This window comes from Methylomonas sp. MK1 (genome assembly GCF_000365425.1).
GTDB lineage: Bacteria > Pseudomonadota > Gammaproteobacteria > Methylococcales > Methylomonadaceae > Methylomonas.
The window spans coordinates 1,958,534-2,016,204 of the sequence record NZ_AQOV01000001.1 but is presented as its reverse complement, the minus strand read 5'-3'; the positions used below and the strand labels follow the sequence as shown (position 1 = coordinate 2,016,204).

Sequence of the window (57,671 nt, the reverse complement as noted above, 5' to 3'; positions counted from 1 at the left end):
TTGGCGGGCAAAGCTGGGGTTTTGATGCATGCTGAATACCAGGATCCTGGCTTTGCGGTCGCGTTGTTTGAGGCGGCTTATCAATTCCAGGCCGCTTAAGCCGGGCATCGTCAAATCGGTAACGACCACGTCGGGTTGGCATTCCTTGTAAAGACAATAAGCGTCAGCGCCGTTCGAGGCTTCGGCAATGACCTTTAGGTCTGCTTGTTTGCTGATTAACGAACGGTAGCCTTCCCGGACTATAGCGTGATCGTCTACCAGCAAAATATTAATAGTGGTTTGCTTAGTCATTGGGTGCTCGCCGGCTGTTCCAATGGCAAGCTGGCTTGGATTATCAAGCCATGCGGCTTGGCTATGTGCAAAGCAAATCGGCCGTTTAAGGCGGCTATGCGTTCGCGCATGCCCAGCAAACCTATGCCATGGTCTGTGGCAAACGGCAGGGCGATGGCGCTGCCGTCGTCTTGTATGGTGAGCAAGGCTTCGGTGTTGTCGACTGCGAGCGTAATATCGGCTTGGCTGGCAGAGGCATGTTTGGCGATATTGCTGACGGCTTCCTGGGTGATGCGAAACAGGCTGATCGCCAGTGGCTCCGTTAGCGTTCTGCAATCGCCGATGATGTGCAGGCTATAGTGCGTCTTGCCTAGAAGGTTCCAGCTTGCTATCAGGCTACGCAGGCTGGCGTCCAGACCTAATTCCTCCAGTTCCGCCGGTCGTAAGCGCGTCAATAATCCTCGCACGCTTTGTTGCATGGCTTGGGTAAAGCGGGATATTTGCTCAGCTTCTATGACTAGCACCGGGCAATTTTGCTGCGCCGTTTGGGCGATGCTGGTGGCGACGGCGTGGATAGCGGTTAGGCATTGGCCGAATTCGTCATGAAGTTCCCGCGCCAGATAGCGGCGTTCCTCTTCCTGCAAGTTCATCAACATCACTGCCAGTTTTTGGCGTTCCACTAAGAGTTGTTGCTGATTGTCGGCGAGTTGGTTGATTGCCGTCGCGGTTTGCCGCCATTCCAGTAAGTCGAAATTCGGGAGCCGAAATGCCAAATCGCCTGAGCTGAGCTGGTTTAGTCCTGCCACAATAGTCTGAGCTGGGAGCAGGGCGCGGCTGACAGCTAAATAAACCAGCAGGCACACCGCTGTGATGGTTGCTGCCGACAATGTCAGTAAATCCCGAGCATCATCCCAAGCGCGGGCTATCGACAACTCGGCGCTAACCGAAACCGTTAATACCCCGTAAACTTGGCCGTTGTAGGTTATCGGTCGCTGCCAGTCGAAGCCCGGTCCGAAAAGTTGTCGGTATAGCTCAGCAAAATGCTGAGGATAGTGATGAGTGGATAGGTCTATGCCTTTGCAGTAGTTACGCATCGTTTCGCCGTCATTGGCGAGATAACTGGCGCAAATGCCCGGCTCGCTGCCGGTCTGTTTCCATAAATCAAAATCCGGGAAGGGATTGGCCGGTTTTTCCCCGGCGCTTACTTTCAGTAACTGAAACTCCAGTTGTTTGCCTAGCGCGGCCAAGGTGCTTTGTGCTTGCGCTGCCGATTGTTGGGCGCTGCGCTGCAAGACAAAAGTCAGGGTGGCGAATAAACACAGTAAGGCTACCGCCGTGATGCGGGTTAACAAATACAGTTTTAGATTCATGATCGCTTTGTCGCGTGCTGAAAAGCCGGCTAGTCCTGTTTGGAGAGCATTTTAGGTAGTTAAGATGGTGCTGAATAGCGCGATGGTGAGGCGCGGGCAATTTGCCCGAGTTTGCCGGGCAAATTTCGGCTTACCGGCTGCGGCGGCTTGCTTAAGCTGAGATCTTCTAAATCAACTTAATTGGGAGATCAAAGATGCTTAAAACAGTGATTGTCAGCAAAACCATGGCCATGCCTGCTGAAACAGTATGGTCGGCGATAGCCGGTATCGGCGGTCTGGAGCGATGGTTTCCAGTGATTGCCGCTTGTCGTGTGATAGGAAATGGCGTCGGTGCACTACGAATTTTGACGTTGGCGGCGGGCGGGGAAATGACGGACAGAATCGAGCTAATCGATCATGGTCACCGGCGTTTTCAATACAACCGCATCGAATCGCCGTTTGGGGTGAGTCATTATCTGGGCACGGTGACGGTTGGGGAAACGGTTGATGGCGGTAGCGTTGTGGAATGGATGGTGGAGATTGACGCGGAGCTTGTAAGCCAGGAACTGCTCGATTTTGTGCATCAGGCTATAACGGACGGCGTAGCTGGATTGGAGTGGGATTTGCTGGAGTCAGCAGCGTCAAGTTCGGCATCGGAGGCTTTATGACTAGCGTCCGATCAATAAAATACTTGTCGTTGGCTGCGGCTATTTTCTCCACGGCGGCCAATGCCGCGCCGCAGATAGCGGTTTTGGATTTTGAATTGAACGACATCACCTCGCTGCCGAACACGCCGGCGGAAATAATCCGCACTTCCGGCATGGCGCCTTTATTAATCGGAGCGCTAAGCCGGTCGGGTACTTATCAAATCGCGTTTGTCGATGCCGCTACCCAGAAAGCCGCCAACGCCAGTTTCGGCTATTTGTTCCGATTCCACGATTTGGCAGCGGATTTAGGTCGGCAACAGGGTGCTGATTGGGTGCTGGTAAGTCAGCACAGCAAGCCTAGCTTTTTGTTTTCGTATCTGTGGGTGTATTTGATCGACGTGAAGAAGCGGGCGGCGGTAGCGCGTTACGACATTGAGTTGAAGGGGAGTCATCAGAAAGTCACTCAGCATGGCATCGATACCTTGGCAGGAAAGATCAGGGCTACGCTTGCCGCGGATAGCGTTAAGTAGTTTGGCGGTTGCGACAGGCACAAAAAAAGCCGCTGAGTAGCGGCTTTTCTTTGTTCCCAATAAGAAACGCTTAACGTTTCGAGTATTGAGGACGTTTTCTAGCTTTGTGCAAGCCGACTTTTTTACGTTCAACTTCACGAGCATCGCGAGTGACGTAACCGGCTTTTCTCAGTGATGGTCTCAAGGTTTCGTCGAAAACCATCAGAGCACGGGTCAGACCGTGACGGATAGCGCCAGCTTGGCCTGATGGGCCGCCACCGGTAACGATGATGTTGATGTCGAAATCGCCGGTCTTACCCAACAACTCCAGGGGTTGTCTGGCAATCATTTCGTCTGTTTTGCGGCCGAAATATTGTTCAACAGGTTGTTTGTTGATAGTGAATTTTCCTGAACCGATGGTGGCGTAGACGCGAGCGATTGCGCTTTTGCGACGACCTGTTCCGTAGTATTGAGCTGCCATAAACTATCTACCTGCTTAGAATTCTAAAACTTTAGGTTGCTGAGATTGATGATTATGCTCAGAACCTGCGTAAACTTTCAATTTTTTGAACATTGCACGGCCCAATGGATTTTTGGGCAACATGCCTTGTACGGCGGTGGTGATGATGCGGTCAGGGAAAGTTTGTCTTAACTTGCCCAAAGAAGCTGACTTCATGTTACCGACATAACCAGTGTGGCGGTAGTACATTTTGTCTTTTTCTTTGTTGCCGGTAACGCCGATTTTTTCGGCGTTGATGACGATGATGTAATCGCCGGTGTCAACGTGTGGTGTGAATTCGGGTTTGTGTTTTCCGCGAAGACGTCGTGCAATTTCAGTAGCAAGGCGACCTAATGTCTTTCCTTCTGCATCAATCACGTACCAATCGCGCTTAACTTCTGCGGGCTTTGCACTAAATGTTTTCATCTTTGCTTTTTAGTCTGTTGAGGCTATAAAAACCGTGAATTGTACTTAATAGGCCCGTTAACTTCAAGTCCCATTAAAGCTTAATTTTCAGCGAGTGTAGTTTTCGGTATAAATGCGTACGTTCCATACCGATAGCCGATGCCAGTTTGGCGACGCTGCCGCCGGTTTTTTCGAAATGATATTCCAGGTAAGATTTTTCGAAATGGTCGCGAGCTTCCTTCAGCGGCAAATTGAAAAACTCCGGTACATTCAGTCCCAATTTGGGTTGTTCGGCAATCGATCCAAGGGCGGTTTTTACTTCGTCCAGCTCAATGTCGTCGCCGGCACCGAGTATCATCAGGCGCTGTACCAAATTACGCAATTCGCGCACATTACCCGGCCAGCTGTAATTACGCAAATAATTTTGCGCCGCCATCGAGAAACGCCGGAACGGTAATTTTTCCTGGGTGACGAAATGATCGACGTAAAAATTCAACAGGCTGGGTACGTCTTCGCTGTGTTCGCGCAGCGGCGGAATCTCCAGCGTCACCACGTTCAGCAAATAATACAGATCCTGGCGGAAGCGGCCGCTGTTGACTTCTTCCTCCAAGGACATGCGGGTAGACGCGACGACGCGCACATCGACGCGAACCGCCTGACTGCCGCCAACCCGCAGAAATGAACTGGATTCCAGCGCGCTAAGCAAGCGGGTTTGGGTTTCCGGGTCCATGCCGCCAATTTCGCCAAGAAACAGCGTACCGCGATGGGCTTGTTCCAACAAGCCGCGATAAACCCGACCGTTGTCTTCTCGTCCGAAAAATTCCACTGCCGAGTTTTCCGGCGAGATACTGCCCACTGACACGTCAACAAAGGAGCCATCGCGCCGCGAACTGTTGTTGTGCAAATAGCGGGCGAACATTTCCTTACCGACCCCGGCTTCGCCGACGAATAACACGCGGGCGTCGTGCTGCGCCAAGCGTTTTAATTTGTCCTTGGTGCGTTCCACCACCGCGCTTTTGCCGACCGGATCCACGCCTATCATCAGCTGTTGTTTCAAGCCGGCGTTCTCCCGCTGTAAGGAACTGGTCTCTAACGCGCGTTCTACGATCAACAGCAACTTGGCCAGCGACAGCGGTTTTTCCAAAAAGTCGTAAGCACCAAGTCGAGTCGCTTCCACCGCCGACTCCACCGAGGCATGCCCGGACATCATGATTACCGGACACAGCGCGTCGTCTTCACTAACCCATTCCCGCAGCAGGGTGATGCCGTCGCTGTCCGGCATCCAGATATCCAGCAGGATCAGATTAGGCGGGCGCTGATTTTTGAGGGCTTTGGCCTCTGCGGCGTTTTCCGCCATAGCGACGTCGTAGCCTTCATCTTCGAGAATTTCCGACACCAATTGACGAATGTCCTGTTCGTCATCGACCACCAAAATATACGGTGCTTGCTTATTCATTTAAAGTTCCCAAATTCAAAAACCGGCAGCTGGAGTAAAAACCCCGCGCCGCCATTATAAGACGTATCCACCCAAATCACCCCGCCATGTTCTTCGACGATCTTTTTGACGATGGCCAAGCCCAGGCCGGTGCCTTTGGCCTTGCTGGTCACGTAGGGGTCAAATATGGTTTCAAGCTGTTCCGCGTTCAGGCCGTTGCCGTTATCGTAGATGCCCAATTCAACATAGTCGGTGTTGTTGCGGCTGACTTTAGCGATTTTGATCTCGATGCGGCAGGGCGCCGTGGTGGCCTCTTGGGCGTTTTTGATCAAATTATGCAGCACTTGGCGCAGGCTGACCGGATCCGCTTCGACCAACACTCTGTCACTGGCGAATGCCGTACTGAAAATGATGCCCGATGGCAGGTATAAGGCCATGACTTCCAGAATCAAATCGACCAGATTGATTTTTTCCACCTGTTTCTTGGACGGGCGGGCGTACTCGGAAAAATCGTCCACCATGCGTTTCATCGCTTCCACCTGCTGGACAATGGTGCGGGTGCCGCGTTGCAGAAACTCGGCGGAACCGTCCTGCAATTCCTTGGAGAGCTTGTGCTGCAAACGCTCGGCCGAGAGTTGAATCGGTGTCAACGGGTTTTTAATTTCATGCGCCAGACGCCGTGCCACTTCGCCCCAGGCCGCATTTTTTTGTGCCTGAATCAGGTCGGTGACATCGTCGAATACCACGACCGCGCCGGTACGGGCGCCATGCTGCGAGAACAGCGGCGTACCCCGACACAATAGTTCTTGGCGCCCATTGGGTCCCAGAAACACGATGCGTTGCTCCCAAATATCGTCGGCTTTTTCCAACAGGCTTTGGATTGCATTCAGTACATCGGCCAGTTCGCTGTGCATGGTCGCCAGGGTCGGCAACGTCTCCCCAACAAAGTGGCTGACCGGGATATGCAAAATCCGGTAGGCGGCTTGATTGGCGGTGCGGATGTAAAAGGCCGCGTCGAAACTGATCACGCCGGCAGTCAGATTTGCCAGGATGGTTTCCAGATAGGCACGCTGGTTTTCCACCTCCAGGCCGGCGGCGCGCGTTTCGTCACGGGAGCGGGCTATGCGACGAGTCATCTGATTGAAAGATTCCACTAAAAAGCCCAGGTCGTCCTGATTCATTACCGGCAGTTGCTGCTGATAATCGCCATCGGCGACCGCTTGCGTACCTTTTACTAGCTCTTTAACCGGTGCGACGATGTTGCGGATACTGATAAAGGCTACCCAAATGGCCGCCAGCAGGCTGAGCAGTAACACTAGCAACAGGATCAGGGAGAAGCTGGTCTTCAGTGAGTCGCGCAGGAAGTTCATTTCCTGATAACGAATGAAGGCAAATTCTATCGAGTCGGCCAGGTCGGTTACCCGTACCGGAATCGGAAACAAGACTTGCAAAAATCGGCTTTGATCCGCTTCGATAGCGACGATGATACGCACCAGCATTTCGTCGTTATCGCCGGGGTCGAAAGCAAAATACTCCTTATTCTGCCGCAGCAACAGCCAGATTTGCTCGTCCGGCAGATGCGGAAGAATATCGCTGGGATTGACGCTGCTGGACGCTAATACCCGGCCTTGGTTGGAAAATACCGCAATCTCCAGCGCCCCGGAGTCTGCCCACAGCGAGCCGACTTCCATGGCAATCAAAGCTTCCGATTTGTCGCGGAGTTGATCGGCCATTTGCTTGGTTTGCTTGATATGCCAGGTCATGCGTTGATTCAGCGAGGATTGGCTCAACTCCAGCGCATCGTCCATGGCCCGATCGATTTCCACATTAAACCAGCTGTCTATACCTTGATGTAGGAATTGCACGGAGAAATAAAACACGATGGCGGCGGGCGCCAAAGCCAGTAAGACGAACAAGGACACCATGCGCGTGGTAAGCCGGGAGCCGGCTTCTTTTTTCTTCAGCTCTCGTACCAGCGAATAGGCGTTGAAAGCGACCAAGCCGAGCAGAATTACCGATCCCAGCGTGTTGATCACCAACAGCCAGGAATACATTTCGCCGAGCTCCGACGATTCCTGGGTGGCGCTGCTCATCAATTGCAGCGACAGCAATACGAAGCCGAACAGCAGAATGATGGTGGCGCTGGCCGGTAGTTTTATTTTTGAATAGGCCATGTGTACCAAACGCTAGAGAGAAACCAGCGGTTATCGAGATAGGCGACCGGACGCAGCGGTATCGGCAGCAGTTCGCGGTTGAACTGGGTTTTTACCGCTAACAGGTAGGGTTTATCTGCCGACAAGAGTTCGGCGGGAATTGGCGTGCTGTCGTGCACGGCCGCCATGAAATTCATCGCGGCGCTCAAGGTTAAAAACATTTCGCTGCGGTCGAATGGAGTTTGCACCACATATTGATTCAGCAAAGCATGGAATTGTAGGCTGTAAGTCAGCTTGCGGTTATGGATTCTCGTGTCCCACAGCACGCCGGGCTGGCGCAGCTCTATCGTTACCTCCCAGGTCAGTCGCACACCTTTGTGTAACGCTTCCTTGGCGGTCGGGCTGAGCCGGTAATCGATATGAGTTTGCACGGTATAACCGTGATCGGTATGTTGCAACTCGGCGTAATCGATGCGCGCGGCGTAATCGCTGGCTTTAACAAGGCCTGGCGCAAGTTGCAGGCAAAGCATCAATATCCCGTATCTAAGCGGCTTTATGAAGCTTGGCATAATAAAAGCCGTCCATTTGCCGGTCGCCGGTGATGATTTGCCGGCCGTGTGGCCGCGCAATGCCCCAATGCGCGTCGATGCGAATTTCGCTGGCGTCGGCGTGTTCGGCAAGGAATGCGGCAATTTGCGCTTCGTTTTCCTGTTTCAACACAGAGCAGGTTGCATACAGCAAGATGCCGCCCGGTTTCAGTAATTGCCAGGCCTTAGCGAGAATCTTGGCTTGCAAAGCTTGCAGTACACCAATATCGTCCGCGCGACGCAGCAACTTGATGTCGGGATGGCGGCGGATCACACCGAAGCCGGAGCAGGGGGCGTCCAGCAGTATCCGATCAAATTGGCGGTTGTTAGCCCACAACGCCGGCTGACTGGCGTCGGCGGCTAAGGTCTCGGCGTGCAAGTTTAAACGCTGTAAATTGTCGGTCACCCGTTGCAGACGTTGTTGATCGACATCGACCGCCAACAGGCTGGCCAAGGCCGGTTGGCGCTCCAAAATGGCGGCGGTTTTGCCGCCCGGCGCGGCACATAAATCCAGCACCTGCTGGCCGGGTTGCGCGTCGAGCAGTTCCGCCGCCAGTTGCGCGGCCGTGTCTTGTACCGATACGCGGCCTTGAGTAAATGCCGGCAATTGCTCGACAGCCAAGGCTTGGTCCAGCCTTATCGCGCTCTCGCAACAATCGACCGGCTGCGCGGCTATGCCTTGTGCGGTGAGTTCGTCCAGATAGGCCGCTCGGCTACCTTGCAGCAGATTGACGCGCAAAGCCATCGGCGGCGCTTGGTCGTTGGCATGCAGGATTTTTTCGTAATGTTCCGGCCAGTCTTGTTTGAGCAAATCCACTATCCAGTGCGGATGGTTGTAGCGGGCCTGAGTGTCCCCGTTACAGGCTTGCTGCAAGCTTTCGGAGTCGCGCAAATATTGTCTGAGTATCGCGTTCACCAAGGACTTGGCCCACGGTTTGTGGCTGGTGGCGGCTACCGTTTCCGAGACGGCGGCGTGCGATTTGACCCGCATATATTGCAGTTGATACAGACCAATCAGTAGCAAGGCTTTAATGTCGCTGTCTTTTTGTTTGAGCGGCTTGCTGAGCAGGCGGCCCAGCATAAAATCCAATGCGTAAAAATGACGGATTACCCCGTAGCACAAGGCTTGGACGAAAGCCCGGTCTTTGACATCCTTGATTTTGGGTAGGCCATGCTCCAGGGCGGCGGTCAGCGATTGGCCATCGCTGAGGACGTGCGCGAGGATCTGTGCCGAGCAGCCGCGCAGATTCATAGGCCTAGGATGACGCGGTCGGCCGGATGGGCATTCATAAAGTCCTTGCCTGCGATGCGTTTACCGCCGGGGAGTTGCACTTCTAGTAGGCGCAATACGCCGTCGCCCGTGGCTACATCCAGTGCGTGTTCCGCACAACTGACGGTGCCGGGGGCTTGCTCGGCGGTTTTATCAAGCACCTGGCTGCGCCAGACGCGCAACACTTGGCCTTGATAGAGGGTTTGTGCCACCGGCCAGGCGTTAAGGCCACGTACTTGACGATCCAGTTGTACAGCGGAGTTTTGCCAGTCCAAGTTCGATTCCTGCTTTTCCAGTTTGTGGGCGTAAGTGACTAGGGTCTCGTCTTGCGGTTCGGCTTGCAGCGACCCATTGGCTATCTGCTCGACCACTTTAACCAGCCCTTCGGCGCCCATGTGCGCCAATTGGTCGTGCAGGCTACTGGAAGTGGCGTCGGCGCTGATTGGGCATTCGGCTTTATAAAGCATGTCGCCGGCATCGAGTTTTTTTACTACTTTCATGATGGTGATGCCGGTTTTGTCGTCGCCCGCCATAACGGCACGGTGAATCGGCGCCGCGCCGCGCCAACGCGGCAGTAACGAGCCATGAACATTGATGCAGCCCTGCTTGGGAATGTCCAATACCGCTTGCGGCAAAATAAGGCCGTAAGCCACGACGACCATTAAATCAGCATTGAGCGACGCTAATTGCGCAATCGATTCCGGGCTTTTGAAGTTTTCCGGCTGATAAACCGGGATATTGGCGGATATGGCCAGTTCCTTGATCGGGCTGGCGGTCAGCTTGCGGCCGCGTCCGGCTGGCCTGTCGGGCTGTGTATAAACCGCACAGACTTGATGCCGCGAATCCAGCAGGGCCTGCAAGGTTGGAACCGCAAAATCCGGCGTACCGGCAAACACGATTTTCATGAGATGTCCTGATTAGCCCTGCGACTTGTGAATTTTATCCAGCTTGGCTTTAATGCGGTTGCGTTTGAAGGCCGAGAGATAATCGACGAATAACTTGCCTTCCAGATGATCCATTTCGTGTTGAATGCACACCGCCAGTAATTCGCTGGCCTCCAATTCAAAACTTTCGCCGTCGCGGTTTAGCGCCTTGACTTTAATATGTTCGGCGCGGCTGACTTTTTCGAAAAAGCCGGGTACCGACAGGCAACCTTCTTCGGATTCTTCAACACCGTCGCGCTCGATGATTTGCGGGTTGATCAGGCAGATCGGTTCGTCCTTGTTCTCGCTGACATCCATTACTATGACGCGTTTATGCACGTTTACCTGAGTTGCGGCCAAGCCTACTCCCTTGGCGGCATACATGGTCTCGATCATGTTGTCGACCAAGGTCTTGATGCCGTCATCGACTGTGTCCACCTCGGCGGCGACCGTGCGCAGCCGTTTATCGGGAAACTCCAGAATTGTAAGAATACTCACCCATTACTCCACTTGCTAACTGTAATAGTGGGATTTTATCCGAAATTGCCCAGGGTTTGAACGTGAAGACTAAATAGGGCTGGGTTTAGGTTGGATCGGCTCGTGCTGGCATAATGCCCGAATTAATCTAAACTGTGCGGCAAATCGATGGTTGGTTTTTTACGCATTTGTTTCAAGTTGGGCTAAGCGGCATGCACCAGATAAAGACGCTTGCCGATTTTGCGTTTGGGCGCTTCGTCCGGCGGATTTTGAACGGTTTTATAAGCTCTGGCAGGATAAATTATGTTTTTTCGCGCGATACTGGGAATATTAATACCACTGGTTTTTGCCGCAGTGGCTTGGGCCGATGAGCTGAAAATAAACCCCAATCATCCCGATCAGTACACGGTTGTTAAAGGTGATACTTTGTGGGACATTTCCGGGAAGTTTTTACAGCACCCTTGGGAATGGCCGCAGCTATGGCATAACAATCCGCAAATCAAGGATCCGCATTGGATTTACCCGGGCGACACTTTGTATTTTTCCTACGTGAACGGTGTGCCGCGCTTGAGTTTCTTGCCGGACGGCAATGACGAAAAACTGTTGCCGCGAGTGCGCGAGTCGGAGATTGATCAAGCCATTAGAATGATCCCCAGCGATGCCATCGTGCAATTCTTGAATTCGCCGAAAGTCGTAACAGCGGAAGAGTTGCAGCACGCACCTTATGTCATCGGGTTTGTCGGCGAACATTTGATCGCCGGCGCCGGAGACGGGGTTTACGTCAGGGCCATCGAAAACCCATCCGGCTTGGGGTATACCATTTATCGAGCAGGCAAGGCCTATGTCAGTCCGGTTACCAAGGAAATTTTGGGCTACGAAGCGCAATACATTGCTGATACCACGCTACAGGAACCGGGTGATCCGGCCACCTTGCTGATTAATAAATCCGATATGGAAATTCAACGCGGCGACCGCTTGATGCCTACTTCAGAGGGAGAGTTAGCTTTAAATTATTTTCCAAGGCCGCCTAAACATCAGGTGGTGGGCAGCATCATTCAAGTGAAGGGCGGCGTGTCGCAGATCGGTCAACACGATGTAGTGGTCATTGACAAAGGTACTGCCGACGGTTTGGAGGTGGGGCACACCTTGGATGTGTATCGTAAAGGGCATGTCATCGTGGATAGGTATCAATCTCAGGAAGCGGTGGCGGTGAAAATGCCGGACGAGCTAGCTGGTGTGTTGATGGTGTTTCGGCCGTTCGAACGCGTCAGCTATGCGTTGGTGATGCAGGCAACTGCCGCGATGCATACCTTGGATAGAGTGCAGACGCCCTAATGGGTTATCTGCCATCAGTAGGCTTTAACTCGCTCTGGATTGCCGTTTAAGCTGTTTTGGAATCCGCACTCAATCCGCAAATCAAGTACTGGCTGGCGATGCTGCGTAGTCCCGGCGTCGGCAGTCAGGCCATTCAGCGCTTGCTGGCGCATTTTGAGCCCGAGCAGATATTCTCGGCGTCGCGAGCCACTTTAACTGGCTTGGGTTTCAGCGAGAAATTGATAGACGCTCTGCAAAAACCGGATTGGCAAAAGGTCGAAGACGACATTCGCTGGTTGGAGCAAGCCGGTAATTATGCATTGACCTTGGAAGATGCCGATTATCCGGCGCAACTGCGAGAAATCGCCAATCCCCCGCCGATATTATTTGTCAAAGGCAACCCAGCCTTACTGCAAGAGCCGCAATTGGCAATGGTCGGTAGTCGCAATCCGTCGCCGGTTGGTATCAGCACCGCGATTCAATTTGCCGAGGCCCTAGCCGAGGCTGGTTTTACCGTGACCAGTGGTTTGGCATTAGGGATCGACGCAGCCAGTCACCAAGGTGCGTTAAACGTAAACGGGCAGACCATAGCCGTGGCGGGTACTGGGTTGGATCGGGTTTATCCGGCTTGTCATAAACAGCTGGCTACGCAAATTGTCGAACATGGCGCCTTGGTTTCAGAGTTTCCGCCCGGCACCAACGCCAAAGCCAATCACTTTCCCCGGCGAAACCGAATCATTAGTGGTTTGTGCGTCGGCTTGTTGGTGGTGGAGGCGGCCCAGCAAAGTGGGTCGTTGATTACCGCACGTTTGGCGCTTGAGCAAAATCGGGAAGTCTTTGCAATTCCCGGCTCGATTCATAACCCTTTGGCGCGCGGTTGCAATGCATTAATTCGCCAGGGAGCTAAATTAGTCGAAACCGCACAAGATATTTTTGAGGAATTAGGTCATTATAATCAAAGGTATATGCGCGCTGAGTCGGAATTGCCGCAGACTTCGCTTGACCTGGAGCAGCAAAATCTATTGAAATTGATTCCGTACAGTCCCACAACGGTCGATACTCTGGTGCAAGATAGCGGTTGGTCGGCGGAAGAAGTTTCCTCGACGCTGCTGGTGTTGGAGTTACAAGGCTACATTGCCGCGCTTGCCGGTGGTGGCTACCTCCGAGTCAAATAAAGGTTCTAATGAAAGAAGATATTTTCGATGTGCTCATTTATCTGTTTGAAAATTATCTGGATGGCGACAGCGATAACTATCCGGATACTGCCGTCATTGCCAGCGAGTTGCTGGATGCGGGTTTTCAGCAGCCTGATGTCAATAAGGCGTTCGATTGGCTGGAGTCTTTAGCCGAAATTGAGAGCATCACACCGGCGGTTTCCTCGTCGTTCCGCATTTTTAGCGGTCAGGAAATCTCCGTATTCGATATGGAGTGCAGGAATTTCTTGATGTATCTTGAGCACAGCGGCATCTTGACGCCGATTAATCGCGAGATCGCGATTGATCGGGCGATGGCCTTGAAAGACGAAAATATTACTCTGGATAAATTGAAATGGATTGTATTGATGGTGTTATTAAGTCAACCCGGCGATAGCGCCGCTTTCTCCCGAATGGAAGACATAGTTTACGATTTGATACCTACTTCTTTACATTGATTTTTCTACGGACAGCATGAGCAAAAGTTTAGTCATTGTAGAGTCACCGGCAAAATGCAAAACCATAGAAAAGTATCTGGGTAAAGACTTCCAGGTACTGGCGTCATACGGCCACGTCCGCGATTTGATTCCTAAGGAAGGTGCGGTCGACCCGGAAAACGGTTTTGCGATGAAATATCAGGTGATTGATCGCAACCAACGCCATCTGCAAGAGATCGGCAAAGCTATCAAAAACGTCGATACGCTTTACCTGGCAACTGACCCTGATAGGGAAGGCGAGGCGATTTCCTGGCATGTGTTCGAGCATCTCAAGGAAAAAAAGCTGTTAAAGGACAAGGAAGTGCTGCGGGTGGTGTTTCATGAGATCACCAAAAAAGCTGTTACTGAGGCTATCGCCCATCCCACCGAGTTATCCAACAATCTGGTCAATGCTCAGCAAGCGCGGCGGGCTTTAGACTATCTAGTCGGTTTTAATTTATCGCCGTTGCTGTGGAAGAAAATCCGCCGCGGCTTGTCCGCTGGTCGCGTGCAAAGCCCTGCGTTGCGGATGATCGTCGAGCGCGAGATGGAGATCGAGGCGTTCAAGACCCGCGAGTACTGGTCGCATACCGCCGAAGCCAGTGCGCAAGGGCTGCCGTTTAAAGCCAAATTAACGCATTTCAATGGTGAAAAGCTGAATCAGTTCAGTTTTACCGATGAAGTGCAGGCCAATCAAGTCAAACAAAGTTTGCTGGATGCCGCCGACGGTCAGTTGATCGTTGCCAAGTTGGAGAAAAAGCAACGCAGCAAAAATCCGGCGCCGCCGTTCATCACTTCGACTTTACAACAGGAAGCAGCCCGCAAACTGGGTTTTACCACCAAGCGCACGATGATGGTCGCGCAACAGTTGTACGAAGGCATCGATTTGGGCGGCGAGACCGTAGGGTTGATTTCGTATATGCGTACCGATTCGGTCAATCTGGCTGAAGAAGCATTGGCCGATATTCGCGCGCTGATCGCCGAAAAATACGGTGCCGACGATGTGCCAAAAGAACCGCGCCGTTTCAAGACTAAATCTAAAAACGCTCAGGAAGCCCATGAGGCGATACGTCCAACGTCCGTACAGCGTTTGCCTGAGCAGGTGAAAAATCGGCTCAGCGCCGAGCAATTCAAGCTCTACGATTTGATCTGGAAACGCACCGTTGCTTGCCAGATGATCCACGCCACCTTGAACCAAGTGGCGGTCGATCTGAATTGCGGTAGCGATAAAAACGTCTTTCGCGCTACCGGTTCCACGGTGACTAATCCGGGCTTCATGAAGGTGTATCTGGAAGGTGTGGACGACAGCAAGGAAGCGGCGGACGATCAGGACAGTCTGTTGCCGCCTATGGAAGAAGGGCGGCCAGTAGTGTTGAATGAGATTGCAGCCACCCAGCATTTTACCGAGCCGCCACCGCGCTACAGCGAGGCGAGTCTGGTCAAAGCCCTGGAAGAGCATGGCATTGGCCGTCCCTCCACCTACGCGACGATTATCTCGACCTTGCAAAACCGCGAATATGTGACCATTGATAACAAGCGGTTTTATCCGACTGATGTCGGGCGTATCGTTAACAAGTTCTTGACCGAGCATTTCACGAAATACGTCGATTACAGCTTTACCGCCAATCTGGAAGACGATCTGGATGCGGTGTCGCGCGGCGAGAAAGATTGGATTCCGCTGATGAACGACTTTTGGCGGCCGTTCACGCAGTTGATCAGCGAGAAGGAAGAAAGCGTGCAACGCAAGGATGTCACGCAGGAAAGCATAGACGAGCAGTGCCCGGAGTGCAGTAGTCCGCTATCGATTCGTTTGGGTCGGAATGGCCGCTTTATCGGTTGTACCAATTATCCGACCTGTTCCTACACTCGAAATTTGGGTGATGACAACGCCGGTGCCGCATCGGCCGAGCCGGAGGTGGTGGAAGGGCGAGTGTGTCCGAAGTGCGAGTCGACGCTGGTTATAAAGACTGGCAAGTATGGCAAGTTTGTCGGTTGTAGCGCCTATCCGAAGTGCAAGCACATCGAGCCTCTGGAAAAACCAAGCGATACCGGCGTTGAATGTCCGCAATGCAAAAATGGCGCGATTCTGAAGCGCAAGGCGCGTAGCGGGAAGATTTTTTATTCCTGCTCGGAATATCCAAAATGCGATTATGCCTTGTGGGATGCGCCGATCAAGGAAAGTTGCCCTGATTGTAATTGGCCGATTTTGACCTTGAAAACCACCAAGCGCCGCGGCACCGAAAAAGTCTGTCCGCAGAAAGCGTGCAAATACGCCACGCCTTACGAGGGTGATCCAGATGACGCAAACGGACCGGCTTGAGTCTAGGGAAATGCCACTGTTTGCCCGACCTGGATTGCGTGTTTCTCGATAAAGCCCGCTGGCAGTTCCAGTATGTATCTGGCTGCTACTCCGGAATCATAAATCCGGCACGGATCTTTGGGGCAGGGCTGTAAATTTTTTAACAGACCTGCAATCCGGCCGTCTCCGGTTAAAAACACCACATCCAAAGCCAGTAAGGTATTTTTCATCCACACTGCGCGCTGAGTCTGATCTGGATAGACAAAAAGCATGCCCTGGTTTTCGGCAAGTGTCTGGCGAAACATCAGTCCGTGTTCGCGTTCGCTTTCGTTAGCGGCGATGGCCGCGTAGACGATACGTTGTTGAGCTACAAATGTGATTGGGTTGTTGAACTCTGTAAACGCGTCTGCTGAAGCCCCAGCGCTGTTGAGTGCCGCAAGAAAAGCAATGCCGAAAATTGTGCGGGAAAGATAAGAGTGCATACGGAGTGTCAGTAATATAAGGTTGTCTTTGAGAGTGCGGCTGATTATAATGCCGCGTTCAATTATTTAGCGAGCGTGGCGAAATTGGTAGACGCGCTGGATTTAGGTTCCAGTGGTAACCCCGTGGGAGTTCGAGTCTCCCCGCTCGCACCATATCCTGCGTTATTCGTAACGATACGACCTTAAGTTCCCCAGATCTAAACATCGCCGGCCGGTCTCCCAAAATATAAAACCGTATTTTTAATTTTTTGAGGTAATGCAATGCAAGTTTCTGTCGAGAAGACATCAGAGTTAAGCCGAAAAATGACTGTTAGCATTCCTGATGCCGTGGTTCAGGAGAAAATGGAAACTCGCTTTAAAAAACTCGCTCGCGAAGTCAAAGTGGACGGATTCCGTCCGGGTAAAGTGCCGGCGAGCATGGTGAAAAAGCTGTACGCCGATAGAGTTAGAAACGAAGTAACCGGCGACTTGATTCAATCGACTTATTTTGAAGCGCTGCAACAACAGGATTTGAACCCTGCCGGTCATCCGCATATCCAGCCTACCGAGAAAGCCGAGGGATTTGAATACATCGCCGAGTTTGAAGTCTATCCGGAGATCGTACTGGATAGCGTTAGCGAATTGAAAGTGGACCGTCCTTTTGCAACTGTGGAAGAGGCCGATGTCGATAACATGATCGAAAAACTGCGTCAGCAAAAGAAAACCTGGAACACTGTCGAGCGCGCTTCGCAGGATGCTGACCGGGTAACCATTCATTTCTCCGGCGTGGCCGATGGCGAGAATTTTACCGACGGTAAGGTCGAAAATTACCAGGTGGAAATCGGCGGCAAACAAATGATTCCCGGTTTCGAAGACGAATTGAAAGGCTTGGTCGCCGGTGCCAGCAAAACCTTTTCAGTGACGTTCCCAGAGCAATACAACAGCGAAAAATTAGCCGGTAAAGTTGCCGAATTTGAGATCGAGTTGGTTAAAGTCGAAGAGCCGGTTTTGCCTGTCGTCGATGCGGAATTTATCAAGGCTTATGGTGTTGAAGACGGCGATGCGGCAAGTTTCCGCAGCGATGTTCGGGCTAACATGGAGAGAGAGCTGAACCAAGGCCTGAAAAACAAGTTAAAAAATGCAGTGATGGATGCGTTATACGAAAACATTGTTATAGCGATGCCTAACGCATTGATCGATCAAGAAATTCAAGCGTTGATGAAGCCTTACGCCGAACGCGCGAAAAACATGCGTTTGAAGCTGGAAGACCTGAATTTGCCAAGGGATGCTTTTGAAGGTCAGGCCAAGCGCCGCGTGGCCTTGGGCTTGATTCTGGGTGAAATCATTCAAAAGAATGACATCAAGGTCGATGCCGATAAAGTTCGTGCGGTAATTGATGACATGGCGAAGAGTTATGAGCGCCCCGAAGACGTTGTGAACTGGTATTATGCCGACAAGGCTAGGCTGAATGATGTGCAGCAGATGGTTTTAGAAGATCAAGCTGTTGCATGGATTGTCAGCCAGGCTAAAATCACCGACGTAACAGTTGGTTTTGATGATGTCATGGAAAAACAGTAACGAATGAGGGCTAAACGTGTTTAACCAAAATGTGATGAGCGAAATGATGGCGCCGCAAGCGGCGGGCGGTCTAGTGCCTATAGTGGTTGAACAAACAGCCCGTGGGGAAAGATCGTTCGATATTTATTCCCGTTTGCTGAAAGAGCGGGTAATTTTTCTAGTTGGCCAAGTGGAAGATTACTCGGCGAATCTGGTGGTAGCGCAATTGCTATTCTTGGAATCTGAAAATCCGGATAAAGATATACATTTGTATATCAACTCTCCCGGCGGCTCGGTGACAGCAGGTATGTCGATTTATGACACCATGCAATTTATCAAACCGGATGTCAGCACCATGTGCATCGGTCAGGCTGCCAGTATGGGGGCTCTATTATTGGCGGGCGGTGCCCAGGGCAAGCGCTATTGTTTGCCTCATTCCAGGGTGATGATTCATCAACCTTTGGGTGGTTTTCAAGGCCAAGCTTCGGATTTTGATATTCACGCTCGGGAGATTTTGGCTATTCGTGATCGATTGAATAAAATCCTGGCTCATCATACCGGGCAACCGTTGGAAAAAATTCAGCAAGATACGGATCGAGATAACTTTCTGAGTTCTCAGCAAGCGGTTGATTACGGTTTGATCGACAAAGTATTGACTAGTCGTATTGCCTGATAAGTGTCGCGTCGCTTCGTCAAGAGTGCGACGTGATTTGAATGTTGGTTTTTGATATATTTCATCGCCATGACGAGGCAATGTATCACGGTGGAGTCTGTCTATGAGTAGAGACAAGAAAGGTAAAGACGATGAAAAGCTTCTTTACTGTTCTTTTTGCGGTAAAAGTCAAAATGAAGTCAGGAAACTGATTGCAGGTCCATCCGTTTATGTTTGCGACGAATGTGTGGAATTGTGCAACGACATTATCAGAGATGAGTTGCTGGAAGATGAAATGTCCGTGGCCGGCGGTGCGCTGCCTAAGCCGAAGGAAATCAAGCAAGAGTTGGATGGTTATGTCATCGGTCAGGAAAATGCCAAAAAAATTCTGGCCGTAGCTGTTTACAATCATTACAAGCGCTTGCGCAGCAACAGCAAAAAGAACGAAGTCGAGTTGGCGAAAAGCAATATCTTGCTGATCGGGCCTACCGGTTCCGGTAAAACCTTGTTAGCGGAAACATTGGCTAGATTGCTGGATGTGCCTTTCACCATAGCAGACGCCACCACACTGACCGAGGCCGGTTATGTCGGTGAAGATGTTGAAAACATCATTTTGAAGATTCTGCAAAAATGTGATTACGATGTGGAAAAGGCGGAGACCGGGATCGTTTATATCGACGAAATCGATAAAATCTCCCGCAAATCCGATAATCCGTCCATCACTCGCGATGTGTCCGGAGAAGGCGTGCAACAGGCCTTGTTGAAGCTTATCGAAGGGACTGTTGCTTCTGTCCCGCCGCAAGGCGGTCGTAAGCATCCCCAGCAGGATTTTTTGCAGGTTAATACTGCGAATATCTTGTTTATCGTCGGTGGGGCCTTTGCTGGTTTGGATAAGGTCATTAAACATCGCACCGAGAAGGGCGGCATCGGTTTTTCCGCGGAAGTTAAAACCAAGGACGATAAACGCAATGTCGGCGAGATCTTTGCCGATGTGCGTTCCGAGGATTTGATTAAATACGGATTGATTCCGGAGTTTGTCGGTCGTCTGCCGGTTATCGCCACGCTGGACGAGTTGGATGAAGCGGCGTTGATTCAAATTTTGACACAGCCTAAAAATGCTTTGATCAAGCAGTACAAGCATTTGTTTGAAATGGAAGGCGCAGAGTTGGAGTTCAGGGACGACTCGCTGGCTGCTATTGCCCGCAAATCGATGGAACGAAAAACCGGTGCTAGAGGCTTACGCACGATAGTCGAGAACGTGTTGCTGGATACCATGTACGAATTGCCGTCCAACGATAAAATATCGAAAGTCGTGATTGATGAGAACGTCATTTTAGGTAATTCGGAGCCCATTTTGGTTTACGAAGCTGAGCAAAAGCTGGTGGCTTCAGACGCTTCTTAAGTATGGGACTTTGAGCTGTCCTCGCGGTTTCGCAGAGAAATAATCAAATTGAAGGGGGCTTTTTCAATAAAGCCCCCTTTTTTTTGCCTGAAATTAAAGATACTTGTTTTCTGGGAGTTCATCCTCATATAGGATGACATCCAATGTTTTGAGCTGCTCAAGGGAGCAAATGAAATGACCGAGTTAAAAACCAAAGATGAATTAATTCCTGTCTTGCCGTTACGGGACGTGGTGGTCTATCCGCATATGGTGATTCCATTGTTTGTCGGTAGAGGCATGTCGATCGATGCCCTTGATGCCGCCATAAAACAAGACAAACAAGTGTTGTTGATTGCCCAGAAGCAGGCCGATGTCGATGAGCCGGGTTTTGATGACTTATACAGGGTCGGGACCTTGGCCAACATCCTGCAATTATTGAAACTGCCGGACGGTACTGTGAAAGTGTTGGTTGAAGGCAGTCAGCGTTGCTCCGTAACAAAATACCAAGAAGTTGATAATTATTGCGCGGCCAGCGTGGTCGAGTTGAGCGACGAATTAAATATCTCCGAACAGGAAGCGGAAGTTTTGCAGCGAACCGCGATTAACTCGTTCGATCAGTATGTAAAATTGAATAATAAAATTCCGCCTGAAGTATTGAACTCCCTGGCGGGCATTGATGATCCAAGTCGCTTAGCCGACACCATGGCCGCACATATGGCCCTGAAGGTTGAAGAAAAACAGCTGATGCTGGAAATGGTCGATGTCGCCAAGCGCCTGGAAAACTTGATGACGTTGATGGAAGGCGAAGTCGATATTCTGGAGATGGAAAAGAAAATTCGCGGCCGCGTTAAAAAGCAGATGGAAAAAAATCAGCGCGAATACTATTTGAATGAGCAAATGAAGGCTATTCAAAAAGAGCTGGGCGAGATGGACGAAGCCAGCAACGAGATTGAAGAACTGGAGCGAAAAATTGCCGCTGCCGGTATGTCCTCCGAAGCCAAAACCAAAGCTACGGCCGAGCTGAATAAGTTGAAAATGATGTCACCGATGTCGGCGGAAGCGACAGTGGTGCGCAATTACATCGATTGGATGGTCAACGTACCTTGGAAAAAGAAAACCAAGGTTAGGCACGATTTAAAAGTTGCCGAAGAGGTGTTGGAAGCCGAACATTACGGCCTGGATAAAGTAAAAGAGCGGATACTCGAGTATCTCGCGGTGCAACAACGCGTTAAAGCGTTGAAAGGGCCTATTCTGTGTTTGGTCGGTCCTCCGGGGGTTGGTAAAACCTCTCTTGGCCAGTCGATTGCACGGGCTACCAACCGCAAGTACGTACGGATGGCTTTAGGCGGGGTTAGAGATGAAGCGGAAATTCGCGGGCATAGGCGTACCTATATCGGCTCTATGCCCGGTAAAATCCTGCAAAATCTGTCGAAAATCAAAACCCGTAACCCCATGTTCTTGCTGGACGAGATCGACAAAATGGCTGCGGATTTTCGCGGTGATCCGGCTTCTGCGCTGTTGGAAGTGCTGGACCCCGAGCAAAACCATACCTTCTCCGATCATTATTTGGAAGTCGATTTCGATTTGTCCGATGTAATGTTCGTAGCTACCGCGAACACGATGAATATCCCGCCTGCCTTGATGGATAGAATGGAAATCATCCGCTTGGCCGGTTATACGGAAGATGAAAAAATCAACATCGCCATGCGCTTTTTGATTCCGAAGCAGGTCAAAAACAACGGTCTGGCGGAGTCGGAAATTTCTATCTCCGAAGCAGCGGTTAAGGACATTGTCAGGTACTACACGCGTGAAGCGGGTGTGCGCGGACTGGAGCGGGAAATCTCGAAAATTTGCCGGAAAGTCGTGAAAGATCTATTGTTGAAATCCCGGAAAAGTCGAACCTCGGTTACTGAAAAAACGTTGGATAAGTATCTTGGCGTACGACGGTTTAGCTATGGCATGGCTGAAGACAACGATCAAATCGGTCAAGTCACTGGTCTGGCATGGACTGAAGTCGGCGGTGAGTTGCTGACGATCGAAACAGCAGTAATGCCGGGTAAAGGCAAGCAGCTGGCGACCGGTAAGCTCGGTGACGTGATGAAAGAGTCGATCGAGGCTGCCGTTACGGTAGTCAGGAGTCGAGCCAATATTTTGGGTATCGACAGCGATGTGTTTCAGAAAAATGACATTCACATCCACGTACCGGAAGGCGCGACGCCAAAAGACGGGCCTAGCGCGGGTATTGGGATGTGTACCGCCATTATTTCCGCGCTGACCAAAATTCCGGTGCGCGCGGATGTTGCCATGACCGGGGAGATCACCTTGCGCGGCGAGGTGCTCCCGATCGGCGGATTAAAAGAGAAGTTGTTGGCTGCGCATCGCGGGGGAATTGCGACCGTGGTGATTCCCGCGGAAAACGAAAAGGATCTCGCCGAGATCCCCGAAAACATCAAACGCAATTTGGCGATTAAGTGTGTCCGTTGGATAGATGAAGTGTTGGATTTAGCTCTACAGCATATGCCGACCCCGATTGCTGCTATTCCGGTGGCTGAAATTAGCGAAACTGCCGCCACCAAGACAGAGGTAAAAAAGCCGGGTGTTGTTGCGCATTAAAAGTACAGTCGAATCGGCGGAAACCATCAGGATCGTGGCTTCCGCCGACTTCAGTGCTTGACATCGCTTGCAGGCGATTGATATAAATGTCGGCCTCTCGCACCAGGGGAGGCTGTAAATCGGGTTGGTGGAAAACCGGTTAGCGGGCAAATCCAAGCATTTGTTTGCTGAGCATAATTAATACAACGACATCCTAAGGGGAAATAAATGAATAAATCGGAACTTATCGATGCAATCGCCAGTGCGTCACAGTTAACTAAAGCTGATGCAGGTCGTGCTTTAGATGGTTTTATCAAAGCAGTAGAAGATGCTTTGAAACAAGGCGATTCCGTTGCCTTGGTGGGCTTCGGCACATTCGATGTTAAAGAAAGAGCAGAACGTAAAGGCCGTAATCCGCAAACCGGCGAAGAGATCACTATCAAAGCCGCGAAAATTCCTTCATTTAAAGCTGGCAAATCTTTAAAAGATGCTGTAAACTAGCCGCTCTTTAGTCGGGTGCTTAGCTCAGCTGGGAGAGCATCGCCCTTACAAGGCGAGGGTCGGGGGTTCGAACCCCTCAGCACCCACCAGACTTTGGAGCGGTAGTTCAGTTGGTTAGAATACCGGCCTGTCACGCCGGGGGTCGCGGGTTCGAGCCCCGTCCGCTCCGCCAAAACAGAAACCTCGGGCCGTATGGTCCGAGGTTTTTTTTTGCCTGTTAATTTTATGGCCTGAAGCATTCGGGTTTAATACTGTTTAAGGACAGCGTTTATGCTTTTAGAGATTAGAGAAAAGGTGCACGGTCTGTTTGCATCGATCATATTGATTTTGATTTGTGTGCTTTTCGGATTGTGGGGCATCCAAAACTATCTTGGCGGCGGTAAAGAAGCGCCAGTGGTGTCTGTCGGCGATAAGGAGTTTTTTCAGCGCGATGTCAGTCAGGCATATCAGCAATACGCTCAAAATCTGGCAGGGATGAAGTTCGACGAAGAGACGATAAAAAAACAGGCTTTGCAAAAGCTGGTTCGCGACGAGGTGTTGTTGCAATACGTTCAGGATCAAAACCTGTTGGTTAGCGATGAGACGGCCAGAGATTTCATTCAAACCCTGGAGTATTTCCAAAAAGACGGTAAATTCGATAAGACTCAATACCAAACCATGCTCGGTTCACAGGGTATGTCTTCCGCCGAGTTCGTCAATCGCATCAAAAAAGCCTTGGTGATGGAGCAGTTTCAACGCGCCGTGGTGGATAGCAGCTTCGTGACGCCGGCGGAAATCAATAACTTCTTTAAAATCCAGAACCAAACCCGCGATGTCGAATATGTGACCGTACCGTTAACCCCGGTCAGTCAACAGCCTGGCGAAGAAGAAATTACCGCTTATTACCAGCAGCATCAGGATGCTTATCAGACTCCCGAGCAGGTGGCTATCGAATACGTGGAATTATCGTTGGATAAACTGGCCGCGGAGATTAAACCTAGCGAAGAGCAGTTAAAAGCTTATTACGAAGAACAAAAAGTCCAATTCACCACGAAAGAGCGTAGAAAAATCAGCCATATTCTGTTCGCGTTCAGCAAGGATAAAACGGCTGACGAGCTTGCGCTGCAAAAAGCACTGAAGGCGAAACAAGAACTGAAAAGCAAGGATTTTGCCGCCCTGGCCGCTGAAGTGTCCGACGATAAGCTAACCGCGAAAAATGGCGGCGACTTGGGTTTATTCAACGTCGGGGTGATGGAAAAAGCCTTTGAAGATGCCGCTAGCAGTTTAAAACTGGGCGAAGTCTCCGAACCCGTTAAATCGGCTTTTGGTTATCATTTGATTAAAGTCACCGAGTTGATACCGGGTGACGTGAAGCCATACGAAGCGGTAAAAGCAGAAGTCAGCAAGGCTTATCAAAAAGCGCAGGCCGAAGCCAAATTTAACACCTTGGCCGAGAAAGTTGCGGAAGTTAGTTACGAAAATCCTGATAGTTTGGCGGCGGTTGCGCAATTGTTGGGTGGTGCGACCAGCAAGACCGAAGCCTTCACTCGCGCGGCGGGTGAAGGTATCGCTACCGACGAGAAAGTTCGGGCGGCTGCGTTTTCCGAAGATGTGTTAAAAGGCAGCAACAGCGAACCGCTGGAAATTGGCGGTGACAAAGTCGTGGTGTTGCGCATGTTATCGCATCAACCTGCCGCCAGCAGGGAACTCAAGGATGTTAAAGCGCAGGTCATTGCTGCGATTCAGCAAGATAGAGCAAAACAACAGGCCATCGCCACTGCCGATAAAATTAAGCAGGAATTGGCTGGCGGTAAAACGCTTGTGCAAATTGCCGAAGCGCTGCATTTGCAAACCAAAAAAATCAATGGCTTGACGCGTACTGCTAGTGATTTGCCGGCGGCCGTCACTCAGGAGATTTTTAGAACTGCCAAACCTAAGGCAGGTCAGCCTAGCGTGGCAGTAATCGACGAAGCCAAGGGCGGTAAATTGGTGGTTAGCGTTAACAGTGTCAACGAGGGTGTGATGTCGGACAGCGACAAAAGTAAACAAGCCTTGATTGCCAAAAACATCTCTACTGCCTTCGGTAAAGCGCAGATGGAAGCAGTATTGAATGCGCTGCAAACTAAAGCTGAGATCGTTATCAATACGCAAAAACAGTAAACCGTAAGGTGGACCTGCAAAAAGGGAGCTTAGCGCTCCCTTTTTTTTGCTTGTTTAAGCGGTTAGCTGCTTACCAAAGATGATTTTGTTGCGGATTGTAGGCAGGGACTTTGAGACTCCCGCTATAACCGTTGCCCGGTGCGTTAACAGCTGGCAGCGTCCAACCCGCATTGGCTTTTAGGCTGACGTTTATTAACATAGCCGCAGAAAGCCGAATACGGTGGTTTTTCGATCCGGAACGTATCGATATTATTTTCCTGTTCGGTCAACTCATGGGATAAACTTTAAAATCTATAACTAAAAAAGCTTGCTGAAGCAGCTCCCGTCTTAATTTTTATTAGCTCGATGTAAGGAACAACATGATTATCAAACCTCGCGTACGCGGATTTATGTGCGTCACCACCCACCCGGTCGGCTGCGAAGCCAATGTCAAACAGCAAATCGACTACGTCAAAAGCTTCGGCACCATTCCGGACGGCCCGAAGAATGTGCTGATTCTGGGTGCTTCCACTGGTTACGGCCTGGCCTCGCGAATTGTCTCTGGTTTCGGTTCAGGCGCGAAAACCCTGGGGGTGTTTTTTGAGCGGGAAGGTACCGCCGATAAGCCAGGCACCCCAGGTTGGTACAATTCGGCAGCGTTTCATAAATTTGCGGAAGCGGAAGGCCTGTATGCCAAAAGCATCAATGGCGACGCCTTTTCCGACGAGATCAAACAAAAAACCATAGATGCCATCAAACAAGATTTGGGCAAAGTCGATCTGGTGATATACAGCCTGGCCGCCCCGCGCCGGACCAATCCTAAAACCGGTATCACCCATAACTCTACGTTAAAACCAATCGGCAAGGATTTGGTGCAAAACGGTATCGACACCGACAAAGAGATCATCAAGGAATTTACCCTGCCGGCGGCCACCGAGGAAGAAATCGCCAACACCGTTGCGGTAATGGGCGGTGAAGACTGGCAAATGTGGATCGATGCGTTAGCCGATGCCGGCGTCTTGGCGGAAGGTGCTAAAACCACGGCTTATACCTATCTTGGCGAAAAAATCACTTGGGATATTTATTGGCACGGCACCATCGGTGCGGCGAAAAAGGACTTGGACAAACGTGTCATCGATATCCGCAGCAAGTTAGCTACTTTGGGTGGCGACGCTAGGGTGTCGGTACTAAAAGCCGTGGTTACCCAAGCCAGTGCAGCGATTCCGGTCATGCCCTTATATCTGGCCTTGCTGTTCAAAACCATGAAGGCAGAGGGTACACACGAAGGTTGTATCGAACAGGTCAACGGCTTGTTCCGCGACAGTCTTTACGGTGTCAATCCCAGCCTGGACGAGACCGGTCGCCTGCGCGCCGATTTGAAAGAACTGCAGCCGCAAGTGCAAGACAAAGTCAACGCTTTGTGGGAACAAATCAACAATGACAATATCAACGAATTGAGCGATTTTGCCGGTTACAAACATGAGTTTCTGAAGTTGTTCGGTTTTGAGGTAGACGGGGTGGATTATGATGCCGACGTCAATCCCGAGGCACCTATCGCCAATTTGCTATAGAGTTGTACCCCGGTGGCTAGCGCGGCGGCTACCCACCGGGTTAAAAGTAAGGACACCTGACGTTTTTGCAAAGGCGGATTATCGATAAGCCCCGTAAGCTATCCGGATAGCTCTGACCATCAAGCAAAAGCGTCGCTCAAGTTTCTGTTTAATTTCTGCGAAACACTGGAAACATGCAAACACAATCAACTACCCGAGACTGGATTCTCTACTCGCTACTTAGTTTGACTATCTTGCTGATCGTGTTGGCGATGTATCAAATCGACCGGCAATGGCTGAAATTGAGCGAAATGCAAGCCGCGCTGTCTGAGCAAGCTAAGGATATGCGCGAATTGCGCGGGGCGATTGCTTCCGGAGCGATTGCCGCCGCCAACCCTTCCGTGAACGCCACCGCGAGCGGTGACATCGCCCAGGCCTTTCAACGCGCGCATGCTGCGAGTCGTATGCCGGATTACGCCCAGGGCGACTGGAGCGTGGAAGCCTTTGGGACCAACCTAAAAACCATCACGCCGCTGGTGTCCAGTGATGCTTATGCCTCCAATGTGCAAAGTTATGTGCTGGAGAGTCTGATTACCCGTAACCCAGACACCTTGGAATGGGAAGGTTTGGTGGCTAAGGACTGGACCATCAGCGAAGACGGCTTGGTGATTAGCTTCCGGATGCGCGAGGACGTCAGTTTCTCGGACGGTCAACCGCTGACTGCCGACGATGTGGTGTTCAGTTTCGATTTCATCATGACCGATGCGATCCAGGCGCCACGCGAACGGGCTTACCTGGAAAAAGTCAAAAGCGTCAAAGCTAACGGTAAATACGAAGTGGTGTTTACCTTCAAAGAGCCGTATTTCGAAGCCTTGTCTTTGGCCGGTGGCATCGGCATCATGCCCAAGCATTTTTACGAACCTTATCTGAAAGAGCCGCAAAAATTTAACGAATCCAAAGGGTTGTTGTTGGGTAGCGGCCCTTATCGGCTGGCCGATCCGAAAAACTGGACGCCGGACAAGGGCAATGTAGAACTGGTACGCAACGAACGTTACTGGGGCGACGTGCAACCGTCTTATCATCGGATTCTCTGGAAAATCATCCAAAACGATAGCGCTCGCTTAACCACCTTTCGTAATGGCGACATCGACTCTTATTCGGCGCGGCCGGTCGAATATCAAGAGCTGAAAAAAGATCCGCAAATCCAAGCCAAGAGCCAAAACTTCGAATACATGCCGCCGGTCGTCGGCTACAGCTACATAGGCTGGAACCAAGAGCGCGGCGGCAAGCCAACCCGTTTCGCTGATAAACGCGTGCGCCAGGCCATGACTTATCTGACCGACGTCAGTCGGGTAATAAAGGATGTGATGTTGGATTATGCCGAGCCGGCCGTCAGTCCATTCAGTAAAGCAAGTAAACAGCACGATGCGGCCATACAACCATATCAAGCGGATTTGGACAAAGCCAAGGCGCTACTGAAAGACGCTGGCTATCAGGATAAAAACGGCGACGGCGTACTGGAAGACAAATCGGGCCAGCCCTTCGAATTTAAACTGACCTACTTTCAAGCCAACGAAGACACCAAACGCATGGTCCTGTTGCTGAAAGACTTATACGCCCGCGCCGGTGTGAAGATGATCCCGACTCCGCAAGAATGGCCGGTGATGCTGGAAAATCTTGATAAAAAAGACTTCGATGCGATTACCCTGGGCTGGACCAGCGGTATCGAAACCGATTTGTACCAAATCTTCCATAGCTCGCAAGCCGTCAGTAAAGGCGATAACTACGTCAGTTACAAAAATCCGGCGCTGGATAAGTTAATCGACGACGCCCGTCGCACCGTCGATGAAAGCAAACGGATGCCGCTCTGGCAGCAAGCCGAGCATATTCTTTACGAAGACCAACCCTACACCTTTTTAATGCGCCGCAAGAGCCTGCTGTTCGTCGACAAGCGCATCCACAACCTGCAAATGACCAAACTGGGTTTGAACTTCGGCTCCTTGCCGCTGGAAAACTACGTACCACTGGCGCAGCAAAAATACACCCAATAGGCCAAGGACTCGCCGATGTTGACTTATCTACTAAGGCGCCTGCTGTTGATGATCCCCACGCTGTTGGGGATTACCGTGTTGGTGTTCAGCGTGATGGCGATGTCGCCGGGCGGCATCACTGCGCAGACTTTAATCGGCGGCATGGACATGAAGCCGCAGGAAAAGCAGGCTCTGCTGGATTATTACAATAAGCGCTATGGCCTGGATCAGCCGGCACCGGTGCAATATCTGCGTTGGCTGAATAATGTCTCACCTATTGGTTTCGTTACCGACGCCCAAGGCCAGCGCGGTGAATTTTCGTTTAGCAAGGGCATGGATCTAGGTACCAGCTTTCAGTATGGCCGGCCGGTGTCGGACATTCTGGCCGAACGAATTCCGATCACCTTGTTGCTAAATCTAGTCACGTTGCCGCTTACCTATATCATCGCCATCATGGTGGGGATGAAGGCCGCTACCCAACGCGGTAGTGCATTCGATGTCGGCGCGGGGATGTCGATGCTGGCTTTGTGGTCGATACCCACCATGCTGGCCGGGGTGTTGCTGCTAGGGTTTTTTGCCAACATCCAGCATTTTCAATGGTTCCCCACTGCTGGCATCAGTAGTCTGGAAGCGCAAGACATGCCTTTCCTGCCGCATTGGGAGGAGGGCGGATTTGTGAGGGGTTTCTTGTTGGACAGAATCTGGCATTTGATTTTGCCGGTGATCTGTCTCTCCTACGGCGGCTTTGCCGCGCTGACCAAATTGACCCGCACCTCGATTTTGGAAAATCTGCATGCCGATTACGCCCGCACCGCGCGCGCCAAAGGTCTGGCTGAGAACGATGTGCTCTGGAAGCACGTATTCCGCAACAGCCTACTGCCCTTGATTACCGTCTCCGCTGGTCTACTGCCCAGTTTGCTGGCCGGTTCCTTGATCGTCGAAAATATTTTCAGCATCAACGGCATGGGTCAATTGGCTGTGGAAGCGGTGAAAGGCCGCGACCGCGAGTTGGTGTTGTCGATTACCTGGATTAGCGGTTTTCTGACGCTGATTGGCTATTTGATCGCCGATTTCTGTTACACCCTGGCCGATCCGCGGGTGAGTTATGACTAAGCCCGTGATCAGCCGCGAATCTTTTTCTGCGCGTATCTGGCGCAAAACCCTGGCTGGCGTCGGCGTCAAATTTGGCTTGGGTTGGGTGGCGCTGTTGGTGTTCTGCGCAGTTTTTGCACCGTTTCTGGCCAACTCCATGCCGCTGCTGATGAGCAAAGATGGCGTGATTTCCGCGCCGGTGTTGGAGTACCTAAGCGTCGAAGATGCCTGGATTTTGGCCAGCTTTTTTATCGCTTTGGCGGTTTATCGGCTTAGCTTGGCTGGCGGCAAGCAGATTTTGTTATTTTTACTGGGCAGTGCCTTGGCTGCCTTAGCGGTGAATATGTTTGTCAAACCGCCGGCCTTGGTAATCTACGACGACTTCCGCAGCAGCGCTTACACGCAAGTGGATTGGAAAATCATGCCACCCATCCCCTATGCGCCGGTCGATTATCTGCGCGACTTGGGCAGCAAAGGCCTGGAAGCGCCATTCGCCACCGAAGGCCATACCCATTGGATGGGCACGGAAGAAAATGGTGCCGACGTGTTAAGCCGAATGATCCATGCCTGCCGAATTTCCTTAAGCATCGGCCTGATTGCCTCCGGCATTGCTTTGGCTATCGGTATCGTGGTCGGCGGCTTGATGGGCTATTTCTCCGGTATCGTCGATATGCTGGGCATGCGCCTAGTAGAGATTTTCGAAGACATTCCCACGCTGTTTCTACTGCTGACTTTCGTGGCCTTCTTTGGTCGCAGTTTGTACATGATGATGGTGATCATCGGCGTCACCGGTTGGTCTGGGTACGCGCGTTACGTGCGTCAGGAATTTTTGAAACTGCGCAAACAAGATTACGTGCAGGCGGCGGTCGCCAGTGGTTTGCCCTTAACCTCAATCCTATTCCGCCACATGCTGCCCAACGGCGTCGCGCCTTTATTGGTGGCAGTCAGCTTTGGGGTGGCCGGAGCGATTCTGTCGGAAGCAACCTTAAGCTTTCTAGGCTTGGGCGTGGTCGATGCCCCATCCTGGGGCGCGATGCTGGATCAGGCCGTTAAATCCTCCACGTTTAACTGGTGGATGGCGGTATTTCCCGGCGGCTCGATTTTCATGACGGTGTTTGCCTACAACCTGATCGGCGAAGCGTTTCGGGATGCGATTGACCCGCGCTTGTCGGATAAGGCTGGGGTCAAATCATGAGCGAGGCCTTGTTGGAAGTGCGCAATCTGCGTACTTATTTAAGGTCCGGCGGCGGCGAAGTGCGGGCGGTGGACGACATCAGTTTCAGCATCCCCAAAGGCGAAACCTTTTGCTTGGTCGGCGAATCCGGCAGCGGCAAGTCGGTCAGCGCCTTATCGGTGATTCGCTTATTGCCGGACGGCGTGGCTTCACACCCCAGCGGCGAGATTTTGCTGAACGGGCAGGACTTGCTAACCCTGGATGATCCGGGCATCCGTGCCGTGCGCGGTTTACAAATCGCAATGATTTTCCAGGAGCCGATGACCTCCTTAAATCCGGTGATGAGCATCGGCGAGCAAATCACCGAGGCCTTGCAATTGCATCATGCCGATATGGACGACGCGGAAGCGATGGAACGTACCATCAAGGCCTTGGAACAGGTGCAAATCCCCAACGCTTCCAGCCGTTTTGCCGACTACCCGCATCAACTCTCCGGCGGTCAACGCCAGCGGGTCATGATCGCGATGGCGCTGGCCTGCCAGCCGCAATTATTGATTGCCGACGAGCCGACCACCGCGCTGGATGTGACCGTACAAGCTGAGATTTTGCGCCTGATGCGCAAACTCCAGGACGACACCGGCATGAGCATGCTGTTCATCACCCACGATTTCGGCGTGGTCGCGCAAATGGCGCATTGGGTAGGAGTGATGCAGCAAGGCAAACTGGTGGAAGTTGGCGAGTGCAAATCAGTACTGCGCCATCCTCAGCATCCCTATACCCAACAATTGCTGGCTGCGGTGCCGGAAAATCTGGCCAAACCGGGCCGGGCGGTTAGGTGTGTGAATCCGTCTGCTCCCGAAACCGCCGAATCGCCAAGCGAGGAAGATATCCCTCTGCCAGAGGAGCCCGTCGTAAAAACGGAAGCAGAACCCTCTCCCCCCGGGAGAGGGCAGGGTGAGGGGATGCAAATCGATGCGTCACCTTATTCGCCCCCTCTGTCGGATGAGTTGCTGAGTAAGAGCGATAAAAAACTGCTTTCCGTACTGGAGCGCGCCGGCTTAAGGCTACAGTCAACGCAAAATGTTTCGAATGATAGCTCTCTGCCAGATGAGCCCGGCGTAGAAGCCAAAACCGAACCCTCTCCCGCCGGGAGAGGGCAGGGTGAGGGCGTGCGAATCGATGCTTTACCTGATTCGATCCCCCTCACCCCAACCCTCTCCCGCGAGGAGAGGGAGCTTTTGCGACAGCCTCCTCAAAGGCGAGAGGAGACTAACAGTCCGGCTCGGGTCGATGGGGATACCGATAAGATTTCCCCCCAGATAGTGACGAAGCTGGGAGAACCGCTGCTGCAAATCCGCGACTTGAAAGTTTGGTTTCCGATTAAAAAAGGTTTGTTCCGGCAAACAGTCGATTATGTAAAAGCAGTGGACGAAGTGTCACTGGACATTCCGCGCGGTGAAATCGTCGCCTTGGTTGGGGAGTCCGGCTGCGGCAAAACCACCTTGGGCCGCGCGGTGTTGCAATTGGAACGGCCCACTGCCGGCAGTATACGGATCGACGGCCAGGAGCTCACCGGTCTATCTGCGCGTGAACTTAGGCCTCTGCGTCGCAAGATGCAGATTGCCTTTCAAGACCCACAATCCTCGCTCAATCCTCGTTTACTGGTGGAAACTACTCTGACCGAACCCATGAAGGTGCATGGCATCGGTGCCAATCAAGAGCAGCGTATCGAGCTGGCCGGGCAACTGCTGGAAGACATGCAACTTAGCCGCGAATCGCTGTGGCGCTACCCGCACGAGTTTTCCGGCGGCCAACGCCAACGTATTGGCTTGGCGCGGGCTTTGGCCTTGAATCCGGAGTTTGTGGTGTGCGACGAAATCACCAGCGCGCTGGATGTGTCGGTGCAGGCGGAAATTTTGCAATTGCTGCTGGATATTCGGCGGCGGCGGAATCTGACCCTTTTGTTTATTACGCATAACATTGGGGTGGTGGAGTATCTCAGTGATCGGACGGTGGTGATGTATAAGGGGAAGATTGTAGAAGAAGGCTTGACTGCGAAGGTTTGTGGGGCGCCGGAGCATCCGTATACTCAGAAGTTGTTGGCGGCAGTGCCGAGGTTGGTAGTGTAGGGAGATTGTTGGGATGGTATACAGAAACTTATTAATCATTTGTTAGGCCCGCGAACTACCCATGGCTCGACTTCCTCAATACCGCAGTAAGTTGACTCCGGAGCAAATTGCCGAAGGCATGACACGCGCCCTTAAGAATGCAGAGCGACTAGCTGAGGACGCTGAATCACTCTTGAGAGCCGGACGCGTGCCATCTGCTGTCGCCCTCGCAATACTGAGCATCGAAGAGTCAGGGAAAGTGACCATCCTCCGCCAGATGGTCACCGCTTGTGAGGAAAAGGAGTGGGCGGAACTGTGGAAGGCCTATCGAAGCCACACCAAGAAGAACACTCTCTGGATCTTCGGTGACCTAGTTCAATGTGGAGCAAAGACCTTAGACGAACTTCGTCCACTGGTGGATTCAGATTCTGATCACCCGGACATCCTGGATCAGTTGAAGCAACTCTCCATCTACGCAGATTGTTTCAAAGATGCCAAGTGGTCGTCGCCAGCGGAATTGGATCTCGAGGCTTTGGCGCCCTACTTGGTGAAGATGGCGCAGATTTTCGGAAGGTCGAAGACTGTTGTAACCGAAGAGGTCCAACTTTGGCAAAAGCATCTTCTTCCGGTGAAAGGTGCACCCATGGACACGCAGAAAGTAGCGGTCGCTGCGTGGTTTCAGGAGATGAAGCTGCTCGGCCTGTCCGAAGCATCAGCCGAAGAAGTTGGAGCTTTTCTTGGTCAGTACGATGCAAGCACGCAGGCCTAACCGTTCCAACGAGAGCCCGCGTAGGTAAGATTGGCGGTCGCGTAATCGTACGCATAGTGTGAATTTGCTACGACTTATTTTAATGTCGGTTCGCGGACCGACAACCGCGATACTTTCTTTTGTTTGGCCAAAAGAAAGTATCCAAAGAAAAGGCCACCCGGATGCCGCTTGTTCCCTGCGCTCCTCGCTTTTGAACGGGGTTGCCGAAAGGGGCTTCCTGCCCCTTCGGCAACGCGCCGCATCCCTGCATCGCCCCTACGGGCTATTCCGTTCAAAAGCTCCGGTGCTCGGCGCGGCATACGGGAGCAAGACCATCCCAATTTTGTAGCCGGGTAGGGTGGGCACGGTTTTTGTGCCCACGCGGTGAATAGGCTTTTGCGTTTTGTGTCGCTAACGCGACGGCTGGTTTTAATGTCGGTTCGCGGACCGACAACCGCGATACTTTTCTTTGCTTGTCCAAAGAAAAGTACCCAAAAGAAAAGACACCCGGATGCCGCTTGTTCCCTGCGCTCCTCGCTTTTGAACGGGGTTACCGAAAGGGGCTTCCTGCCCCTTCGGCAACGCGCCGCATCCCTGCCGCACCCCTGCGGGCAAATCCGTTCAAAAGCTCCGGTGCTCGGCGCGGCATACGGGAAGAAAACCATCCCAGTCGCACGTGGGTCTAGAGCGGCCGAGCTTTTTCTCGACTACTCTCCAAAATAACTCGGGCATTCTCACGGTGAGCTCGAACATTGGAGTTATTTTGTCCGATCGCCGAGCTCAGAACGGGAACAGCGGACAAATTTTGTAGAACAATGGAGTTCGCTGGTAGAACGGCCGAGCTTTTTTCTCGACCGTTCTCCAAAATAACTCGGGCATTCTAGTGGCGAGCTCGAACATTGTAGTAATTTTGTCCAATCGCCGAGCTCTGAACGGGAACGTCCGACAAATTTTGTAGAACAATGGAGTTCGCTGGTAGAACGGCCGAGCTTTTTTTCTCGACTACTCTGCAAAATAACTCGGGCATTCTCATGGTGAGCTCGAACATTGGAGTTATTTTGTCCAATCGCCGAGCTCCGAACGGGAACGTCCGACAAATTTTGTAGAACGCTGCGGTTCTCGGACGCAATCATCCACAGTGGGTTTTGTTGGCTGTTCAAATGTGCTTTTTATCTGAGCCATCCTGGTGCATTTCAGACAAATTCCGGTTGCATCTGGTGCAAATCTACCGGTCTTTTATCAGTCATAAACATCACAAATCCAGCAAAATCAAGGAATCGGCTATTTGGCATCAACCTTGCAATACTTAGCTTGTGTTGTTACTCCTACCTGTTCTCATGTGTGGACGTGGCGCTCTGGTTGGTCGAAGTAATTCGGGTGGTCAGGGCGCATTTTTTTGTCCGCGATAAAGTACTCCCGGCTACCAGCCTGCTCGCTCAAAACTTACATTTCAAATGATATTTCTGCACGCGGTAGCGTAGGGTTTCCCGGGTGGTGCCTAGCATGCGGGCGGCACCGGTGACGTTGTCGTCGTTGCGGTTCAAGGCTTCCTGGATGATGAATTTTTCCATTTCGTGCAGGCTGATGCTGCCGTCCAGCGGAATGAACACGCCTTCCTGATTGACTTTGGCATTGTGATGCGCAGCGGCGGCTTGCGGGGCTTGTAACTGCAACCATTCCACCGGTAAATTATGATCGTTGGACAACAACACGCAACGTTCCAGTACATTGTGCAATTCACGGATATTGCCGGGCCAATCGTAGCTTTTCAGCGCCTGCCAGGCTTGCTCCGAAATATGGCTGACCGATTTGGCCGATTTGCGATTGCATTCGGCTATGAATTGCGGCACCAATTGATCCAGGTCCTGTTTGTGTTCGCGCAGGGCCGGCATGCGGATGTTGATCACGTTTAAACGATGGTACAAATCGCGGCGAAATAAGCCTTCGGCAACTTTTTCCACCAGGTCCAGATTGGTGGCGGCGATGATTTGTACATCGATATTAATCTCCGCTTCGCCGCCCACCCGGCGGATGCGTAAATCTTCCACGGCTTTTAACAGCTTGCTCTGTAAATCCAGATCCATTTCGCCGATTTCATCCAGAAACAGCGTGCCGGTGTGCGCTTGCTCGAACAGGCCGCGATGGCGTTTTTTCGCGCCGGTAAAAGCACCGGCTTCGTAACCGAATAACTCGGCTTCCAGCAGTTCGCGCGGTAGCGCGGCGCAGTTGATTTCCACCAGCGGCGCGGCAGCACGGCTGCCGGAATAGTGCAGAATACGGGCGATCATGCCTTTACCGGTGCCGGTTTCGCCGCTGACGATCAGGCTGGAGAAAGGCACATTGGCGATTTGTTTCAGCATGGCCCGTAATTGGGTCATGGCCGGGCTGGAGCCGATCAAACTGTCGATGCTGTATTGATGGTTCTGCGAGGCCGTTTGTTGTTCCAGGCGGCGTTGGGCGCGAGCGCTGCGGGCGGCGCCTTCCACCAAGAGATTTAATCGGTCCAGTGCACAAGGTTTTTCGATAAAGTCGTAAGCGCCCAGGCGCACGGCCCGCACCGAATCGGCAACGCTGCCGTAGCCAGTGAGAAATACCCATTCGCTGCTGCCGATTTCCGGTTTAAGTTTTTCCAGCAAGTCCAGGGCGTTGCCATCCGGCAGGTTCATGTCCGATAACACCACCAATGGGTCCAGCGCTTGTCCGCTCAGAAACTGTTCGGCTTGTTGCAGGGAGTGGGCAATGCTGACTTCCCAGCCACCCTTGCTAAAGTAGCGTGCCAATTCGGAGGCTAACAGGGCTTCATCTTCGATTATTAATAGGGTATTGGTCATCATGGTCGTGGCTGGTTTGCGAGTTACGGCATTGTATGCGACTTACCGGAGTTCGCCGGTCCATCGCTGATTTTTGCTCAGGGAAGTCAGTTCAAGTCAAAGGAATACTCAGGCTCACTCGGCCGTGGCCGGCGGCGTCGTTGTCGAGTTTAAGTTGGCCGCTCAGATCTTTGGCGAAACGTTGCACCATGACCAGCCCCAAGCCACTGCCATTTTCCTTCAGGCTGACGAAGGGGCGGATGCCTTGCCGTAAAAACGCCTCGCCAAAGCCGTCGCCGCTGTCGATCACTGTCACCGACAGGCGCTGAGCGTCTTGAGTAATATGCACCTGCACGCTGCCACTGCGGGTGCCGATTGCCTGCACGGCGTTTTGCAACAGATTTAATAGCGCTTGCCGGAATTCGATTTCCGGCAACATCAAGGAACTGTCGGCTTTTCCCTGCACAGTAAATTGGATTTTATCGGTTGCCTGGTATTTGAATAGCGTGATCAAGTCGTTGACCACCGCATTCACATCGGTAGGCTGGGCAATTTTGTTGCGATGGCGCGCCGAACTGAGCAGGTCATTAAGGTGGTTGGTCAAGCGTTGCACTTCGCTATGCAATAGACCGATGCGTTGGCGCAGGTCCGGGTCGCTGGCTTCGCACAACAAGTTCTCTAAGGCCGCTTGAATAATCGCCAGCGGATTGCGCAGTTCGTGGGCGGTGCTAGCAGCCATTTCGGTCAAGGCCGCCAAGCGCTCGGCTTTGGCCAGGCGCTGGCTTTGCTCCAATAATGCGTGACTGGTTTGTCGTACTTGTTGCTCCAGGCGATTGGTGTAATGTAAATGTTCCTGTTCCAGTTCGATTAAATGGTCGACCAAGTGATTGTAGCGGTCGAATAAGTCGCGCAAAATCGGATCTGCCGTCTCGCGTCTGATAGGCTGCTTAACACCTTCCGCCAGGCCGGACAATAAATCGCGCAGCGCATCCAGTGGTTCCAACACGTTATTTCGAAAAAAATAATGGCCGATCCAAAACAGCAGCAAAGGCAGAATAACGGCCAATTGCAGTTCCAGTTGACTGTCGTCCTCGACGCCGATCAGCATTTTCTCTTCTTCGTTAGTCTGCCGGTCCAGCACTTGCCGAATCATATTCACCGAATCGATTAATGCTTTCGCGTCGCCGTTGCTGGCGGCGGCAAATTTGGTTTGTAAGGTGTTTAGATCGACTGCGGACGCGAATTCAGAACTTTTATTGTGCGTTTGTAATAAATCCAGCAGCCGGTCTTGAATGTCGTTGATCTGCTCGGCGGCTACGTCAGGATTACTGCGGTGCAACGCCAGTTGCGATTGCAGTTCCAACAATTCAAAAATCGTTTCCTCCAAATAGCGGCCTTTGCCAATATCGGTTTCTATGGTTTGTATCCGCTCGTGGTTGCGCCAGGTCAGGCGGCCAATGGCCAGTAACTCGCCTATCACCAGGATGCTCATCACAATCGTGACGAAAATGACCGGACGTAGCAGAAGTTTTAACATGTTCGAGATCTCTCGTTGTTGACGGCCAAGCCAAGTACCGCGTTGTGGGGTGCATATCCGGTCAAATTTTACGCCGACTCAAGGGATGATTATCAAATGTCTTGCGCACCTGCCGCCAATGCGCCAGAACCTGTTCGATACGGTTGCCGTCCTCGGGCTTGAGCAGGGTGAAACACTCGCTGCTGCGCACAAAGGCCGACAGAAAATCGCCCATGATGCGTTGTTGGGTTTTGTACTCGGCCAGCGCAGCCCGCTTCAAGTTGATTTGCACGGACGACAGATTGACGCAAGCCCGGCTATGGCCGCGCAGCGGCAAATCAGCGGGCAATAATAGCGGCTGGTCGCTCCAGTCCTGCGGCATGCCCCAGTTGGAACCGGTCGGCCAGCCGTGCTGCCAGTGAATCAAATAGGCGAGTAATTTCGGTTGCGCGCGGTGAACGGGATTTTGTAGCAGCCATTTATGTACTGCAAGCAAGGTAAACATGCCCAGTCCGGCGTGGTCGGAGTCGTTTTCCATCACATCGGGAAAAGCGATGATCGTGGGTTTGGTGTCCTGCAGAATGGCGACTAGTTCGTTCAGCAAATCCTGACCGTCTTGGGCAAAGCCGCGATCTTTGGCGTCCCGGTAAGGCACGTGGTCAAAGCCGGTGAATTCGGAGCGCATCGGATTATTACGCCGCCAATGCGACACCAGTGCTGAATAAATGCTGCCGTCCGAGAACCCCAATAAATCCAGATGCACAAAGCCCTTGCCTAAAACCTCGGCGGCGCGCCGCGATTCTTCCAGACGTTTTTCGCCAAAGTCCAGATAGTCTGCCGCCGATGGGTTACGTTTGCCGCTGTCCTGCATCACCGCGCCGACATAAGCATCGCCAGACGTCACTACCGTCGAACGCACGCTGCCGCCCTGTTGTAATACCTGCTGAATCAGGCCGGCAGAACTCAGTGTTTCGTCGTCGGGGTGTGGAGCCAGTACCAACAGGCGCTCACCTTTACCGATTTCCATAGTCTGTTGCGCAACTGCAGACATAGGCGTTGCCAGCAATAGCAGGCAAATACATAGGTAGCGTCTGTGACAAGATGAATGCATTGAGACTCCTTGATGTTTCTGGTTTCTGGGGTGTCAGGCCGGTTGTGACTACGGGCAAGGACATTTGTTATATGACTACTTGCTAAAAATACCTTGCCAACCGCCGGAGATCAGGCGGGTGATGATCATTAAAATAAACGGTAGCGAAATACCGGTCGGCGCCGCCAAGTAGCGCGGTTGCCAGGTTGGGGCAAATTTAGCCTTGTATTCGTAAAGCCCTTCAAAATTGTAAAAGTGATCGCCCAAGTCGAAAATGGTGGTGCCGATCTTATGCCACAACGGCGCCAAGGGACGGCGTTCCAGCCCGGCTAGTGGTGCCATCCCCAGCGAGAACCATTGGTAATTTTCTGCCTTGCCCCACATCATCAGTTCGGCGAACAGAAAATCCATGATGCCTTTCGGGCTTTCCGGATCGTAACGCATCAGGTCGATGGATAGCTCTTGTCGATTGTGGGTTTGCCAGAGATTGGCAAACGCTTGGATCTGACCGGATGGGTCTTTGATCACCGCGACATTGGTAAGTCGAATGTAGGGTTCAGCGAAAAAGCCTAGCGAAAAACCTTTCTCGCGGGTGTTTTTGTGCGCCAACCAGGCAGCGGAAATATGTTTCAGAATTGGCAGGGCGGCTGTGACTTCATCACCCGTGAGAATTTCGAAGCGATAGTCCATTTTGCCAAATTTATTGCGGGCGCTACGCTGAGAATCGCGTTGTTTGCCTTGCAAGTTGAAAGTAGTCAGGTCCACCCGGGCTTCCTCGCCTAATTTGAACAAGGACATGCCTAAATCCAAATAGTAAGGCAATAAGCTTGGACCCACTTGATAGAACACGGCTTTCGCACCGTGTAGATTGGCCTGTTCGTGGAATTCCCACAGCAGATCTTCAATGGCGGACGGTTCGCCGATGGGGTCACCCATTGCGATCCAGAACTGGCCGGTGGTTTGATACATAATGAACGCGTTGCGTGGCGGGTTCCACAGCAGATACTTGTCCGCCAGTAACGCCAAAAAGCCGTGGGTATCATCGCAGTGAGTCAGTAGATTCCTTACTTCATCGATTTCCTCGGCCGTCGGTTTTTCCAAATCCTCTGGCGGAGCCACGCTGAGTAAACGCGACAGCCCATAAGACACGCTCACCACGGAGATCAATAACAAGGCCCGCAGAAATCGAGGTGCATCGTCTTCGTAGGAAAACTGCCACCATAACTCATTGGCGTATTCGACATCACGATGAGCGAAAAATCCTAGCCAGGTTGAGCCGGCCAGTACCATTATCACGGTGGCTATCCAGGAGGCCGAAAACGACATGCGCAACAGCGACGAGCTACGTTGGAAGTGATTGCGTGTTGGCAATAACAACAGCATGATCATTGCCAAGACCAGTGCTTCCGGCCAATCGAATCCTTTCAGCAAGGAGGCGATAATGCCCAGTCCCAACAGCATCAGGCTGCCGAACCACGCGGCATCAATCCGCAACCAAATGCCTCGCGCCAAAAACAGCAGCAGTAAACCGATTAAACTACCGGCCAGATGCGAAAACTCCACAATAGGCAATGAAATTGCATCGCGTAACCAATCCATGACTTCTGAGTTGGCGGGGATGGAGCCGGAAACGATCAGGAGGCCGCCGGCTACCAATAGCAGGAGTGAGTAAAGAGGTGGCAAGATCGCACTAAGAATCTTGCCGATCAACTCACTGCTTTCAGCTAGAAGGCTACTTCGGCTGTATAGTTCGTAGCTCAGCAAACCTACACCCGCCAGTAGCAGGGGGACGAAGTAGTAAATGACCCGATACAACAACAAGGCGCTGATCAAAATCAGATGCTGATCCGTTGCTTCAACGTCCGCCATCAGCCACAGAAATGCGCTTTCAAACACACCTATACCGCCCGGAACCTGGCTAATGACGCCCATCACCTGGGCCACCACGAACACCACCAGGAATGCGCCGAAATCAATGTCCACCTGGTTTAGCAACAGCACCCACAACACGAGCGACGACAACACCACGTCGATACTGGCAACCAGGGTTTGCCAAAATGCCATTCGGGGTGAGGGCAGATGTAATTCGAAACCTTTAATCAATAAGGGCTTACGCCATAGAAAAACCCCACCCCAATAGGCTAGCAAACTAATCGCGCAAATCAGACTGACCCAATGAATGGCCGATGGTTCTTGAATAGTGCTGGATAAATAGCGAGGCAATATCAAGCTGCCCACCATTCCCAAGGTCAGCGCGCCCAGCAGATAGGTCACTGTCTGAAACAAGGAAATCTTTAAAATGTCCCAGCCGTGCACGCCCCACCCGGAGTAAAACCGATAGCGGATCGAGCCGCCAGAGGCCCAGGCATGGCCGGTGTTATTACTAATCGCGTAACTTAATAAAGCCGCCGGGATCATCTTTCCTAGCGGAATTAGGCTATGCCCGGTGAAACGTAATGCCAGCCAGTCATAACCGGCCAATACCAGATAGTTAATCACGGTCAGTAGCAAAGCGGCACCGATGATAAGCATCGGTGTGGTTTTCAGTGTGGTTAGAATGTCGCTTAGATCGTGCATGGCTAACTGCCGATGAGCGATGTAAAGCGCGCAGGCAAATAAGGCCACCGGCAGCCAATGGCTGATCCACTGTAAGAAGTGACTTAGGCTTTTGCGAGTCATGGGCTGATATAAGTTGGGATGAAATCAGTGGATACCATGCTGTTGGTAAACGTCCAGAATTTGCCGGGTCAGCTTGGGGTAATCTTGGTCGAAATGGTGGCCACCAGGCAGTTCCAGAATGCGGGCATCGCTATTGGCCAAGGCCGTACAGGCGGTCTCGGATTTTTCGTCTTTGCCATAAATACACAAAATTTTCTGTTTCGGCAGCTTTATCAGTTCCGGTGCCAAAGCGTGTTCCCCGTCGCTTTGCCCGAGCCAGCCGGTCACGTGGATTTCAAAATCGGCGTGGTCAGCCAATGCCAACAATACCAGCAGCGATACGCTGTTTTGATCGGGCGCGGAGAGGCGATTGTATATGGGCGGCAAAATGTCGGCGCCAAACGAATATCCAGCCAGCACAAAAGACTTTACGCCCCAGTTTTTTCGATAGTACGCCATGGTGCTGGCCAGATCGGCGGCGGCCTGTTCTGGCGTTTTACGCTCCCAGAAATAGCGTAAGACATCGACACCGACTACCGGATAATTTTGCGCCGCCATCTCGCCGGCGACAGTTCTATCGAGGTCGCGCCAGCCGCCGTCACCGGAATAGAACAGCGTCACCGTATCGCTGGCTTTGGCGGCAGGCACTTCCACCACCGGCATTGGTGGGGACGCCTGACTGCTTTGACCAATCGCTGATTTGACTGCCTCGATCAATAAGTTGTCCAACGGTGTGTCGTAAGCGGCAATTCGGGTATCGACATCGCCTAATGTCCGGATAAACACTGCGGTTTCGTCAGATGGTTGATCGGTCCACACCGATCTCCAGTTGCCTTTGGGGGCTGGCGCGGAAATCAGCAAGCGTTGCTGATTCTTCTGCGAGCTGCTTAATGGTGGGCATAAGTCTATATCAGCCGGTAACACCACCGAAAAACCGATAGAAAGATTGATGGTTTCGTTCCCGATAGGGTCTTGAGCATTCAGAAACGGTAACAATGCCGCTTCGGCAACCCCCGCAACTATTAGTCGGTTAATCGCTGGGCGAGGCAGCTGTTTTATCAAACTACTAATGGAAGTGGCGATAAAGTGGCCATCCAGGCATTCCTTATTTTCAACATGAAATCGTTTAAAGATCGTGGCGGTATCAATGACGGCCGCAGTTACGCCGGTTGCCGCCAGTCGCTGTGCCAAGGCTCTTGGGGGATACTTTTGGCTATCGACAAACACTATTCCCATACCGTGAGAGTTCCAAAGGGGTTCGGCGACATTGATATCCCCGAAACCTTCGGTAGTGAGCTGTTTTTCTACAGGCAGCGGACTTTTTTGAACACTTAGCCAGACACCTGCCGACATGAGACCTAAAGTCAGAAACACCAAGAGTACTCTTTTGATTTTCATAGTCTGACCCAGTAAAAAGCGCTTAAGGCATAGTGCATCATTGGTTTAAGTCCAAGAATGATGCAATTAACTGGTTAACCTGGCGTGCGTGAGTAACCGGTGCCGCATGGCCCGCGCCCAAGACAATTTCTATTTTTGCTCTTGCCAACATTTGCGCCAATTCGCCAGAGTGTGGGAGATCGATAATGTCGTTTTCGCCGGCGATGACTAAGGTCGGCGCGGTAATTTCCTGCAAATCTGTATGCTTGAGTTGCGGTGCCACGCGCCACAGGGCTTTAATCTCCGCTTCCAGAGCCGGGTGGTTTTCTCCCGCGCCAGACCACCAGCCTCGTAGCCAATCGAGTAACTTATGTTGCGGTGGGCTTATTGCATCAACTTGAGAGTTGTCGGATGCCTGGATTACACCAGAGGGGTGGAAATTGGCGCTTATCGCGATGATTTTCCCCACGCGTTGCGGGGACTCCAGACCCAATATCAGCGCAATAATGCCGCCATCGCTCCAGCCAACAATATTGGTACGTTGAATACCGAGTCGGTCCAACACCAACAAGGTGTCTTCCGCAAAAACCTGATATGTCAGCGCAGAATGGCCGGGTGTCGACTCGCCGTGGCCACGCGTATCGATCAGTATTACACGTCGCCCCGATTCTACTAGCCACGGTATCTGCGAAAACCAGCTGAGTTTATTACTCAAGCCGCCATGCAGTAACAGGATGGGCTCGCCCTGACCGTAAGCGACATAACGAATTTGGGCGCCCTGATTTTCAATGTCGCCACTGACCGTTTGGGTGCTGGTTGTCGCTTTCCAGATTAGGTAATTCAGAAAATTTCCCGACATCGGTCTTAACCAAATCCAAACGGAGAAAAAGAAGACCAGTAAAAATACTCGGCTCATCTGCAATATGCGCTTCATTAAAATTGTTGCCTCACATTTGAGGTAGCCGGATCTCTTGGTTTATCGACTAATTGAGCTAATCAGGCTTATATAATCTTGCAACTGATCAATGCATCCTCATTAAACTCGTAAATGGCGCACAAACGGTGGTAGCCATCGGCAATGATCACTTTGCCATTTTGTGAATCTCGGACCAGTAGTAAAGGGGAAAGACTTTTCTGTTTCCGGATCTTCTTTATATCCTTCTCTACGTGCGAATTGCTGACGCCCAATAATGACAGCTGTGAAGCCCTGAAGAGGTCCTTGGCCTTGAATTGCACCACGGCAGCGCCTCTTAATCGGGCTATCATCTCGGCTACCTTGTCGTCGCTGTAAAGAATGCTGAGATAAGAGCCGGCTGCCGGGTAATCATGTTCTTCGACATCGGGCAACCAATGAATCTCTGTTGTGTTTGTTTTAGGCATGACTATTTCTCCGGGGCGGACTGTGTGAGCGGGCTCGACTAAAACTCAAAATGCGCCCTGACACCATACACATCGACAGGTCCGCGATCCGCGTTGTAAGCGGGGTTGGCGATGTGCTGGTAATCAAGCGTCATCCAGGCGGACGGCAGCAAGCGCAGTTTGTAATAAATATCCACTACTTGTTCTGGCCGGTAACGCAGATTGCCGTCGCCGATAAAACCGTCCACCCCGCCCAGGCGTAAATACTCGGCATGGCCCGCGGAAATCCAGCTCGTGGCATAGGCCACCCCCAGTGCGTCGTAATGTCGGCCCCAACTATCGCCGCCGATTAACGTGCCAAACGATAGCGAGCGATCCGCCGAGGTATAGGAATACACTTCGGTTTTGCCGTCGCTATACATACCGCGCAAAAACACCCCGACGCCGTCGAATAACTGTTGTTCCAGATTAATGCCTATACCCATTTTGACGTTGGCTCGACGCACCCAACATAGATCGGGAGCGCCGCTGTTCTCAGAGTCATAGTTGAAACTTAAGCAATTGGCGGCGTTTTGCGCCGGATTGGTTTGGTAGGCGGCGATGGCGTCGTCCCAGCGTCCCATTCGTTCCCGGTTTCGATAGGCCAGCACCCTGACTGCGCCGGGTTGTTTAAACAGGCTATGCCGATGTTCGATTTCCATTTGATCACCGTAATATTTGAACAGCCGAAAATCCAGCGGCAAGTCATTGGGGTTTTGCGGGGTAGCGAAGCGGCCCAGGCGGAAGGTCCAGTCGTCAAAATAATATTCTGCCGCCAAGCCTACACTGTAACCTCGGGCATCGGCGGCAAAATCGTATGCGGCATTGGTTAGAAAGGCCATGTTTAGAAACTGCTGGCGCAAATCGGCGGCATAGCTGTTTTTATCGAAAATATCCAGGACACTGAGGTTGCCGCCGGTAATGACCAGGCGCTGGCTATTAAAACTGCCGGCCAATTGCATGGGCCCGGAGCTCACCGAATGGCTGTCGCCACCCAGATTGAAAGTCTGTTTTAAATAGAAACGCGATTTATACCAAGTCGCGCTGACCGAACCGGATTTTTGCAATTCAAAGTTTTGGATGCTGCCGCCGAGACCTTTTAAGTCCGACAAGGGCAGTTCGGAAATCATCTCCGGCGCTAGATAAATTTCACCGCCTTGCCAGGCTTTCAAGCCGAAATACGCCGTGACTGTGCCGGTGAAACTGCGCTCGGCATTCGGCAACAACGAATGCGGCGTACCATTTAGGTTGGTGTATTGAGCCGGGACGGCCGGTTTCCAGCTGGAAATATAAGTGGCTTGGCCATAAGCATTCCAGCGCTCGTCGACCGTATCGTGCAGAGCGTGGTCGGCCAGCAATTGCATAAACGAAAAGTTAGCGTCTTCCCCATCAGATGGGTGTTCCGTGGCTTCAGCGTTGGCAAAACTAAGTGTTAGCGCCAACAGCGCGCCGTAGGAACATGTCGGGAGAGATAGATGGCACATAGGGTTCAGCCTAAATCCTTGTCCCGCTCGCCGCTGCTGACGCGGCCGCCTTCCAGCGCGTCCAGGATGTACACCTTGCCGTCGCCATGATGCCCACTGTGGGCGCTACGCATGATGGTCTCGAAAATAATCTCCACTAAGTCGTCCGGCGCGAAAATCTCCAGGCGCTTTTTCACGAGAAACGGCTTGTAGTCTTGGCTGTGCTCCGTCCGCTCGCGACCGAAGCCTTCGCAATCCACGATCGACATCCCAGGAAAGCCCGGTATCTCCATCAAGGCCATGGTGATCTGGCTGAGCTTGTGCGGTTGCACGTAGGCGCGAATTTCTTTCATGGTGGTCCTCTATAGCTCGTCAGGTTCGGCAAAGTAGCGATATAGCGCGGGTAGCAGGGTCAAGGTCAAAATGGTGGCGGTGATCAAACCACCGATAATGACGATGGCGAACGGCTTGGCAGTTTCCGAACCGACGCTGGTCGATAACGCGGCCGGACATAAGCCCAGCATGGCCATTAAGGCGGTCATCACCACCGGTCGTAAGCGGCTTACGGAGCCATTGACTATCGCGTCATGCAGTTTTTGGCCATCCCGGCGCAGTTTGTTTAATTGTGAGACTAGAATGACGCCATTCTGCACGGCAATCCCAAATAGGGCAATGAAGCCCACCGCGGCAGAGACGCTCAGGTTGATGCCGGTCGCTAATAAAATCAGCAAGCCTCCGATCATGGCGAACGGCACGTTCATGACGATCAATAAGGCATTTTTGATCGACATGAACGCCCAGAACAGCAACACGAAAATGAGTCCGAGACTGATCGGTACGATCACAGACAAGCGTTTCATCGCCCGCTGCTGATTCTCGAATTGGCCGCTCCAGACGATGTTATAGCCGGGCGGTAAATCAACTTGCGCTGCCACTTTTTGTTGAGCTTCGGCGACGAAGCTGCCCTGGTCGCGGTCGATCAGATTACATTTGATGGCAATCCGCCGCATATTGTCTTCGCGGCTGATACGCGACGCGCCCTGATTAATTTTGATCGTAGCCAGTTCGGATAGTGGAATGCGCTGGCCGCTTGGCGTTTGTACGGTCAAATTTTCCAGATTGGCTACCGAATTACGGGCGCTGTCTTCGTAACGCAGGGTGATGTCGAAACGGCGTTCGCCTTCCAGAAATTGCGAAGCCGCTTTGCCGCCCATGCCGATTTCCATCACCCGCTCCACGTCGGCGACATTGATACCGTAGCGCGACACCTTGGCCCGGTCGATATCGACGATGACTTGCGCTAGGCCGGCTTGCTGTTCGGCGGCGACATCGGTGGCGCCTTGAATGCCGGCTAGAATATGCGTGACTTGATCGGCTCTGTCCTGCAAGGTTTGCAAATCGCTGCCGAAGATTTTGATGGCGATTTCGCCTTTCACGCCGGAAATGGCTTCTTCGACGTTGTCCTGAATCACCTGCGAAAAGTTGGTGAGTATGCCCGGAAAAATGGCCAACGCCTTGTCCATCGCCTGCACCAAATCGTCTTTGCGTGGGTAACGCCAAGTATCTTTTGGGTTCAGGTCGATCAGCACCTCCAGGTTATTAAAGCCTTTGGGGTCGGTGCCGTCTTCTGGTCGGCCCAATTGGGTGATGATGGTTTTGGCCTCTGGAAAGGTCTCCAGGGTTTCACGCACCTGCCGCTCTAGTTGTTTGGCTGTGGTCAACGACACCGGCGTTGGCAGGGTGATGGTTAGCCAAATATTACCTTCGTCGAGTTTGGGCATGAATTCGGTGCCGATCAGTTTTACCGACATAAAGCTCAACACCAAGGCGGTGATGGCGGTGATAAATACCGCCCGCGCATGGCGCAATACCCATTCCAGCAACTGACGGTAACGAGTTTCCATCGCGTGCACCAGCGGATTGTGTTGCTCAGCCAGTTTCGGACCCAACAGATAGGTCAGCATCGCCGGTACGAAGGTCAGACTGAACAGCATGGAGGCTACCAAGGCAAAACTCAGGGTGTAGGCCATCGGCGAAAAGATTTTGGCCTCCACGCGCTGGAAGGTAAAAATCGGCAAAAAGGCGATGATGATAATGGCTTTGGAAAACAGGATGGGGCGGCCCATTTCGGTGGCCGTGGTGAGTAGCGATTGCCGCAAATGCCGGATGTCGGCATTACGTTGCAAATCCAGCGTCACTTGCACCATCACGGCTTCCACCAGTACTACCGCGCCATCGACGATGATGCCGAAGTCGATGGCGCCTAGCGAAATGAGATTGGCGGAGATGCCGCCGAGATCCACCAGGATGAATGCGAACAACAGAGACAAAGGGATGATCAAGGTCACCAGCAAGGCTGCGACAAAGCGCCGTAAAAACACCAACAAAATAATCAGGATCAAGATCGCGCCTTCGATCATGTTATGTTCGACGGTATGAATGGTGTGACCCACCAGTTCGGTTCTATCATAGAAAGGAGTGATTTTGACGCCGGGCGGCAGGCCGAAGTCGTTGAGTTCCTTGATCTTCTGTTTAACGCCATCCAGCACATTCACCGCATCGCGGCCCTTGATCAATAACACGATGCCTTCGACGACATCATCGCGCTGATTCATGCCGACCATGCCATTGCGTGGTTGCGGCCCGACGTTGATATCCGCCACATCTTTGATGCGCACCGGCACTCCGTCGTTGGTAGCGACGACGATTTCGCCTATTTCGTCAGCTGATTTCAACAAGCCGGTACCGCGCATCACCAAGGCCTCATCGCCGTGTTCGATATAGCCGCCGCCGGTATTGGTGTTGTTGGCGGCGATGGCTGCGAACACTTGATTGAGATCGACGCGATAATTTTTTAAGCGGTCAGGTTTGGCGGCGACTTTATATTCCTTTACCCCGCCGCCGAAACCGACGACATCGGCAACCCCTTGCACTGAGCGCAGCCGGGGTTCGATGATCCAATCCTGCAAGGCGCGCTGCTCGACCAGAGGTAGATTTTTCGCATCGATCACGTAACGCAAGATTTCGCCGACACCCGTCGATAAAGGCCCCAATTGTGGTTTGGTATCGTCGGGAAGGTCGGCATATTGCAGGCGCTCCAGCACTTGTTGCCGGGAGAAATAATCCTCGGCTGTGTCATCGAAGGTCAGCGTTACCACCGACAGGCCGAAAATCGATACCGAGCGCATATTCAGCAAATGCGGCAAGCCGTTCATTTCCCGCTCAATGGGCAGGGAGATTTGCTTTTCCACCTCTTCCGGTGCCTGGCCGGGAAATTGGGTAACCACCTGCACAAAAACGTTTTGCACGTCGGGGAAGGCCTGCACCGGGAGATTTTCAAAGGCGATGATGCCCGATACGGCGATGGCCAGGGTGACGCCGATGACCATCAGCCGTTGTTGTAGACAAAACGCGATAAGACGCTCGATCATGTCAGTGTCCTGGGTAAGGCGTTAGGGTTGGTGGGTGCTTTCGGTTTCGACTTCTTCTTCGGCGCGCAGCATTAACGCCCCTGCGGTCACCAGCATTTCGTTGGCGTCCAGTCCTTGGGTGACCACCGCCTGGTCTTTCAAACGCAAACCTATATCGACGCGGCGTTGTCGGTAACGATTGTCGTCTAACGCAATAAACACATAATCGGCGTCGCCTTCGGTAAACACGGCGGTTAGTGGAATCACGAAAGCCAAATCATCGGCTGCGCTTTCTACCGTGATGGTGGTGTACATCCCCGGCATCAGCCGACCCTCCGGATTATCGAGCTTGCAGCGCACCTGCACGGTGCGCGTGGTTTCATCGAGTACTTGCCCGATGTATTCCACCGTCGCTGGAAATATTTCGCCGGGGTAGGCGGGTACGGTTACGGCTACCTTCTGGCCCAATTTGATTTTGCCGATATTGATTTCAAATACCTCCATTAACACCGTTAGATGTTGCAGATCGGTGACCACGTACAAGGGCTTGTCAAAATCCGGCCTGACTTCCAAGCCCGGATTGACATTGCGTTCCACCACCACCCCGGCAAGCGGCGCGCGCAGTGCAAAGCGGCCGTCGGCTTGCCGGGCCGACAAGTGCAGGTTTTTTAGGCGGTCTGTCGCGCGTTGCAGGTCGCTGCGGGCGCTGCTTAAGTCGCTTTGCGCTTGTTCCAATTCTTTGCGGGAAATCGCTTTGCCGGCGAATAACTCTTGCTGGCGCGTCAAGCTGTGCCCGGCCAAGGTGGCAGCGGCTTGGGCCTTGGCAAAATCGGCTTCGGCATCGGCGACATCGGGACTGTCCAGTTCCAACAAGGTTGATCCGGCTTGAACGGCTGTACCCAAGGCGACTGGCTTGCTAATCACTCGCCCGGCCACTGGCGAACTAATGCGCGAGGTCAAACTCTCGTCGTATACGATTTTACCGGCCAGAGGTTCCAGTAAAGGATGTTGAGCCAGACTTAGTTTGGCGGTTTTGACGTAGGCTTTTTTCGGTGAGTCCGGCGCCAGGACGACTTCACCGACCGGAATGGCCGGCTTTGGCGGTTTAGGCGCATGGTCGGCGCCATCGGAACAAGCTGTCAGTATGCCCATAGCCAGCAGCAAGCAGGAAACCGATGTGAGTTTGAGCAACGATTTCATGGGGTTTTTGATGTCCATAATTTGTTCCAATCTGCTATTGAATGTGCGTCTGTGCGCGTTCGCTGGCCTGGTCGTTGGCGACGCTGTTATTTCCCAGGTCCTCGCCCAGCGCCTTGGCCAGATCGTAATAAGCATTGGCGCGGCTGATGAGGGCCTGGCTGTAATCGCGCATCACGCTTTTGTAGCTGCGTTGTGCCTCGATAAAGTCCAAGACGCTGGTGGCGCCCTTGCTGTAGGCGAGTTCAGCGCTGTTGCGTACCGCCCGCGCATCGTCCAGCAAGCCGCTTTGAAAACGTTGTACGATTTTGTCCGCGCTTTGCCAGGTCGCTAAGGCCGTGGTGATCTCGTTACGAATGCGCAACTCGGTTTGTTCCACCGCCAGTTGGTTCTGGTTTAAAGACACCGCCGCTTTGTCGGATTGGCCTTGGTACTGATCGAACAGCGGTACCGGTACGCTCACGCCCACAAAAAACGAATTCAGCGCATTGTTGCTGGGATCACGTGCATAGCCGGCATTGACCGTAACATCCGGGTATTTCAGGCGCCTGGCCAATTCCAGTTCTTTTTCGGCTTGGGCGGCCCGTTGTTTATCGGCCAGTAAATCCGGGCGCTGCTGTAAGGCAGTCTGCATTAAGGCATCAATCGAGCCGTTCTGCCCAAGGTCTTTGATCTCAGGCCATTGTTCTTTGGCTTCAAATGCCAGGCCGTCTTTCGGCCAGCGTAAGATCACCGCCAAACCGGCCTGCGCCTGTTCCTCTGAGGATTGCGCTGTATCTAAATCCGATTGGGCGCGCAAGGCTTCCATTTTTACCCGCAGAAAATCGGATTCGGCGATATCGCCGCTGTTCATTCTGAGTTGATTGGCTTTGGTGATAGTTTGGTAATGATCGACAATTTCCTGCGCCAGCCAACGATTCTTTTGCGCTAACAGCAGGTCGTAATAGGCGTCTCTGACCAGATTGGAAAAGATGCGCACCGCATCCCGAAAATCGCTTTCCGCCGCCTGGGTGGCAAAACCGCTGCTTTCGATGCGCAGGCCGCGCTTTCCTGCCACTTCGACTAATTGGCTGAAGGAGAAATACTCCGCCGGACCGCAGGATACATTGGGATCGTGATTGCAGCCGCTGGCGTTCGAGCCGATGTTGGGTCGGTTGCTGATTTCCGAAATTTGTACCCCCAAGGTCGGATTGGGGATGGCTGCCGCGATAACGGCGTCGGCGCGGGATTGGTCGATATTGTATTGGGCGGCGATCAGGTCCAGATTGCGCTGGTAAAAAATCGCCAGTGCCTCGTCGATGGACAAGGGGACGGTTTGTGCTTGAGCCTGAAAAGCCATCACAGAACCCAGCAAGCCGAGCGCCGCTATATTGATGAAACGTTTATTTCGCATTGTTTATCACCGCAGTCGCACCGTTGAATGAGGTTGGTAACCTCTAAAGGCAATTTGTTTGCCAAGGTGTCTGGATGCCTGGAAAGCGCCAAAATTCGGTTTATTTAAACCTTATTGGTCATCTGGTTTAGGCTGAGTAGTGGTTGTTTAGAGTAGTGTTGGTTTATTTGAACCAGTAGTTTTCGGGGGTTGGCCGGAAAAGCCCAGCCGTTCAGGCAAGCATTCCGGGTGGCGGGAGCAAGTCGTGTTGAACGTTTGCTGGATTTTATGGCGGAACTGTTGCTGTGTGGTCAGGCGCACTCGGCAGCGGGCATTTGGGGGAGGCTAAGCGGATTACGCGCTCGCCGGGTAGTCGGAATTTTTAGCTTTAAAAAATGCCGCCAATCCTTGGCAGCGAATCGAGAGATAATTAATTCTCGCCGTAAATTCGAATTCCGATTTACGGTAAGGTGCAAGTGCCGTTTCCGCCGTCTCTAACGTAGTAGTCGGTGGACAGTGTGCCATTGGCGGCCGAAATTACGTTTAAACCCGCGCCCAGAAAGATAGGCACTGATTTTCGGGTGGTTCCGTTCAATTGAGTTAACGGCGTGCCGTTGATTGATACATTCAGCAAATAGCTACCGTTATCGAACAGGTTGACAAAAAACTGAGTATTGCCGGTGGCGGGATTCAAGGCGCAGCCAGGGGTCGTAAGAGTATAGGATTTACCGCTGGCGGCGTATTCTAGGGTGCTGTCGGCGCTGAACGTGTTACCTGACGTATCCGGTAAATTGCAGAAGCCCGGTTGTACGGTAAAAGTGTAAGTGTCGGCTGTTCTGGCGGACAGCGCGACCACTACAGTGTTATTGCCGTCATAAAGCCAGACGTTGGCGGAGGATTGCGCGGCACTAACCTTGGCTATAGCTCCTCCATTGAGAGTGATCGTGGCCTTATCTTTCGGTTTTGGGTTGAATAAGCCGGTTTGCACGGTTGCGGCCTGCAAGCCGGTGGCTGGGTTTACGGCGCACTGAACCATGGATGATGCAAAGGTTTTTCCGCTTGGGCCGATTTGGACGTTTGTTGCCGCTTCAACCGATGGTATTGAGGACAACACCGAGATAATTGCCAATAGATTTATTGACAAGCTTTTTATCGTTTTCATATTCCATACGCCTTTAGATTAATTAGAGAGGTCTAATTTATCGGTCGGTCATGAACTCAATGTTAATTCCACATTAAAATCACGTTAAATAGCTCTTTCAAAAGGGGCCAATGTTCGCGGATTGGTAGTCAAAATAGATCAAACAATTTCAAAGGAAAAAATGACGGCAATGGCTGTCATCGACACCAGCCCAATTATAAAAAGCACTTCCGCCCAGCGTTCCAACCCTATTGTTGACCGCTCCAGCCGAATCGATAAAAACGATAGTAGTGCGCTGATGGTGAATAGCAAACTGTCTATCGCCAGCGCCTTGTCGATAACATAGCCAACCATATCTGAAGGCTGACCTTTCACGATGCTGATGACCATAATACAAACACCTACCATCGTGGCCGAATTCGGCAAAATGTGTAGGGATAGGTCGTTGTTGTTAGTTCTCATGGGGCATGCTAGTTTTAATGAACGTCCAATACCCGACCGTTTAGTTTTTGTTCGGCGCGAGCATTGTCATGATAGAACTTGCTGCTGAAATCTCTTATCTGTTGTTCGGATACTTCCAAGATGTCCTGGAGAACAAACCATTGCACGCCTTCGCTGCAGGGCGGGGTGGTTAACGAGCCGGCATAGGTATAGAAATGTTGAGTATGTTCAGGCAGTAAGCGCGCGGGGCGGATCATCTGCGGCGGATTGGCAGTATCCCCGATCTGCTTGGGCGATTGTTCAAGAATTTCCTGGAATGCCGGGTTGTGTGCGCCGGCTTTGACCAGTACGCCCAGCACTGCCATCCTGCCGTCGGCAGTACCGTTGACAAAATGAATCTCCAGAGGGTAGGTCATACCATTCAGCAAGTGCTCGCTGGGTGCATGAAAATGAAATTGCAGCAAATCGTATTCGTTATTGCCGAAGTTTAACTTGCCTTTGCTGGTGTTGGCTCTGATGGTATGACCGTTGTTGGTCAGACTCAGCGGGATTTCCATGTAATTGGGTTGTAGCTCGTCAATCTTTTCGACTTTTACGGTGTTGCCCGCTTCGATGTTTACCGGCGATTGTTTTTGGCCGATACCGCATTCTGCGTACGGAAAAGGCGGTCTGTAGAGTTGGTCCTTTAATTCGCCCCAGCGTTCTTGTTCCTCGTAAGTCCAATGCGGGTCGGCATGGCCGTCGGCTGCGAAAGCTCTAATGGGGTTTAATATCGGACTGAAAACGGCTAAACAGGCGAGCAGCGTGAAGTTGTGGTTCATGGCGCGATTAAAAACCATCGATTGTTAAGTGAATTAAAGGCCGGCCAAGCGTCGAAAGCTTCTTAGCAAGTGTATCGGGGGTCTTTGCATTTTTCTAACAAACTCCGGCTCTTTCTAAACAACACATGACAGGAGATGCAGGTGTTGGTGATGGTGTCCAATGTTGCCGGAATTTCTCGCAATTGGTTTTCACTGGCCAAGTCTTGCATATGCTCGGCGCTCACGCGCAGTTTGTCCGCCAAAGCAAGAAAGGTGGTTTGTTCGTCGGGTTTTAGATTTAGTGAGGGTAGCGTTTCTACAATGGATTTTTCGCTGGCGGCCAGCTCGTTGGCGATTCTGGCGATTTCGGCAGTTTTCAACTCACGTTGCTCACCTAAATTGATTTCGCTGCTTAGTTGGGCGTAAACCAGTTCGTTGATTTGCTGCATCACTTGTTGCAAGCGATTATTTTGAATCGCATGCATGGCGGGCTCGCCGGTTTCCGGCGGCTCGGGGGTTTTGCTGCTTTTCGTTGCTGCCGGTCGGGTGTCGGATGATTGCTGTGTGACGCGAGGTTCAAGCCTTGAGTCGCTGGAGCAAGACGTGACGTTGAAAAATATTATAAAAATAATGATGATTCGGGTCATGTCATTTGCCTGTTCAGTGATATTTGGTAATGTCGATCGCAAATTGCACGTCGGCATCTGCTGATAGTACGAAACAATCTAGTTGATTAAGCAAGAAAAGGCGCAATACACCGTTTATAGCCGCCGAATTAGAAATTAACAAACACCGACGCCATGCCCAAATGCCGCATCGTCGCCGCACTGTGATTGGCGTTATCGACATATTGGTTCATGTAACCCAATTCGGTTCTAACATTTTTGTTGAAGCTCCAACCGAAACCGGCAAACGCCCGGTTTTGATCGAAGCCGGATTTACCGCCAAAGGTGGTGGAATTGACCCGGTAAAAAGCTTCATCCCAGGCGATCATGCTCAAGCGCGGTTCGAATTCGAACGGGTGCAAGAATCTGATCATTTGCCGGGGGCGTTCGCGCAACTGGTCGCCATTCAGAAAGTTGGTTTCCCACATCGTGCGGAAGGTAAAAGTGCCTATCTCCGTGGGCAATACATAGCGGAATGCCGGCCAAATGTCTTGTTGGGACACATAAGATTTGCCGATGTTTTGAGTCGGCAGCCAGGTATATCCGGCCCAGAGGGTGGCGCGGTCGCTCAAGGAATAACCCAGTGCAGTGCGAACCATGCCCTGATACCAATGGCCCCAATCGCCATCGAAGCGCGATTGGCCTTCTAGCCAGATGCGCCCGTTTTTCAGACTAGGATCGATAAAGCTCATGCTGCCTTCGGCCACGGCTTGTAACCAGGCGCCGGAGTCCTCTGTCAGATCGTTGGCCATAGCGTCCGCAGATATTACTGTTAGCGATAGGCAGCCTATAAACGACAAACAAAATATTTTTCCAGATAGCTTGTGCATAAAGTTTCCCCAAAATTTAAGTAATAGTTGGCTTATCTCCCTGCGTTATCGGGAGATGAGGGTCTTCTGTCGGTGTTGTTAAAACAAAGAGCTTATGGATGGCAAAGCGTCACTCCGGCGGTTCGACCGCTCGGAGTAACGGTGTTACCCGGTCAGAGCGCAATTTTGCGGCGTGCAGAGAGATGGTGGTCGGAATAACTTTCATGATCGTCCAAGCCGACAATTTCGCAACGGCCGCCTGCTTGCTTGTAGTCTTCGGCAAAATGGTGAATGAATTCCATCACGGTGTGGTCGATCAAATTCGCTTCGGTCAGATCGAAAAACACGATTTTGCGTTGCGGAAAATCGGCCAGCAAGCTTTTTAAGGTGATGAAGTTGGAGAACACCGCTGCGCCGGATACCTCAATGTGATAGGTGTCTGCATCGGCTTGGAGCACGTTAAAAGCCATTGAAAATGCGTTACGCAGTTTTAAACCGCGGCTGACGTGAATCGCCAGTTCCACCGCGATGCCTATCGCTACACCAACCAATAAATCGGTAGCCAAGACGCCGAGGATTGTAATGACGAACACTGCAAAATTGTCGACACCCACCGCCAGGGTTTTCGCAAATTCTCTGGGTGAGGCTAGGCGAAAACCGGTGAAGACTAACAGCGCGGCCAGGGCCGATAGCGGGATTTCGTGAATCAGTTTGGGAAACAGCGCCACGAAGACGAGCAAAAATAGACCGTGAAAGAAGTTGGCCCAGCCGGTTTTCGCGCCGTTATTGATGTTTGCGGAGCTGCGGACGATTTCGGCAATCATGGGCAAGCCGCCGATCATGCCAGCGACCATGTTGCCGATCCCGACCGCAGTTAAATCGCGATTCAGGTTGGAGCTGCGTTTATACGGGTCGAGTTTATCCACGGCCGAGGCGCTCAACAAACTTTCCAGACTACCGACCAGCCAAATGGTTAATACCGCCAGCCAAAATTCGCCGGTGGCAATCTTGCCAAAGTCGGGTAGATAGAATCCGGCTAGAAAGTGTTCGGGCACTGCCACCAGAAATGACGGGCCGACGCTGAATTCGTGATGCGGCAGAATCGTTGCATCCGGCAGAAACAGATATTGATGGATATGATCCAAATCAAAATACTGACCCAAGGCCAAGCCCAACAATACCACCAGCAGCGGGGCGGGGATCATTTTCAAGGTCGGATGTTTGATCACCGACCAAAGTATCAATAGCAGCAAGCCGAGTAGGCCGATTAGCGATACCTCCGGATTCATTTCCATCAGCGAATGCGGGATCTCGGCAATGGTGCCCAACAAAGATTTAGCTTCCGGCTTAACGCCGAGCAAGGTGTGAATCTGCTTTGCCATGATGATGATGCCGATGGCGGCCAACATGCCGTGCACGACCGATGAGGGAAAAAAGGCACTGAGCTTGCCGGCCTTGAACACGCCCAGCAGTACTTGCAACACGCTGGCAATGACGATGGCGGCCAGCGTGTAGCGATAACCGGCCATCGCATCGCCTTGTCCTAGGGATTGGACGGCATCCACAATCACCACGATCAAGCCGGCGGCGGGACCGTTGATGGTCACGTAGGAACCACTTAGTCGCGATACCAAAACGCCGCCGATTATCGCGGAAATGATGCCGGACATGGGCGGAAAGCCCGACGCCATTGCGATACCCAGACATAGCGGCAAGGCAATCAAAAACACTAAAAAACCGGATAGCAAATCGCT

At 52.1% G+C, this 57,671-nt stretch carries 47 protein-coding genes and 3 tRNA genes (2 of these 50 running past the window's edge); 21 read left to right on the top strand and 29 right to left on the bottom strand.

Features of this window, described 5'->3' with window-relative positions; translation table 11 throughout:
- Positions 1-291, bottom strand: partial view of a response regulator gene (locus G006_RS0109480; protein ID WP_020482946.1) — the 5' portion only. The gene continues 378 nt to the left of window position 1, outside the view; 291 of the gene's 669 nt are visible here — the first part of the coding sequence; it begins with the start codon at positions 289-291; the stop codon falls past the left edge of the window.
- Entirely contained in the window at positions 288-1,640 is a 1,353-nt protein-coding gene (locus G006_RS0109475) for a sensor histidine kinase (RefSeq protein ID WP_020482945.1), read from the bottom strand. Before G006_RS0109475 ends, G006_RS0109480 begins: the two co-directional genes overlap by 4 nt.
- Before the next feature lie 194 nt (positions 1,641-1,834).
- Between G006_RS0109475 and G006_RS27040 the strand changes: the two genes are divergently transcribed.
- A complete protein-coding gene (locus G006_RS27040) occupies positions 1,835-2,287 on the top strand; it encodes an SRPBCC family protein (RefSeq protein ID WP_020482944.1) in 453 nt (150 codons plus the stop codon).
- Positions 2,284-2,796 carry a DUF2380 domain-containing protein gene (locus G006_RS0109465; RefSeq protein WP_020482943.1) on the top strand — a complete coding sequence of 171 codons (513 nt, stop codon included), beginning with the start codon at positions 2,284-2,286 and terminating at the stop codon, positions 2,794-2,796. The genes G006_RS27040 and G006_RS0109465 overlap by 4 nt, the downstream gene beginning before the upstream one ends.
- A gap of 70 nt (positions 2,797-2,866) precedes the next feature.
- Here the strand turns inward: G006_RS0109465 and rpsI are convergent, their stop codons facing one another.
- From rpsI to def, 8 genes are all read right to left on the bottom strand, one after another.
- A complete protein-coding gene (gene rpsI, locus G006_RS0109460) occupies positions 2,867-3,256 on the bottom strand; it encodes a 30S ribosomal protein S9 (protein WP_020482942.1) in 390 nt (129 codons plus the stop codon).
- Positions 3,257-3,271: 15 nt separating this feature from the next.
- Positions 3,272-3,700, bottom strand: a complete 429-nt coding sequence (rplM, locus tag G006_RS0109455; RefSeq protein WP_020482941.1) for a 50S ribosomal protein L13 — start codon at positions 3,698-3,700, stop codon at positions 3,272-3,274.
- A 73-nt stretch (positions 3,701-3,773) separates the two neighbouring features.
- Positions 3,774-5,135 carry a sigma-54-dependent transcriptional regulator gene (locus G006_RS0109450; protein WP_020482940.1) on the bottom strand — a complete coding sequence of 454 codons (1,362 nt, stop codon included), beginning with the start codon at positions 5,133-5,135 and terminating at the stop codon, positions 3,774-3,776.
- Positions 5,132-7,288 carry a sensor histidine kinase gene (locus G006_RS0109445; protein WP_020482939.1) on the bottom strand — a complete coding sequence of 719 codons (2,157 nt, stop codon included), beginning with the start codon at positions 7,286-7,288 and terminating at the stop codon, positions 5,132-5,134. The genes G006_RS0109450 and G006_RS0109445 overlap by 4 nt, the downstream gene beginning before the upstream one ends.
- Positions 7,270-7,797 carry a DUF4390 domain-containing protein gene (locus G006_RS0109440; RefSeq protein WP_020482938.1) on the bottom strand — a complete coding sequence of 176 codons (528 nt, stop codon included), beginning with the start codon at positions 7,795-7,797 and terminating at the stop codon, positions 7,270-7,272. The genes G006_RS0109445 and G006_RS0109440 overlap by 19 nt, the downstream gene beginning before the upstream one ends.
- 13 nt (positions 7,798-7,810) lie before the next feature.
- A complete protein-coding gene (gene rsmB / locus G006_RS0109435) occupies positions 7,811-9,106 on the bottom strand; it encodes a 16S rRNA (cytosine(967)-C(5))-methyltransferase RsmB (RefSeq protein WP_020482937.1) in 1,296 nt (431 codons plus the stop codon).
- On the bottom strand, positions 9,103-10,029 hold the full coding sequence (fmt, locus tag G006_RS0109430; RefSeq protein WP_020482936.1) for a methionyl-tRNA formyltransferase: 927 nt from the start codon (positions 10,027-10,029) through the stop codon (positions 9,103-9,105). The genes rsmB and fmt overlap by 4 nt, the downstream gene beginning before the upstream one ends.
- Positions 10,030-10,041: 12 nt before the next feature.
- On the bottom strand, positions 10,042-10,545 hold the full coding sequence (def, locus tag G006_RS0109425; protein ID WP_020482935.1) for a peptide deformylase: 504 nt from the start codon (positions 10,543-10,545) through the stop codon (positions 10,042-10,044).
- Between the two features lie 282 nt (positions 10,546-10,827).
- On the opposite strand from def, the gene G006_RS0109420 reads away from it, so the two are divergent.
- From G006_RS0109420 to topA, 4 genes are read left to right on the top strand one after another with little or no spacing between them, the layout of a single operon-like run.
- Positions 10,828-11,859, top strand: coding sequence for a LysM peptidoglycan-binding domain-containing protein (locus tag G006_RS0109420; RefSeq protein WP_020482934.1), 1,032 nt, complete (start codon positions 10,828-10,830; stop codon positions 11,857-11,859).
- Between the two features lie 56 nt (positions 11,860-11,915).
- Positions 11,916-13,013: a DNA-processing protein DprA gene (gene dprA, locus G006_RS0109415; RefSeq protein ID WP_020482933.1), complete on the top strand. Its 1,098-nt coding sequence runs from the start codon at positions 11,916-11,918 to the stop codon at positions 13,011-13,013.
- An 8-nt stretch (positions 13,014-13,021) separates the two neighbouring features.
- Positions 13,022-13,489, top strand: a complete 468-nt coding sequence (locus tag G006_RS0109410; RefSeq protein WP_020482932.1) for a DUF494 family protein — start codon at positions 13,022-13,024, stop codon at positions 13,487-13,489.
- Between the two features lie 16 nt (positions 13,490-13,505).
- Positions 13,506-15,827 carry a type I DNA topoisomerase gene (topA, locus tag G006_RS0109405; protein WP_020482931.1) on the top strand — a complete coding sequence of 774 codons (2,322 nt, stop codon included), beginning with the start codon at positions 13,506-13,508 and terminating at the stop codon, positions 15,825-15,827.
- A gap of 2 nt (positions 15,828-15,829) precedes the next feature.
- Here topA and G006_RS25320 read toward each other — a convergent pair whose 3' ends face one another.
- Positions 15,830-16,288 (bottom strand): DUF192 domain-containing protein, encoded by a 459-nt coding sequence (locus tag G006_RS25320; protein WP_020482930.1) that lies wholly within the window; start codon positions 16,286-16,288, stop codon positions 15,830-15,832.
- 69 nt (positions 16,289-16,357) lie between these two features.
- Here G006_RS25320 and G006_RS0109395 point away from each other — a divergent pair.
- The 15 genes from G006_RS0109395 (at position 16,358) to G006_RS0109325 (ending at position 33,791) form a co-directional block, all read left to right on the top strand.
- A tRNA-Leu gene (locus G006_RS0109395) sits at positions 16,358-16,441 on the top strand.
- 108 nt (positions 16,442-16,549) lie between these two features.
- Complete coding sequence (tig, locus tag G006_RS0109390; RefSeq protein WP_026146941.1) at positions 16,550-17,845, top strand: trigger factor; 1,296 nt, start codon at positions 16,550-16,552, stop codon at positions 17,843-17,845.
- A 46-nt stretch (positions 17,846-17,891) separates the two neighbouring features.
- Positions 17,892-18,497, top strand: a complete 606-nt coding sequence (gene clpP / locus G006_RS0109385) for an ATP-dependent Clp endopeptidase proteolytic subunit ClpP (RefSeq protein WP_197027017.1) — start codon at positions 17,892-17,894, stop codon at positions 18,495-18,497.
- A 103-nt stretch (positions 18,498-18,600) separates the two neighbouring features.
- A complete protein-coding gene (gene clpX / locus G006_RS0109380) occupies positions 18,601-19,878 on the top strand; it encodes an ATP-dependent Clp protease ATP-binding subunit ClpX (protein WP_020482927.1) in 1,278 nt (425 codons plus the stop codon).
- 174 nt (positions 19,879-20,052) lie between these two features.
- Positions 20,053-22,470, top strand: a complete 2,418-nt coding sequence (gene lon, locus G006_RS0109375; RefSeq protein WP_020482926.1) for an endopeptidase La — start codon at positions 20,053-20,055, stop codon at positions 22,468-22,470.
- Between the two features lie 207 nt (positions 22,471-22,677).
- On the top strand, positions 22,678-22,950 hold the full coding sequence (locus G006_RS0109370) for an HU family DNA-binding protein (protein ID WP_020482925.1): 273 nt from the start codon (positions 22,678-22,680) through the stop codon (positions 22,948-22,950).
- A gap of 13 nt (positions 22,951-22,963) precedes the next feature.
- Positions 22,964-23,039: transfer RNA gene (locus G006_RS0109365), tRNA-Val, on the top strand.
- Positions 23,040-23,045: 6 nt separating this feature from the next.
- A tRNA-Asp gene (locus G006_RS0109360) sits at positions 23,046-23,122 on the top strand.
- 98 nt (positions 23,123-23,220) lie between these two features.
- Positions 23,221-25,089: a SurA N-terminal domain-containing protein gene (locus tag G006_RS0109355; RefSeq protein ID WP_026146940.1), complete on the top strand. Its 1,869-nt coding sequence runs from the start codon at positions 23,221-23,223 to the stop codon at positions 25,087-25,089.
- 359 nt (positions 25,090-25,448) lie between these two features.
- The gene (gene fabV / locus G006_RS0109350; protein ID WP_020482923.1) at positions 25,449-26,639 is read left to right on the top strand and encodes an enoyl-ACP reductase FabV; all 1,191 of its coding nucleotides are present in this window, start codon (positions 25,449-25,451) and stop codon (positions 26,637-26,639) included.
- A gap of 173 nt (positions 26,640-26,812) precedes the next feature.
- Positions 26,813-28,669 carry a peptide-binding protein gene (locus G006_RS0109345; RefSeq protein WP_026146939.1) on the top strand — a complete coding sequence of 619 codons (1,857 nt, stop codon included), beginning with the start codon at positions 26,813-26,815 and terminating at the stop codon, positions 28,667-28,669.
- Positions 28,670-28,684: 15 nt separating this feature from the next.
- Entirely contained in the window at positions 28,685-29,761 is a 1,077-nt protein-coding gene (locus tag G006_RS0109340; protein ID WP_020482921.1) for an ABC transporter permease, read from the top strand.
- Entirely contained in the window at positions 29,754-30,935 is a 1,182-nt protein-coding gene (locus G006_RS0109335; RefSeq protein WP_020482920.1) for an ABC transporter permease, read from the top strand. The genes G006_RS0109340 and G006_RS0109335 overlap by 8 nt, the downstream gene beginning before the upstream one ends.
- Entirely contained in the window at positions 30,932-33,043 is a 2,112-nt protein-coding gene (locus G006_RS28800) for an ABC transporter ATP-binding protein (RefSeq protein WP_020482919.1), read from the top strand. Before G006_RS0109335 ends, G006_RS28800 begins: the two co-directional genes overlap by 4 nt.
- A gap of 61 nt (positions 33,044-33,104) precedes the next feature.
- Complete coding sequence (locus G006_RS0109325; protein ID WP_020482918.1) at positions 33,105-33,791, top strand: AbiV family abortive infection protein; 687 nt, start codon at positions 33,105-33,107, stop codon at positions 33,789-33,791.
- Positions 33,792-35,206: 1,415 nt separating this feature from the next.
- On the opposite strand, the gene G006_RS0109320 is transcribed toward G006_RS0109325, so the two are convergent.
- The 18 genes from G006_RS0109320 to G006_RS0109230 all read right to left on the bottom strand — a co-directional run.
- The gene (locus G006_RS0109320; protein WP_020482917.1) at positions 35,207-36,601 is read right to left on the bottom strand and encodes a sigma-54-dependent transcriptional regulator; all 1,395 of its coding nucleotides are present in this window, start codon (positions 36,599-36,601) and stop codon (positions 35,207-35,209) included.
- 91 nt (positions 36,602-36,692) lie between these two features.
- The gene (locus G006_RS0109315; RefSeq protein ID WP_020482916.1) at positions 36,693-38,117 is read right to left on the bottom strand and encodes a sensor histidine kinase; all 1,425 of its coding nucleotides are present in this window, start codon (positions 38,115-38,117) and stop codon (positions 36,693-36,695) included.
- Positions 38,118-38,178: 61 nt separating this feature from the next.
- Positions 38,179-39,147, bottom strand: coding sequence for a PIG-L deacetylase family protein (locus G006_RS0109310; RefSeq protein ID WP_020482915.1), 969 nt, complete (start codon positions 39,145-39,147; stop codon positions 38,179-38,181).
- Positions 39,148-39,282: 135 nt separating this feature from the next.
- On the bottom strand, positions 39,283-41,865 hold the full coding sequence (mprF, locus tag G006_RS0109305) for a bifunctional lysylphosphatidylglycerol flippase/synthetase MprF (RefSeq protein ID WP_020482914.1): 2,583 nt from the start codon (positions 41,863-41,865) through the stop codon (positions 39,283-39,285).
- Positions 41,866-41,889: 24 nt separating this feature from the next.
- Positions 41,890-43,242 carry a virulence factor family protein gene (locus tag G006_RS0109300; protein WP_020482913.1) on the bottom strand — a complete coding sequence of 451 codons (1,353 nt, stop codon included), beginning with the start codon at positions 43,240-43,242 and terminating at the stop codon, positions 41,890-41,892.
- 37 nt (positions 43,243-43,279) lie between these two features.
- Entirely contained in the window at positions 43,280-44,155 is an 876-nt protein-coding gene (locus tag G006_RS0109295; protein ID WP_020482912.1) for an alpha/beta fold hydrolase, read from the bottom strand.
- Positions 44,156-44,223: 68 nt separating this feature from the next.
- Positions 44,224-44,601: a hypothetical protein gene (locus tag G006_RS0109290; RefSeq protein ID WP_020482911.1), complete on the bottom strand. Its 378-nt coding sequence runs from the start codon at positions 44,599-44,601 to the stop codon at positions 44,224-44,226.
- A 38-nt stretch (positions 44,602-44,639) separates the two neighbouring features.
- Entirely contained in the window at positions 44,640-46,103 is a 1,464-nt protein-coding gene (locus G006_RS0109285) for a carbohydrate porin (protein ID WP_152428836.1), read from the bottom strand.
- Positions 46,104-46,108: 5 nt separating this feature from the next.
- The gene (locus tag G006_RS0109280; protein ID WP_020482909.1) at positions 46,109-46,435 is read right to left on the bottom strand and encodes a P-II family nitrogen regulator; all 327 of its coding nucleotides are present in this window, start codon (positions 46,433-46,435) and stop codon (positions 46,109-46,111) included.
- Positions 46,436-46,444: 9 nt separating this feature from the next.
- Positions 46,445-49,513, bottom strand: coding sequence for an efflux RND transporter permease subunit (locus G006_RS0109275; protein ID WP_020482908.1), 3,069 nt, complete (start codon positions 49,511-49,513; stop codon positions 46,445-46,447).
- Positions 49,514-49,534: 21 nt separating this feature from the next.
- Positions 49,535-50,710: an efflux RND transporter periplasmic adaptor subunit gene (locus G006_RS0109270; protein ID WP_020482907.1), complete on the bottom strand. Its 1,176-nt coding sequence runs from the start codon at positions 50,708-50,710 to the stop codon at positions 49,535-49,537.
- A gap of 16 nt (positions 50,711-50,726) precedes the next feature.
- Positions 50,727-52,082 carry a TolC family protein gene (locus G006_RS0109265; RefSeq protein ID WP_020482906.1) on the bottom strand — a complete coding sequence of 452 codons (1,356 nt, stop codon included), beginning with the start codon at positions 52,080-52,082 and terminating at the stop codon, positions 50,727-50,729.
- Between the two features lie 439 nt (positions 52,083-52,521).
- Positions 52,522-53,223, bottom strand: coding sequence for a hypothetical protein (locus G006_RS0109260; RefSeq protein ID WP_033193918.1), 702 nt, complete (start codon positions 53,221-53,223; stop codon positions 52,522-52,524).
- Positions 53,224-53,361: 138 nt separating this feature from the next.
- Positions 53,362-53,592, bottom strand: coding sequence for a hypothetical protein (locus tag G006_RS0109250; RefSeq protein ID WP_020482903.1), 231 nt, complete (start codon positions 53,590-53,592; stop codon positions 53,362-53,364).
- An 86-nt stretch (positions 53,593-53,678) separates the two neighbouring features.
- Positions 53,679-54,464: a carbonic anhydrase gene (locus tag G006_RS0109245; RefSeq protein ID WP_026146937.1), complete on the bottom strand. Its 786-nt coding sequence runs from the start codon at positions 54,462-54,464 to the stop codon at positions 53,679-53,681.
- A gap of 62 nt (positions 54,465-54,526) precedes the next feature.
- Positions 54,527-55,090, bottom strand: coding sequence for a hypothetical protein (locus G006_RS0109240; RefSeq protein WP_020482901.1), 564 nt, complete (start codon positions 55,088-55,090; stop codon positions 54,527-54,529).
- A 128-nt stretch (positions 55,091-55,218) separates the two neighbouring features.
- Positions 55,219-55,938, bottom strand: coding sequence for a DUF2490 domain-containing protein (locus G006_RS0109235; protein ID WP_152428835.1), 720 nt, complete (start codon positions 55,936-55,938; stop codon positions 55,219-55,221).
- Between the two features lie 152 nt (positions 55,939-56,090).
- Positions 56,091-57,671, bottom strand: the 3' portion of a protein-coding gene (locus G006_RS0109230; RefSeq protein ID WP_020482899.1) for a SulP family inorganic anion transporter. 66 nt of this gene lie beyond the right edge of the window; the window shows 1,581 of its 1,647 coding nt (coding positions 67-1,647); its start codon lies beyond the right edge, outside the window; it ends in the stop codon at positions 56,091-56,093.

What these genes read in the sequence shown, in the direction of transcription:
- G006_RS0109235 (WP_152428835.1), bottom strand. Translation starts at nt 55,938, where the DNA reads ATGCACAAGCTATCTGGAAAAATATTTTGTTTGTCGTTTATAGGCTGC.
- G006_RS0109345 (WP_026146939.1), top strand. Translation starts at nt 26,813, where the DNA reads ATGCAAACACAATCAACTACCCGAGACTGGATTCTCTACTCGCTACTT.
- G006_RS0109320 (WP_020482917.1), bottom strand. Translation starts at nt 36,601, where the DNA reads ATGACCAATACCCTATTAATAATCGAAGATGAAGCCCTGTTAGCCTCC.
- G006_RS0109335 (WP_020482920.1), top strand. Translation starts at nt 29,754, where the DNA reads ATGACTAAGCCCGTGATCAGCCGCGAATCTTTTTCTGCGCGTATCTGG.
- G006_RS0109315 (WP_020482916.1), bottom strand. Translation starts at nt 38,117, where the DNA reads ATGTTAAAACTTCTGCTACGTCCGGTCATTTTCGTCACGATTGTGATG.
- G006_RS28800 (WP_020482919.1), top strand. Translation starts at nt 30,932, where the DNA reads ATGAGCGAGGCCTTGTTGGAAGTGCGCAATCTGCGTACTTATTTAAGG.
- G006_RS0109240 (WP_020482901.1), bottom strand. Translation starts at nt 55,090, where the DNA reads ATGACCCGAATCATCATTATTTTTATAATATTTTTCAACGTCACGTCT.
- rsmB (WP_020482937.1), bottom strand. Translation starts at nt 9,106, where the DNA reads ATGAATCTGCGCGGCTGCTCGGCACAGATCCTCGCGCACGTCCTCAGC.
- rpsI (WP_020482942.1), bottom strand. Translation starts at nt 3,256, where the DNA reads ATGGCAGCTCAATACTACGGAACAGGTCGTCGCAAAAGCGCAATCGCT.
- topA (WP_020482931.1), top strand. Translation starts at nt 13,506, where the DNA reads ATGAGCAAAAGTTTAGTCATTGTAGAGTCACCGGCAAAATGCAAAACC.
- G006_RS0109410 (WP_020482932.1), top strand. Translation starts at nt 13,022, where the DNA reads ATGAAAGAAGATATTTTCGATGTGCTCATTTATCTGTTTGAAAATTAT.
- G006_RS0109260 (WP_033193918.1), bottom strand. Translation starts at nt 53,223, where the DNA reads ATGAAAACGATAAAAAGCTTGTCAATAAATCTATTGGCAATTATCTCG.
- G006_RS0109265 (WP_020482906.1), bottom strand. Translation starts at nt 52,082, where the DNA reads ATGCGAAATAAACGTTTCATCAATATAGCGGCGCTCGGCTTGCTGGGT.
- G006_RS0109340 (WP_020482921.1), top strand. Translation starts at nt 28,685, where the DNA reads ATGTTGACTTATCTACTAAGGCGCCTGCTGTTGATGATCCCCACGCTG.
- G006_RS0109450 (WP_020482940.1), bottom strand. Translation starts at nt 5,135, where the DNA reads ATGAATAAGCAAGCACCGTATATTTTGGTGGTCGATGACGAACAGGAC.
- G006_RS0109355 (WP_026146940.1), top strand. Translation starts at nt 23,221, where the DNA reads ATGCTTTTAGAGATTAGAGAAAAGGTGCACGGTCTGTTTGCATCGATC.
- G006_RS0109300 (WP_020482913.1), bottom strand. Translation starts at nt 43,242, where the DNA reads ATGAAAATCAAAAGAGTACTCTTGGTGTTTCTGACTTTAGGTCTCATG.
- G006_RS0109275 (WP_020482908.1), bottom strand. Translation starts at nt 49,513, where the DNA reads ATGATCGAGCGTCTTATCGCGTTTTGTCTACAACAACGGCTGATGGTC.
- G006_RS0109295 (WP_020482912.1), bottom strand. Translation starts at nt 44,155, where the DNA reads ATGAAGCGCATATTGCAGATGAGCCGAGTATTTTTACTGGTCTTCTTT.
- G006_RS0109250 (WP_020482903.1), bottom strand. Translation starts at nt 53,592, where the DNA reads ATGGTCATCAGCATCGTGAAAGGTCAGCCTTCAGATATGGTTGGCTAT.
- mprF (WP_020482914.1), bottom strand. Translation starts at nt 41,865, where the DNA reads ATGACTCGCAAAAGCCTAAGTCACTTCTTACAGTGGATCAGCCATTGG.
- G006_RS0109465 (WP_020482943.1), top strand. Translation starts at nt 2,284, where the DNA reads ATGACTAGCGTCCGATCAATAAAATACTTGTCGTTGGCTGCGGCTATT.
- G006_RS0109370 (WP_020482925.1), top strand. Translation starts at nt 22,678, where the DNA reads ATGAATAAATCGGAACTTATCGATGCAATCGCCAGTGCGTCACAGTTA.
- clpP (WP_197027017.1), top strand. Translation starts at nt 17,892, where the DNA reads ATGGCGCCGCAAGCGGCGGGCGGTCTAGTGCCTATAGTGGTTGAACAA.
- lon (WP_020482926.1), top strand. Translation starts at nt 20,053, where the DNA reads ATGACCGAGTTAAAAACCAAAGATGAATTAATTCCTGTCTTGCCGTTA.
- clpX (WP_020482927.1), top strand. Translation starts at nt 18,601, where the DNA reads ATGAGTAGAGACAAGAAAGGTAAAGACGATGAAAAGCTTCTTTACTGT.
- G006_RS27040 (WP_020482944.1), top strand. Translation starts at nt 1,835, where the DNA reads ATGCTTAAAACAGTGATTGTCAGCAAAACCATGGCCATGCCTGCTGAA.
- G006_RS0109285 (WP_152428836.1), bottom strand. Translation starts at nt 46,103, where the DNA reads ATGTGCCATCTATCTCTCCCGACATGTTCCTACGGCGCGCTGTTGGCG.
- fabV (WP_020482923.1), top strand. Translation starts at nt 25,449, where the DNA reads ATGATTATCAAACCTCGCGTACGCGGATTTATGTGCGTCACCACCCAC.
- G006_RS0109245 (WP_026146937.1), bottom strand. Translation starts at nt 54,464, where the DNA reads ATGAACCACAACTTCACGCTGCTCGCCTGTTTAGCCGTTTTCAGTCCG.
- G006_RS0109270 (WP_020482907.1), bottom strand. Translation starts at nt 50,710, where the DNA reads ATGGACATCAAAAACCCCATGAAATCGTTGCTCAAACTCACATCGGTT.
- G006_RS0109475 (WP_020482945.1), bottom strand. Translation starts at nt 1,640, where the DNA reads ATGAATCTAAAACTGTATTTGTTAACCCGCATCACGGCGGTAGCCTTA.
- tig (WP_026146941.1), top strand. Translation starts at nt 16,550, where the DNA reads ATGCAAGTTTCTGTCGAGAAGACATCAGAGTTAAGCCGAAAAATGACT.
- G006_RS25320 (WP_020482930.1), bottom strand. Translation starts at nt 16,288, where the DNA reads ATGCACTCTTATCTTTCCCGCACAATTTTCGGCATTGCTTTTCTTGCG.
- G006_RS0109310 (WP_020482915.1), bottom strand. Translation starts at nt 39,147, where the DNA reads ATGTCTGCAGTTGCGCAACAGACTATGGAAATCGGTAAAGGTGAGCGC.
- fmt (WP_020482936.1), bottom strand. Translation starts at nt 10,029, where the DNA reads ATGAAAATCGTGTTTGCCGGTACGCCGGATTTTGCGGTTCCAACCTTG.
- rplM (WP_020482941.1), bottom strand. Translation starts at nt 3,700, where the DNA reads ATGAAAACATTTAGTGCAAAGCCCGCAGAAGTTAAGCGCGATTGGTAC.
- G006_RS0109290 (WP_020482911.1), bottom strand. Translation starts at nt 44,601, where the DNA reads ATGCCTAAAACAAACACAACAGAGATTCATTGGTTGCCCGATGTCGAA.
- G006_RS0109445 (WP_020482939.1), bottom strand. Translation starts at nt 7,288, where the DNA reads ATGGCCTATTCAAAAATAAAACTACCGGCCAGCGCCACCATCATTCTG.
- G006_RS0109420 (WP_020482934.1), top strand. Translation starts at nt 10,828, where the DNA reads ATGTTTTTTCGCGCGATACTGGGAATATTAATACCACTGGTTTTTGCC.
- G006_RS0109280 (WP_020482909.1), bottom strand. Translation starts at nt 46,435, where the DNA reads ATGAAAGAAATTCGCGCCTACGTGCAACCGCACAAGCTCAGCCAGATC.
- G006_RS0109325 (WP_020482918.1), top strand. Translation starts at nt 33,105, where the DNA reads ATGGCTCGACTTCCTCAATACCGCAGTAAGTTGACTCCGGAGCAAATT.
- G006_RS0109440 (WP_020482938.1), bottom strand. Translation starts at nt 7,797, where the DNA reads ATGCTTTGCCTGCAACTTGCGCCAGGCCTTGTTAAAGCCAGCGATTAC.